Below are 57671 nucleotides of genomic sequence, written 5' to 3'. Positions count from 1 at the left end.
CCCGAAGCTATTGTTCCAGCCATTACTGCGATTAGCACTGAATAGGAAGCAATAATTTTTGTGCTGAGGTTCCAATTTCGCACTAGCGTGGCTCCTTTTACAGTCTCAAGCTACTGATATTGGCAGTGTATTACAAATCATATTCGAGATCATTTTTACTCAATTATTTTTAAGATGCCCACTTCATTTGTGAAATGAACAGTTGGGTTGAAAAAGAGGTAGGGTGGTTTCATACGAAATAAGAAAAATACATAGCCTTGATTTCTTGTTTTGTAGCATGGCTTTTTACCCCTCTCCAAACCTCTCCCCGAAAGGTCGAGAGGCTTTGAAACCCAGTTTTAGTTTTTCTCTGGTTGTATGAAACCACCCTGCCCGCTCTTCGGGCGGGGTGGGGTTCTTGGGGTTTAGTAAGTAATCAAGCGGGCATGATATCATAGCCCAAGGCTGGCGCGGTAAGCGGCGCGTTGAGACTCACGCCCAACTGTGTTAGTAATCTGCTCCCATCCCTGTTCAATTTGCTGCATTGTTTTCTCTGTGGTAAGTTTGTTCGCTAAAAAATCAGATACAGCCGCATCAAGGACTTCAAATTGATATTCCTGATTATGGGGAATGCTCAAATTCAAAACTATGTTGGGGCTGTTCAGGCTTACCCCAATTGCTCCAAGATAGTTGTTGGCAGCTTCGGACGACAGTCCTGCTTTAATCCAGGGATCTGAGTTTTCAAATTGCGAAATTCGGTAGGGATTGAAGCCAGTTGTACCAATGGTTACATCTACATTGGACTGAGTAGGTTGACTCATATAGGAGAGAAACGCATATGCGGCATCCTGCACCCTCGGTGCTACCTTGGCATGAATCACACCAGTCCAACCGACATTGGCTGCGTAGGGCGCGTGATTGACACCATCAATAGCATAAGGACAGGTAAACTTATCACAGGCGACCAATTTGTTGGTCTTGCGATCGAGGACTTGAGTAGTACCTGGAGTGATGACAGCACCGACTTTATCCATCACTTTAGACACAGACAAATCTATAGCTAGAGGCCCGACATCGCCCCAATCAATAGTCAGAGCGCACCTGCCAGTGATAAATAATTCTCTAGCTTTAGAACCACCCAGATTTTCATCCTGGGGAACTCCATAATCCATCGTTTTTTTGTAAATATCCAGTGCTTTGGCAAAAGCTGGATTGTTTACTAGGGGTTTCATCGTATCTGGATCAAAAAATGCCCCTTGTACTGTTCCCTGAGATTGCAAAAAAGGAGTAGCAATAGATATCAACATACTTGTGCTATTTTCATGAGCACGCTTTGAAACACAAGAGCCATAGTCTGCTTTACCATCGCCATTGAGGTCTTTACCGTGAAACCGTTTAGCGATCGCCAAATACTGATCCCACGTTTCTGGAGGCGTTAAACCAACTTCCTTTAACAGATCGCTGCGGTAATAAACCATGTGAAAATCGCCATCCAATGGAATACTGTAGGTGCGCCCTTTATAAGTCGCACTGACATTCCGAAAGATCGGAGCGATATCATCCCACCGCAAAGCAGCATCAGTCTTTACTCGTGCAGTTAAATCTTCCAGATAGCCAGCGTTGATAAAGTCAATCAACCATTGAGGCAAGATAACCGCTATATCGTACTTTGAATTGTTACCAGACCAGTTCTTTTCCAATATGGTGTAAAGATTTTTAAAGGGAATACCCGTTAGATTGACCTTCGCTCCAGTTAGCGATTCAAATTCAGCAATATGTCGCTTAGTCCCCGTATAAATTGCTTCATCATGGGTAATGACGTTAATCGTCACACCGTCAAAGCGTTGTGCAGTCGCGTTGGTCTGGGTAGGCCCAGGAGATGAAGCTGTTTGAGAATTGGGTGGGTAAAAACTGCAACCTGGAACTCCTAAGCTCAACCAGAGGGCAGCCAAGAAAATCAGACCATATCGAACTACCTGAAAGTGGGAGCAAAAGCTCCGCCAATGAGACATTCTATTTTTCATAGTTGTAATCGGTATATAATTGGCTTTAATTTTCCACTGTGGGTTGATTTGACAATCTGACGAGCGATCGTTAAGCTTTTTTATCTACCACTGCCCCCTTATGGGGTTAGCCCAAGGCTAGCGCGGTAAGCGGCGTGTTGAGACTCACGCCCCACTTTGTTGGTAATCTGCTCCCATCCCTGTTCAATCTCCTGCATTGCCTCCTGTGTCGTCAGTTTGCTTGCTAAGAAATCGGCGAGAACAGCATCGAGGACATCCAATTGATATTGCTGGTTATGAGGAATCCTCAGATCCAAAACCATGTTTGGACTATTCAGGCTGACACCGATCGCACCTAAATAGTTGTTGGCAGCATCGGACGACATCCCTGCTTTGAGCCAAGAATCAATGGTTTGAAATTGAGAAATCCGGTAAGGGTTGATACCTGTCTCGCCGATAGTGACATCCACATTTGCCTGAGCAGGCTGACTCATATAGGAAAGGAACGAATATGCAGCATCCTTGACTGTTGGTGCTGCCTTTGCATAGACAACACCAGACCAACCCACGAAGGCAGTAAAAGGCGCATGATTAACCCCAGCAATGCTATATGGACAGTTAAACTTATCGCAAGCAACTAATTTCCCTGTTTGACGATCGAGTACCTGAGTGCTGCCCGGAGTCACAACAGCGCCTACTTTGTCAATCACTTTCGATGTAGCCGGATTGATTGCTAATGTGCCAATATCTCCCGATTCCAGGGTCAAGGCGCATCTGCCACTCGTAAACAATCGTCTTTCTTCAAACAGACTCAAGTTTGCTTCATTGGGCGGGCCATACTCCATCGTTTTTTTATAGATATTTAACGCCTTAGCAAACGCTGGATTGCGAACCAAAGGTTTCATGGTTTCCAGATCAAAAAATATTCCTTGTGTTGTTCCCTGAGATTGCAGCCAGGAACTAGCAATTGAGGCAAACAACAAGTAACCGGCAAAGCGAGGGCCTTTTGCCATACAAGAGCCGTAATCGGATTCTCCATCATTATTTAAGTCTTTGCCATGAAACTGTTTAGCGATCGCCAGATAATCGTCCCAAGTTGTCGGAGGCTCTAATCCAGCGGTTTTGAGGAGATCGCTGCGATAGTACACCATCTGAAAATCACCATCCAACGGGATCGCGTAAATGCGCTGTTTATACCTTGCACTCACATCTCGAAAAATGGGAGCAATATCCTGCCATTGCAAAGCCGAGTCAGACTGAACCCGATTGGTTAAATCTTCTAGATCGTTGGTATTGATAAAGTCAATTAACCATTTAGAAAGAATTACTGCCATATCGTACTTAGGAGTGCGGCTCGACCAGTCCTGTTGTAGTTGTTGGTAGAGGTCTCCAAACGGAAAAGCTACCATATTCACCTTTGCACCAGTCAGAGATTCAAACTTACCGATATGCCGATTAAGTGCAACATCCAGCACCCCTTTTTGGGTAATGACGTTAATCGTCACACCGTCAAAACGTTGTACAGCCGGGTTTATCTGGGTAGGCCCTGGAGATGAAGCTGTTTGAGAATTGGATGGGGAGAAACTGCAACCTGGAACCCCTAAGCTCAACCAGATGGCAGTCAGAAAAATCAAATAATATCGAACTCGCTGCCACTGAGAGCGAAAGTTTTGCCAATAAGACACTTGTATGATTCCTCCTTACAGTTATGAATCCAAAACTCCTGTAACAGTTTTAACTGGTAAGGTAAGGACAAACCCTGTGATTTTTGCTAGTACAGAAGTGCAGTACAGCTTGCCATACTGAGTTTCCTGGATAATTTGGTTGGCGATCGCTCGCTTTGTTAATTTTTATAACTCAAGCTTGATTAAAAACCATGCCTAACACTAGCTAACAGGAGTAAATTATTAACAGTTGCACAGGTAGATACACTTAAGTTAATCTTTAAACTACCTATGGGCACTCCAATTAAAGGCATATTTAGAACCAATCGGCAACAATACAAAAGATGATTAACTATTAACTTAATGACTAACAGACGCCAATTTTTAAAAGGGGTGGCAGCACTTTCTAGCTTATCTTTAGGTGGTTGTGGCTGGAGGCTGGCAGAAGTACGTGCTAATTCTAATACGAATGGTCAGCGTGACCAACTTTATATCTTTACCTGGACACAATATACTGACAATCAATTACTGAAAACTTTTAGCGCCCAAACTGGCATGAAAGTCCTAGCGGATGTGTATGATTCCAATGATGTGATGTTGGCTAAATTCCAAGCTGGAGGCGGTGGCACTTACAGCATCATCAACCCATCTGATTATATGGTGCAGAAGATGGTAGACAAAGGCTTGTTAACAGAAATAAATCACGATCGCTTAATCGGTCTAGAGAATTTATTTCCCCGTTTTCAAAATCCTAGTTATGACCCCAAGAACCGCTATAGTATCCCTTTTAATTGGGGGACAACAGGTTTACTTTACAATTCCGAAAAAATTAAAGATGCACCACAAGACTGGGATTATCTTTGGCAAAATCAAGAGCAACTGAATCAGCGGATGACCTTGCTCAATGATGTTCGAGAAGTTATGGGTGCAACCTTACGAATGCTCGGTTATTCTTACAACTCAAAAAATGAACAAGAAATCAAACAAGCTTATGAAAAATTGAAGGTGCTAAAACCTGCGATCGCCCGTTTTGACACCGACGCTTGGCAAAATCAAATTCTGGCAGGAGATTTACTATTGGCAATGTGTTATTCAGCAGATGCGGTGAAAATCTCTCAAGAAAACCCTAAACTCAAATATGTGATTCCTCGCAGTGGTTCTTCATTATGGACAGACACTATTGTAATTCCCAAAACAGCCCCCAACCAAGCTGGAGCTTATGCTTGGATTAACATGATTTTGCAACCAGAAATAGCATCCCAAATCACTCAACGCCTAAATATTTCTACGCCGAATAGCGCCGCATTTGAGCAATTGCCAAAAATAATCCAAAACAACACTAATTTGTTTCCACCAGAGTCACTGTTAAAAAATTGTGAACGTGTTACACCTGTAAGAGAATTTGAAGAGGTTTACGATCGTTATTGGACTCAATTAACTAGCAGTTAATTGAGTTAGGAGTTAGGAGTTAGGAGTTAGGAGTGATTAATTTGGAAAAAAATGAGATTTCTAAAATAGAAAAATTGCAGAACCCCGTCAGAAATTGGCTGCAACCTATGGTATTGCTGGCACCATCTGCGATTTGGTTATTACTTTTGTTGGTGCTACCATCTTTGATCATTTTCGAGTTAAGTTTAGTTGCAGACATCCGACCGGGAGATTTGGTCAATCCCAACGGGTTCAAAAACTACATCCGAATATTTGACTCACTTTACGTGCAAGTAATTGGGCGATCGCTATTTTTTGCCTTTGGCACTACGGTAATTTGTTTAATTTTGGGCTTCCCCGTCGCCTATTGGATTGCTCAGATAGCGCCGCAGCGTTGGCGCAATTTACTGCTATTAGGCTTTGTCTTACCTTTGTGGACTTCTTCCTTACTCCGTTCTTATGCTTGGATTACAATTCTTCGTCCTACTGGTTTATTGAACAGTTTATTCAGCAATTTAGGCTTGCCTACTTGGGAATTACTCAACAATAGTCAAGCTGTATTAATTGGCATGAGTTACAGCTTATTACCCTATATGGTTTTGATTTTATATGCTTCTCTCGAAAAGCTAGATAAGCGGTTGCTAGAAGCTGCGGCCGATTTAGGTGCAAATCCGGTGGAAACTTTTTTCCAAGTAACCGTACCGCAAATTTTTTCGGGAATTGCGGCTGCTTCCATGCTTGTATTCATCACAGGCTTGGGGGATTTTGTCGATCCAGAATTACTCGGTGGTGCTTCTAGTATGACGGCGGCGCGGTTAGTTTATAACCAGTTTCTTGGAGCAACCCAAAATTGGGGATTCGGTTCAGCCTTGAGTATGACGTTAATTTTGTTTGTTAGTATTGCGATCGCACTTTTAATTAAGTTTGGCGAACCTGCACTCAAACGCTAAACTTTTGTTGGCTCATTTATAATAAAGGCATCAAACGCCAGCGAGACAACGGTTATGCTCTCACCCGATCTCAAAAATGCGTTACCAACTACCGACGAACTTCCCTGTTCAGACGATACCCCAGTGGATAACGAAGATCAAAACTTTTTGCCCAATATTTTACTCTTCTTACTTAACTCCATTTGGGCAAATCGCATGGATTGGTACTTCGGAGTAGATATGGGAGTGTATCACACCACAGGAGTAAATCCCAGAGTACCTGTAGTCCCAGATGCTTTTTTAAGTCTGGGAGTAGAACGGAAAAAGGGTGGTAAATCACGCAAAAGTTACGCGGTTTGGGAAGAAAATGGGATAGTTCCAATATTCACCTTAGAAATGGTATCCCATACTCCAGGAGGTGAATACGACGAAAAGCTAGATATATATAGAAAACTTGGTGTATTGTACTACGTAATTTATAACCCTGAGTTTTGGCGACGCGACCAACATCAACCTTTTGAAGTGTATAAGTTGCTCGATGGAAACTACCAGTTACAAATAGGTGAACCTTATTTGATGCCAGAGGTGGGTTTAGGTATTGGGCGACACCAAGCTGTAATTGGTGGGATACAACAGGAGTTTTTATGTTGGTATGACGAGCAAGGAAACCGCTATTTTACAGATGCAGAACAGGCACAACAAGAGCGATCGCGGGCTGAACAAGAACGGCAAAGGGCTGAACAATTAGCCGAGTATTTACGTTCTCTAGGTGTAGATCCAAATAATCTACCTGATAATTCGTAATTCGTAATATAGGAATCCGGTTTGATTTCTGAAAAAAATTAAGTATTTGTAGGGTGCGTTATGACTTTAGTCTAACGCACCAAACCCTTGAAAATGGTGCGTTACGCTTCGCGATAACACACCCTATGTGTTGTTCAAAAATCAAATAGTAATCCTATACTTCTCTACGAGAGGCTGCGCTCAGTACAAGTTCGTAATTCGTAATGACAAATTATCAATTATTTTTCACTATGAGTAAATGATCTAAATCATTTGTATTATTGTTAATTAACTCCTTAATTTTAGAGATAAACTCATGCTCTAAAAAAGGCTTGGTTAAGTAAGCTTTTGCACCCAATTCTTGGGCAAGCTGGCGATGTTTTTCAGCGCTGCGAGAAGTGAGAATCACAACAGGAATTTTTGCTAAATTTGTGTATTGGCGGAAATTGCTCAACAACTCAAAACCATTCATTCTTGGCATCTCTAAATCGGAGACGACAACTTTAATTTCAGGATGTAACTGCAATTTTTCTAGAGCTTCTACACCATTTTGAGCTTGTATTACTTGATAGCCAGATTTTTGGAGAGTCAGAGAGAGGGTTTGCCGGAGACTAATTGCATCATCTACTACTAAAACAACTTTTGGTGATTTATAATCTGGCTCTTGAGAATAACTGGGTTGGGTTTCGATAGTTGTTGTGGAAGTCGATGCCGCAAGTAATGGTGTAGATGAAAAAGTATGCCCTGATATCGGCAAGGCTTTTTTATTTGACGAAGAAGCTACTGGTAGCGCCCTGATATCAAGTGTTGTTTGTTGGATTTCGCTAGATTTTACCAGTAACAAAGCATCAATTACTAAGATGAGATTACCATTGGCTAAACTACTACAACCATAAATGTATTTTGGCGGTGCGATCGCATTTCCTAAAGGTCTGATTACCAGTTCTTGTTCGCCGATTATTTGGTCAACTTCTAAAGCAACCTTTCCCTGATTTCGCTGTAGCAAAAGCACCGGATTTTTCGCTACACTTGGGTCATGAGTATTTAAAGTGTTGTATGCAGTCTCATTATTAATGAATGAACCATTATAATTAATCAATTTTGAAAGTTGACGAAGGCTGACCATAGTCTCATCATTGTCTATATTCCAATACAAGACTTTTTTTCCTTCAATTTCTTTAATCTGTTGTTCGGAGGGAATCAATATTCTTTCGATACTGTCTAACATCAGACCATAAACAACACCTTTGGCTTGAACTAGCATTAACTTTTCTGTAGTCATAGAAAAAGGAATTTTGAGTATGAATATTGTTCCTTGGTTGGGTAAGGATTGAACTGAAATCGAGCCGTTGAGTGCGTGCATCTGAGTACGCACAATATCTAAACCCATGCCACGCCCAGAAATTTCACTTACTTTATTTGCAGTAGTAAATCCAGGCGAAAATATCAAATCTAAAAGTTCAGGTTCAGCCAGACTAGAAGCATAGTTTCTAGTTTTTTCTTCAGTTTGTATGGGATAAAGTTCAGCAGCTTTTCTGCGAATTCTATCTAAATTCAATCCTTGACCATCATCACGAACTTCGATAATAGTTTGGCTACCCTGATGATAAGCGCAGATTTCGATTAAACCTTCTTCTGGTTTACCAAGCTCTCGGCGAACTTGCGGAGCTTCAATACCGTGGTCAAAAGCATTACGCACTAAGTGTAACAAGGGATCGTAGAGCTTTTCTGCGATCGCTTTATCTACTAGTACTTCACTACCAGTAAGTTTCAATTCTACAAGTTTGGCATGAACATTCCCCAATTTATTTACCATGTGGGGGAAGCGATTCAGGATATTGCCTAAAGGCGACATTCGTGCTTCGACTAAGCTATCTATAATATTAAGAGTTAAATTCTCTTGTTTATCACTAATTTGAGTAGCTTGTGTCACAAGCAAATCGAGAGACTCTGTGGTTTCTTGTAGTTGCAGTGTCTCTTCTATTGCTTCATGCAATGTCATGTTAAATTCTGTATATACATCCATTTCTAGAGAGTCAAAATCCACTGCAAAACTTTGCGTTTGTTGTGAGGTAATATTTTGTATTTGTAAAGGTAGATCGCGTAAATCGTTTAAAGTTGTTTGATGTCTAGTGAGTTGCTGTACTAGTTGCTCAATTATTTCTTTGACCTGTTCATTTTGTAAACTATGCCGTTTTTGGTAAATCAGCAATTCTCCTGCCAGATAATTGAGGTGTTGCAGTCTCTCTGTATCTACCCGAATAAATGAAGGTTGACGAAAGTTTTTAGTTTGAACATACTCCGATTTATCGTCTATTTCTTTGTTGATTTGTGTAGCTATATCAGGGATGACTTCAATAGCTGTTTTCGGAACGTCTATAACTACTTGCTCGCTGACAGTTAATGAATCAAGCTTTTCTGAAGAATTATCAGCTTGGGTTGTCACGACTTCAACAACATGGTTCTGCCTAGCTTCTTCTCCCCATATTGCTTCTAGTAAGTTATCAGTTGATTGAGAAGATACAATCTCTTTAATAACTAACAGTTTTTGCAACTTGAGACTATCAAGCCAATTTTTCTCTTCACTAGTAACAGGAGGATAACTTTTATATTCTTTTGCTAATTTATGAATTTGGTTTTGTAATATTTTAATTCCTGAGAGGTAGCTATCAGATGCTTTCAGAGAATATTGAAATTTTGCAACTGCAAATAAAATGATTAAGATAATCCCACGTCGATAAATACAAAGACTTTGACTATCTTCTTCATCGCGAACAAAATCAAGAAAGTCTTTCAGCCAGTTTTCGATATAATTAAGCAGACTTCTTCTTTCTAATCTGGGAACTAGTAAAGTTAAATTTAGTTCCGTCTCTGGTATTTGCATCTGGTGATTAAACCAGCCAAAAATGTAGCGAATTACTTTTAAATAGAATTTGGCAGTTGTTGGCTTTACCGATTCATTTTTATTGTTATCAGATGTAGTGAGAAATTGATAAAATTGTTCTACATCGATGATAAATGTGTCAGCAAATGAATTATTTGGCAATTCTTCAGATAACTCATTATTTGCCACTATTGTGAGTTTTTGTAAACCTGAAGACGGTTCTCCACCAGATGTGCGATCGCCTTCTAATACTAATTTTTTTGCTTGTTGTAAATCTGCAAGGGCAATTTCTGCAATTTGCTGTACTTGGCTGGGATTTGCTTGCAGCGCTAAGAGAATCGTTTGGGAAATTTCTCCCAATCCAGGTAAATTTAGAGATTCTGCCAAGCCAAGAAATACTTCAGCTTGAGAGTGTAAAAACTCGATAAATTCGTCATTATTTGGTGGATTGTTAACAAAGTCAGCAATACTGTTTAGACGTTGTTCTACTCCTACTTCAAAAACAGATTGCACAATATCAAATCCCAATTCTTCAGAAGTGGGAATATGAGATTCAGCACCAAATGCATCACCCAGATTTTCTTGCAATTGTGCGAACACTGAAGTCGCTCGGTGAAGCAGTTCTTCATCATTAACAGTACTACCTATTAGTTCAGTATTTAATGCTATGCTCAAACACTCATAAGCTTGTAATAAAAGTGTTTGTAATTCTGCATCTACGACTACTTTTGGATTGTATAAAGCATTAAATACATCTTCTAAAAAATGGGCGATCGTCTTAATTAATTCTAGCCCAACGTTAGCTGCACCACCTTTAAGTGTATGAGTAGCCCGCATTAAATTGTGAATTTTAGCAATGCTATAATCTTCCGATAAGCTAAATAGTTCTTGTTCAATAATTTGGACTAATTCCGGGGCTTCAGCCAGAAAATAGATGTACCCTTGTTCGCGGATTTCGTTATCTGTGATCATATAGCCTCTTCAACATTCGCGCCAATACTTGTCCCACTTCGTAGTAATTGCTTAGAAAGCACATATTCACGTTGCTCTTGCAGTTTGATATATAGGTGAATAATTTATAAAGCAAATTTAAAACTCTTCTGTTGAATAACACTCTCTGCCAATTACTCTTCTCCTCTCTTTAACTAAAAAGTTATAAGTTATTAAGGTCAAAGCATTTTACATTTGCCAATAACATAGTGCCTTATATAATTAATGCTTTGACCTAAAAACTCTTAACTCCTAACTCCTAACTATTTTTCATTTCACTTTAAACTTACTAGCAGTTGTTAATAGCTCTTGTGCCATTCCTGATAAATCTTGGAACACAGTTGCAATTTCTTGAGATTCAGCAAAAGTTTTATCGGCAATTTCTGCGACATCTTGCATTGATTTAGTGACTGTTACAGATTGCGCCATTTGTTTTTGAGTCGCTGCGGTAATTCGCTCTATTAGCTGACTAATTTCGGCAGTTGCAGAAACGATCGCATTTAAGTTTTGGCGAGTGTCACTAACAAGATTTGTACCTTCTACTACCTGCTGAATACCAGTTTCCATTGCTACTGCAACTTCCCCAGTTTCTGCTTGAATTTCCTGAACTAATTTTTCAATTTCGATGGTTGCTGCTGCTGATTGGCGAGATAAAGAACGGACTTCATCAGCTACAACTGCAAAGCCTTTGCCATATTCACCAGCACGAGTAGCTTCAATGGCTGCATTCAAAGCGAGTACGTTTGTCTGTGTGGCAAAATTACCAATCAAATTCACCACTTTGGAGATTTTTTGCGAGGATTCGCTGAGGCGTTTAATCTTTTTGCTGGTTTGAGCAACGGTTTCACGAATTCCTTGGATTGCTTTTACAGTCAGGTTCATGGCAGTATCGCCAGACTCTACAGTTTGATTGGCTTTTTGCACTGCTAGTTGTACTAACTCAGCATTCGCTACTACAGCTTGAGTAGAGTCCACCATCTTTTGAATGTCATCTAAGGCTGCGGTAATCTCCTCAGATTGTTGTTGTGCCAAATTAGTCAGTCCCGCTAGTGAAGACTCGCTATTGCTAGAAGTTTGGGCAACTTGTTGAGCAGCTCCTTGTACTTGAACAACAATTTGCCGCAGTGCTTGCAGAGTATTATTGTAAGCATCAGCGATCGTGCCTAGCTCGTCTTCTGTAATCGGTGCGCGTACTGTTAAGTCGCCGTCAAGGGCGGGTCTAAGGGCTTTTAAGAGTTGAATTGATCGTTGTTGTAGTAACTCCTTAGCTGCCTTTTCTCGTGTTGCGGCTTCTGCTAATTTTGCTGACTGCGCTTGTACTTGTTGCAAATATTCGGTGTGTTGTAATGCTAGTCCTAACTGGCTACCAATACGTGCTAACAAAGTGACTTCCGATTCTTCCCAATCACGAGTTCCCGAATTTTGATAAGCTGCCAGCAATCCCCACAATTGTTCCCCAGCAAATACAGGAACAATTACATAAGCTTTGGCTTCAAATTGCTCTAAAACTTCAATGTGGCAAGGAGAATGACCTACTTGATAGATATCATTTACAACAAAGTTTTCTCCTTGGGCATATCGACCTCCTTGAGTTTCTTGTAAGTGGGTATCTTCCCAGACGGTTTTGATATCAGGGCCTACCAGTTTTACCCAAAGATGACCTGCTGACTCTGCGACAAATTCCCCACTCCAGTTAGGATTGAAGCGATATACGGCAACGCGATCGCATCGCAATAATTGCCTGACTTCTTGAGTCGTTGTTTTGAAGATTTCTTCTACATCTAAAGATTGGCGGATGCGGTTACTGATCTTGGTGACAGCTTTCTCTTGTTCTGCTATTTGAGCTAGTTTCTCAGATTTGACTCGCACTAATTCCAAATAATCTATCTGTGATTTAGCTAAACTAAATTGCAAGCTAGTCTGAACCAAAAAGTTCACTTCCCAGCTTTGCCATTCACGGGAGCTAGAATTTTGATAAGCTGCCAGTAATCCCCACAATTTATCCGCGAAAAATATCGGAACAATTATGTAAGCTTTGGCTTCAAACTGCTCTAAAATCTCAATATGACAGGGAGCTAATCCTACTTCATAGATATTATTAACGATAAAGTTTTCACCTCTGACATACCTACCTCCCTTCGTTTCTTGCAAGTAGGTATCATCCAAAACGGTTTTGATATCAGGGCCTACCAGTTTTGTCCAACCAGTAACCACTGACTCAGCCACAAATTCACCACCCCAGTCAGGGTTAAAACGATAAACAGCGACGCGATCGCATTGTAGTGATTGACGCACTTCTTGAGTAGTTGTTTTAAAGACGCTTTCTACATCTGAAGATTGTCTGATACGGTTGACTATCTTAGTGAAAACTTTCTCTTGTTCAACGATTTGAGCTAGTTGCTCAGATTTCATCTGCACTTGTTCGAGATATTCCCCTTGTGTGATAGCTACACCAAATTGCAATCCAATTTGAGTTACAAAGGTTTCTTCCCAAGGTTGCCAATCACGAGGCCCAGAATTTTGATAAGTTGCCAGCAAACCCCATAATTTTTCTCCAGCAAATATGGGCGCAATGATGTAAGCCTTCATTTCATACTGCTCTAAAATGTCAATATGACATTGAGAATGGCCCATTTGATAAATGTCATTGACCACAAAGCTTTCACCCTTGGCATAACGTCCTCCTTGAGTGTCTTGTAAGTGGGTATCTTCCCAGACCATGTAAAAATCAGGGCCGACCATTTTTATCCAACCGTTACCCACTGACTCAGATACAAACTCGCCACTCCAGTCAGGTTTGAAGCGATAAACACCGACGCGATCGCATTTTAGTAATTGACGTACTTCTTGAGTGGTTGTTTGAAAAAGCTTATCGACATTTGATATCCGCAAAATTTTGTCGATGACTTTAGCTACCGATTTTTTTGCTAGTAGCCGCTGTTGCTGTTCTTTTTGGAATTCAAAGCTCTGTAATTTGTAAATTAGTTCTGTTGTCAGTTGAGATAGTAGGCTAATTTCTACTTCTTGCCACCGCCGCGTTGAGTAGCAATTATTGACTACTAATAAACCCCACACTTTACCTTCTACTACAATCGGTAAACTCAAACTAGCTTTAATTTGAAATTTATCTAGCAGTTGCTTTTGATAAGGGGTAAGTTGAATCTGATTGATATCGTCAATAACTACAGCTTCTATATAGTCTTGATTGGTATATAAGCCAAAAATAATTCCAGGAATATTTTCGCCTAAAGTTGGTGTCCAACCTAGTGTTCTCGATTCGGCTAAAACATTACCTGATTCTCGCGAAGTAAACTGATAAATTAAGGCGCGATCGCAGCCAATCTTTTCTCTAACTTGTGCTACAGTAATTTTCAATAATGTATCAAGGTCTGGGGCTTGGCGCATGTGAGTTGCGATGTCTTTTAACTGTCGCCGCCAAGTTTTAAATTCTAGAGCGATCGCATTTAATAAAGATATTTCACTACTAGCAATATTTGCTATATGAGCGTTACCATTCTGATTTTCTAATTCAGAAATTAGATGCTCGTTCTCATGGCTATTGTTATACAAAAATGTCATTTGATTAACCTCAGAATTGTGATTGGTAATAAATGGATATGTGGCAAGCGATATTTATCTGGTATTTCCTCATTAAGGATTAGGAGTTTTCAAAACAATCTACCTAATCACACCTTACTAAATATTCAATTATGAATTCCCCATGCTGGAGATTGAATAATAGTTGTGGCATCCAAATTAAAAATTATCTCCTCCGAATCATTAATAAAATATCCCTGTAAAAAAGGTGAGATTTTCGGATAAAATAATTCAGCACTTGCGGGTTTCATTTCTTTACTATCCAGCCATTCAATATCTATAAGTTGTCGCACCAATAGTCCCAAATACTTACCTTTATTTTCTAGAACAATTGCCATCATTCTTGAAACTAAATTTGACCCTTGTGAAATTGGAGGATAACCTAACATTGCCTCTAAATCGACTAACCAAAGCATCTCACCGCGCCAATTATAAATACCCAAGACACTACTTGGCATCTGAGGAACGCCACATATTTCTGGTAATGATACTTGCAAAACTTCTGCGATGTGTTGTAAAGAAATTACGGCTGTATCAGTTACTCCCAAATTAAAACTTAAAAACTTTTCCTGGGTTTCCAAAGCTATCGATCCTTTGTCCTTGATTATTTATCTTTAGCCACTATTTGCAGTTATTGTTTATTCTTGGAGAGATTCATCTAAAAAATAGTGACTTCTAGGATTTGTTGATTTATGATATTTTACTAATTAAGTAACCGCTTTAAAATTAACACTAGTTCGTCTCGATCGATCGGTTTTGATAGATAACCATCAGCGCCTAACATATTACCCCAAATTTTATCTACATCACTATTTTTTGTAGAGCAAAAAACTACAGGTATATTGCTAGTGTCAGGATTATTTTTCAGTTCTCGGCAAATTTCAAAGCCACTTTTACCCGGTAAAATTACATCAAGAAATATTAAGTCTGGCTTATTTTCATCTATTTTGTCTTGAGCCTCTTCACTACTGGTGGCGCTAATCACAGAATAACCTGCCTGTTGCAAGTAACGGCTGATTATTTCCATATCTGTTAAGCCATCTTCAACAACTAAAACAGTATTCATGGCAATTACTCGTTAACTTTTTCTCAAAATGTAAACAAAATAGACAAATCCTAAATGATTCCTCAAAAAGACATGGAAGGGACTAGAGACTAACCCTAACCCCTTTGACCTAAACAATATTCACAAATCAAATAGGACTGCTATAAATACAAAAATTTGTATTTGTCTAATTTTGATTCAATCTTTATTTATCAACCTCAGAGAAAGTACTTAATAAACGTAATTTAATATAAGTTTTTTGAATATAAAATAGTTTGATAACCTAATTTTAGATTTTACATTTTTGATTGAAGATTCAAAATGTAAAAATGACTGATAGCAAAAGAGTTTAAAGGTGAGAATATATCTAAAATCGCAAATACATGATTTTAATAGCAGAGTTAATTTAAAATTGTTTAACCTCAATAATCTAATTTTTACTGAGGTGGAAAAGTCTACAAAAATTGAGGAATAATTCAGAGCCAAAAATTGCCTCTAACTTTCCCTAATTACAAACTTCTAAATTAGATTTACTCTTTTCATTGGATACGCTCTGTGTAGGTAAATGTTTACGTATTATACTCATTACCTTATCAGTCATTACAGGTTTAGTGAGAAAATCTGTAGAACCAACTACTTTGGCACGAACTCTATCTAAAAGACCATCACTGCCTGTTAATATAATTATTGGTGTGTTGGAAAATGTAGATATTCTTCGTAACTGAGTACAAATTTCGTAACCACTAGCAACTGGCATAATCAAATCCAAAAAAATCAGGTCTGGTTTATCCTGAATCAGAGTTGGTAGAGCTTGTACAGCATCTTGAATTTTGACAAACCTAAATCCATTGGAAGTGACAATATCCTCTACCATTTTACATACTTGAGGGCTATCATCGACGCAAGCCACTAGTGGAGCAATCCGCTTCTTGGCTTGTGTAGTGGTATTATTGTTGATTTCAGTAATTCCGAAAGGCAAGTCAGGTACTTCTACCAATTCAATGATTCCTTTAAGGATATAAGGAAGCAACGAACGGGTGAGTGGTAGTACACTCTGCTTCATTTTCATGGCTAAATCTCGCAGAGTGAATTTACCATTGATTAAATTTACAAAGTTTTTGTAGACAGATGGACTTACCATCTGCTCAAGTTGTTCTGGTCGCCGTAGAATTGGTGCTAAGTCAGGAGAAAAATTTGCTAAACCTGCTTCTGACCAAATTTTCCATGAGTCTTGCATGTGCTTTACAGACATTTCTGCACTCGTGAAGCTCATTGGGGTTTCTAAGATAACTTCTTGGTTGCGATTGCAAGTTAGAGAAGCAAAGTGTCCTTGCAAAGCTAGGTCAAACAATAGTTCTGCTATCGTATTTTCCGCAATAGATTGAATCTGTTCTCTCTGAATTTTCTGTTTTTTATAAAATACTTCTATCAGTTTATAGTCCCAGTAATCAATTGATAGGTCTTGCCCACGTAACTGCAACTTATCAACATCAATCTGGGGACAATTCTGGGCTATATGTCTACGCCAACGTCGGAAGGGATGAGTTCCTCCTGTTGCCCAAACTATCCGCCCCAGTCGATAGTAAAAAGTCCATTGGCTGCCCTTTGAACTCTTAATATTTAATTTGCCATTATATTGCAACTGAGTACAAGTTTTAAATTCATTTACTAGATTATTTGAAATAAGTTCTTGATGAGCCATAGTTTGTTCCTTTTATTAAAAAGCTAGCCATTAAAAACCGATACTAGTAGAGCAAGGTGTCAATTCACCTACCATCTCAATTAACCAGACAAATTTCTGAAGTCACTTGTTAAAGGTAGTCAACACTTCTGTCACAGTGTTCTAGCTATATAGCGATTGGCAGATATGTGAATCAGTGCAAATGGATTTGGTATATAGCAGTCTAAATCAAGATTATTAAAAGCAAGCCAGATGTTAAGATAGCAAAACTATTGCTAGGAAAGAATTTATCTAGCATAAAGTCTTTATTGGCAGAGTTTACTTTTGTGCTAATATTTATGACTAAAGTAGGTTGTCATAGTCGATATCATAGTGTAATTATATCTCATTTTAAGAATTTTGATACTGAATCCTATCCGTATAAATTCTGAACTTTTGTTTAAAAAAGATTAGCAGTCTCCAAATAGACTTGCTTTAGTTATTCACATTGACAATATCAGGTTAAAAATATTTATTTAAGTTTACTATTCTTAATTATGCTAATTAATAGCAGCTTTTCTAAGGAATATTTAAAAAAAAAGGCGTGCTACTAAAACAAGTAACAGCCAGATTATAAAGTATTTATTTAGAAAATTTATTCAAGGTTGCTTATGGTTTTGATAGCTGACAACAGCTGCCCTGAGATTACTTTGGTGTTCTGAAAGTAGACGATCGCCTTCGTCTTTTTCCAAACCAGTCCAGTGCATTAATAGCGCCAGCTTAACCCATTTACCACTACGTTCTAGTAAAAAACCAGCAGTTTCCCGACTTAAACCTGTGAGGTCTTGCAAAATTCGCAAAGCGCGATCGCGTAATTTTTGATTTGTTACTGCTACATCCACCATGCGATTGCCATAAACTTTGCCTAGCTTAACCATCACGCCGCTAGAAAGGATATTTAAAGCTAATTTAGTGGCTGTACCAGCTTTCAGGCGAGTTGAACCGGCGATTATTTCTGGCCCTGTCAATAGACGAATGTCAATATCGGCATCAAAGCTAACTTGTTCAGCAGGAACACAGGCGATAAAAATAGTTGTAGCTCCTCGCTGACGAGCAGCATGAAGCGCACCGTGGACATAAGGCGTTGTCCCACCAGCGGTAATGCCAACTACGACATCTAATTGGGTAATATGTCGGCTAGCGATCGCAGCCTCGCCATCTTCAATGCTGTCTTCTAAATCTTCAGAACTACGTACTAGTGCGCCAGCACCACCAGCAATAATCCCCTGTACCAACTCTGGGGGTGTACAAAAAGTAGGTGGACACTCAGCAGCATCTAACACCCCTAACCTGCCACTTGTACCCGCACCAATATAAAATAGGCGTCCTCCGTGGCGCAAACGCTCTGCGGTGCGCTCAATTGCCTCTGCCAACTGAATTCTCGCCGCTGCAACTGCTGCGACAGCTTTTTGGTCTTCGTCATTAAACAACTCCACCAATTCCAGAGAACTGAGCTGGTCTAAGTTCAGACTGTTAGGATTTACCAGCTCAGTTAAAAGATGCCCGCGTTCTTGCAAATTTGTCATTTGTCATTTGTCCTTTGTCATTTGTCCGTTGTCATTTGTCCGTTGTCATTTGTCATTTGTCAGTTAGCGACCAGTGACCAATGACTAATGACCAATGACTAATTACAACAATCCTTCCAATTTGCGACGCATCTTCTCTAGTTCAGAATCAGACAATTCTGGTTCTTCTAGCGGCTGTTGATTGAGAGGGAAGGTGTCTTCAACAGTATCCTCCTTCTGGGCATCTTCTTGCCAGTCAGTTTTTTCGACGTTAAGTTCTGGGGGAGTTACAACTAAATTGCTGTTTTCTGGGATGATTTCCCATTCATATCCAGCACTTTCGCAAAATTCCTTGATTTCTTCAGCATCCATCGGCTCCGGTGTGGGTGCGGGGAAATCCTGAGCTTCTAACATCAGGGCAAAGCGCGTCGCATCGTCTTCCGACTCGAACATCAGAATTTTATTGCGTAGCTTGCCGCTGTAGGCATCGCCTTCCCGAATCGTGTGAATCCCCTCATTTTCCGTTCGAGCGTTAAAAATTAACACAAAAACACGCATAGGTGTAATCATCTGTCCTTTTTAAGGTTTATTCATATTAAAGTTCGAGATTGTGCCTCAAGGAAAGTCACAGGAATAATTTTCACTCTATTCAGATTTTCCTGAAAACGCCAATATTATTAAGCATAAGTATTGGATCGAGAAAATACCGTAACTCAACCAATGGGGTCTTGGGTTTAGTTGGCGTATCCTGGAAATGGCATACTGAACCAATGTGCCAGTTAATGCTTGTGTGTGCCAGCGACATCCGGCAATTAATACAGTGAAAGCAAATGACTAAATCTACCAATCAAGATATTAATTCCCCCTCCCCTATCCGCAAACGTATGTGGTTGCTGGTGTTGAGCCGGGGTAGCATTGCCTTGAGTGGACTTTTGCTGTTAGGAGTTATCGTTGGTATTTGGCGGTTGTGGACTTTTGTTCAAACAGAGTTAACGCCGTTAGCACAACAAAGTCTCACTACTACACTCAACCGTCCGGTAAAACTGGGAAGAGTCACACAATTTTCGTTGACAGGAGTACAGTTTGGGGCTTCAGCTATCCCAGCCACACCCACAGATGCAGATCGGGCCACAGTCGAATCTGTAGAGGTGGGTTTTGATTTGTTACAACTAATTTTTAATCGCCATCTAAAGCTAGATGTAACCTTAGTCAATCCAGATATTTATATTGACCAGGATGACCAAGGGCGTTGGGTTTCCACTACCATCACGTCGTCAGGTGGAAGCAGTGCAATTAAAACCGATTTGGACTACCTGCGGTTTCGGAATGCCAAGCTGGCCTTGATGCCGGATGAGAGAGTCGAGGGAGATGAGGGGGAAGAGGGGCAGGGGGGCAGGGGAGCAGAGGGGCAGGGGGGCAAGGGAGAATATCCAGCTTCTAAATCAGTACTGGATAAACGCCCTGCTACTCCTAACAACACTCAGCAATTGCCGGTGCTATTTTCTCAACTTAATGGATCTGCTCAACTTTTAGCAAATAACCAGTTGATCCGGTTTGAAGTCGGAGGTCAAGCGGATAGTGGTGGCAATATTTCCATTCAGGGAGAGACACGTTCTAAGGTGCTAGCAGGGACTTTTCAGGTGCAAGCACAAGATTTTTTGGCTGAGAATATTACTCGGTTGATTAAGTTACCAGTGAACTTACAAGCGGGTCGAGCCAATGGCGATTTGTTAGTTCGGTTGACACCAGGACAGCAAACTTTATTGTTTGGCAACGCTACTGTGCAAGGGGTAACGCTGCAAATACCCAAAGTCCCGCAACTGTTGAGCAATAGCCAAGGAAACCTGCACTTCCAAGGAACGGAGTTGCAGTTAAATAATGTGACTAGCAACTATGGCAAAATTCCTTTAGTGGCTACGGGAATCGTCGACACTCAAGCAGGCTTGAAGTTGGCAGCGCGTGTAAATGCGGTGAGTTTGGCGAATGCCCAGGAGACTCTCAAGGTAAAATTACCTGTAGCGATCGCTGGACAAGTACAAGCTTCTTTGCAAATTACTGGATCGACAAAAGAACCAATTCTCTCCGGCTCAGTTGCCACGATTCAAACTGCTCGGATTGATAAAGTTGATTTTAATAGCATCAGTAGTAAGTTTGAGCTTGTTACTAGTTCTTCTTTAATTACCCTAAAAGATATTCAAGGTAAAGCTAAAGTTGGTGGTGAAATCACGGGCGGTGGCACAATTCAACTTGGTAAAAGTCCGCGACTGGATTTAAATTTTGCCGCCAAGAATGTTCCAGGAGATGCGATCGCCAAAGTCTACGAAACAACACCTAGCTTTCAAATCGGCAATGTCTCAGGTACAGCTCAACTAACTGGCGCTCCTACCAATGTCCAAACTGTAGTACAGTTCCAAGCTCCCAATGGAACTTATCCTGGAACTGGTGAAGTTGCGATCGCTCCAAATCGCAACGTATCTTTCCGCAATGTAGCTCTGAATGTAAGTGGTGGGACAGTTCGGGCAACTGGTAGTTATGCCAATGAGCGTTGGCAAGCTGTGGCTGTTTCCTCTGGGGTAAAATTAGAACCCTTTGTAGACAAGAGTCAACTGCAAAATGTCTCTTTGGCTGGGGCACAGTTCAATGGTCGTCTCATCCTCTCAGGCAGCACAGCACCATTTGAAATTGCCACAATTCGCAGTGATGGTGCAGGAGTTCAAATTGGTGGCGGCACAGTTGCAGTTTCTAATATCCAACTGCAAGACCAAAGTTTCTCGGCTCAACTTGTAGCTAATGGTGTGCGGTTGGGACAAATATTGAAACAGTCTCCTCCTGCTTTAGATAATCCTTTGGCGGGAACATTCCAAATCGCAGGTAGCAGAGATGATTTCAGCCTGAAAACCATGCGTGGGAGTGGTGAGGGTCGTCTTGCTATTGGCAGGGGTACGGTTACAGCCTCTAATATCCAAGTGGCGAATGGTGTCTATCAGGCACAAGTTCAGGCTAAGAATGTGCCTGTGCAGAAGTTGGGAAAAGTACCAAAGCAATTTCAAGGCGCATTAAATGGTCAGTTCAACGTAGCGGGTTCTGTTGAGTCTTTTAAACCGCAAACTATTCAAGCCAATGGTCAGGCGCGGGTAAATGTTGCCGCTGGAACTATTACGGCCTCTAATATCCAACTTGCTAACGGTGTCTATCAGGCGCAAGTTCAAGCGAATAATGTACCTGTGCGGCAGTTGGCAGCAGTACCACCGCAGTTTCGAGGGACGTTAACTGGTCAAGTAAATGTGGCAGGTTCTGTTGAATCCTTCCAACCGCAAACTATCCAAGCGATGGGTCAGGCGCGGGTCAATGTTGCAGGTGGAACTATTACAGCCTCTAATATCCAAGTGGGTAATGGTCTATACCAGGTGCAAGTTCAGGCAACTAATGTACCTTTGCAGCAGTTGGCAGCAGTACCACCGCAGTTTCGAGGGACGTTAACTGGTCAAGCAAACGTGGCGGGTTCTGTTGAATCGTTCCAACCGCAAACTATCCAAGCTAACGGTCAGGGACGGCTGGATGTTGCCGGTGGAAATATTACAGCCTCTAATATCCAAGTAGCTAATGGTCGCTATCAAGCTGTAGTTGATGCTGCTGGTGTGGAATTAAATCGGTTAAATCAGCAATTGCGGGGTCAGTTTGGCGGTCAGTTACAATTAGCCGGTACGCTTGGATCGTCCAAATTAGCTGATGTGCGTGCTGCTGGACAGGTGCAACTATCCCAAGGTATCCCTGGTTTAGAGCAACCTTTGAGTGCTGCGATCGCTTGGAGTGGTGAAAGGCTGACCATTGAACGAGCAACGGCTCCCGGTTTAAGTGTTACTGGTAACATATTAGCCAATGCGAAAAAAGCAGGTATACCGGAAATTACTGCCCTCAATCTCAACGTCCAGGCGCAGAATTACAACTTAAAACAGTTACCGATTAATCTTCCCAATCAAGTTGCTGTGGCGGGGAGAGTAGATTTTAATGGTCAAATCACTGGTAAGTTGCCCTTGCCAAATGTCGTCGGGCAAATCAACTTACGAGACTTGGTTGTTCAAGATATTGCTTTTGAGTCGTTGTTAACTGGAAATATCGATTCAGTACAGGGACGCGGTTTGAGTTTAAACTTGGCAGGTAATAGCGATCGCCTGAACTTCAATTTAGATGCCAATAATCGCCCGAAATCTTTCTTAGTCAAATGGCAGCAAGCATCAGCCACAGGTAATGTTCAAGGGAATGATTGGGCGCTGAAAGTTGCCAATTTCCCCTTACAAATATTGAATTTGACTCCGCCACCCATTACTCGATTGGGTGCTGGTAAGATAGCTGGGTTGTTAACTGGGGATTTGCTGTTTAATCAGCAGACATTGGCAACAACGGGAAATTTAGCGATCGCAAATCCGCAAATTGGCCGGGTTAAAGGCGATCGAATAGCTGCTCAATTCCGCTACGGTGAGGGTAAAGCTACACTCACTAGTAGCGAATTTGTCAAAGGAAAAAGTAGCTACGCCCTTGTTGGTACTGTGGCTCAAAGCCCTAAAGGGCCTAAATTACAAGGTAAACTGAACGTCAAGCAGGGTGAGATCCAAGATGTTCTAGCTGTAGCAAAGGTATTTGATTTACAAAATTTGCCAGGTGGTTCAGCAGAGATATACGGCACAGCAGCGGATCTGACTACCAACCCCCAAGGAACGCCAAATGAACCCTTATTAACCCAAATCCAACGGTTTTCTGAAATTGAAGCTTTGGTTGCAGAACAGGAAGAACAGCGACTTAATTCCACTCCAATACCAGATTTGGCAGACTTAAAGGGGACTTTCAATGGGGAAGTGGCTGTAAATACAGCTACAGCCAATGGATTATCAGTGGATTTTAATTTGAATGGACAAGACTTTGCCTGGGGTAAAAAGGAAGAACGAAATCGTTTTTATACTGCCGAAAAAGTGATTGCCGAAGGCAACTTTGAGAACGGTGTTTTAAGTTTGCGACCATTACGAATCGAATCTCAAAACAGGCTGATTGCGTTTACGGGTAACGTTGGTGGTGATGAACAATCTGGTCAATTGCGGGTGAATAATTTTCCAGTACAACTATTGAATAATGTTGTCAAACTACCAGTTGGAATCACAGGTAATCTTAACGGTACAGCAGCTTTAGCAGGCAGCATTGCTAATCCCCAAGCTAGAGGGGAATTGCAAATCACAGAAGGAATACTAAATCAGAGCAAAATAGAGTCAGCAACAGCAAGTTTCAGCTATGCCAACGGACGCTTAAACTTTGGTAGTACTGTAGCAGTTGCTGGGCCAAAACCTGTTGATATTACTGGCAGCATCCCTTATAAATTACCTTTTGCTTCCGTCGCACCAGACAGCGATCAAATCAGTTTGGATATGAAGTTGGAAAACGAGGGATTGGGGCTGTTAAATGCATTGACTAATCAAGTGGTATTTGAAAAAGGTGAAGGAGAAGTAGACCTCAAGGTGCGGGGAACACTGCAAAAACCCGAAGTAAATGGAATTGCTACTGTCAATAATGCGACTTTTTCAGCCCAGGCTTTGCCAGGTAAGCTGAGACGCGTCACAGGTAGAGTGCTGTTTAATTTTGACAGCATCTTAGTAGAAAATCTTCAAGGTAGATTTAGTCGTGGAAAGGTAGAAGCTGCTGGAGAAATTCCCATCTTCAACAATGAGAACGTAACTATCAAAAATCCCCTGACTGTTAATCTCGATCAGCTTGCGTTGAATCTCAAGGGACTTTATCAGGGAGGCGCTAGTGGCAATTTGCAGATTACTGGTTCTGCCCTTAATCCCATAATTGGCGGTAGAGTAAATTTATTTGATGGTAAAGTATTGCTGGCAGAATCTACCGACGCTACAAAATCTGAAAATGGTAGTATTGGCGTATCACCCACAAAAGACAATAAGCAGAGCAAATCTGAAATTGGAAATGGGACAGGAAATACTAACGCCAGATTTAATAATTTAGATTTGGAATTAGGTAAAAACGTCCAAATTACCCGTGACCCTATTCTCAACTTCCGCGCCAGCGGTAATCTCATAGTTAACGGCTTAATCAATCAGCCTATACCCGATGGCACCATCCAGTTAGAAAAAGGTGGGGTAAATTTATTTACTACCCAATTTAATCTTGCACGTGGCTATAAACACACTGCAACTTTTAGTCCTTCTCAACCCCGCGACCCCAACTTAGATATTCGGCTATTTGCCAAAGTACTAGATGTAACTCAAAGCAATGACTTCAGCCGAGTAAATTCTACAGGTTTATCAGCGTTAGAGAGTGTTCGAGTCGAAGCTACTATTAACGGTTTAGCTAGCAAACTGAATGAAAATATAGAATTAACAAGTAGTCCATCACGTAGTCAAACCGAAATTGTTGCTCTTTTAGGAGGTGGGTTTGTAGACACCCAAGGACGTGCAGACAGTACTTTAGGTCTGATTAACATTGCAGGTTCGGCTGTGTTTAACAATTTTCAGTCAGCTTTTAACCAAATTGGGAGTACCTTTGGCTTAAGTGAACTGCGGATATTTCCTACCGTGATATCTGAGAATCCTGAAGCTGGAAGAAGCAATTCAACTTTAGAATTAGCCGCGGAGGCTGGGGTTGACATTTCTTCCAAAATATCCGTTTCCAGTATCAAAATTTTGACAACAAATGACCCCTTCCAATGGGGTATTAATTACCGGATAAACAATGAATTTCGTGTGCGTGCCTCCACTAATTTAACCGATGACAGTCGTGCTGTAGTGGAATATCAAAAGCGGTTTTAAAGAAATCTCTTCAATTACGAATTACTTCCTGTTCCCTCTTTTCCTTGCTTCTCAATAGTTTGTTGTACTTGTTTAACATCCAATTCTAATGCTTCAGCAATTTGCTCTATACTTAAACCAAACTTAAGTAGACGGGGTATAGTCTCCAGCTTTGTTTCTTCGCGAACCTCTTTTTTTACTTCCTGCTTTGTTTCTTCCTTTACTTCCTGGTAAAATTTAGTTTGTCTCCAATCGGTTAATCCAAACATTGCTTCTAACTCCTGCTGACTTTTGTTTACAAATTTATAAATAAGCATTCTCTCTACTAATTCTAAAAGATTGCTACGGTTAGCTTCATCCGTTTGTTGTACTTGTTTTATCAAGTTTTTCGCTTGCTGTACGGCTTGATCTTCGGCTGCAACTACTAACTTAATTATGCCTAGCCCAATCGAAGACGATGGTACATTATCTAATTCATCTAAATAAATTATACGAATTTGCTGTGGAGCTAATGATGTTTGATAAATGAATGGTATACCTGGATCGAGACTACGTTGGGCAAAAAGTAATACTGCTTGCCAGCGACGTTGAGGTTTATATTGATTGATATAGAGGAAAGCTTCTGTAATTATTCGCCAGTAAATATCATCGTCGCGCTGAAACTGTACCTCAACAAAATAGATTGTATCTTCTGGGTAGTCAGGTTTGGGTAAGAATAAGCCATCGATACGACGTGCTAGTTCTTTGATTTCTACTGAGGTAAATTGGTAGTGTAATGCTAAAGATTGCGATTGTTCCAAAAGTTCAAATAAGACACCTGGAAGAGTTTGGAATAAGGTGTAAAAAATCGTGTCTGTTTTCATGCACTGTCGATATTTGAATATTTTCAGATTCTCGGAGATGAGAGAGGATGATTTTTATAAATTTATTAAATTGTGATATCATCACCTTGCTGATTAATAGCTAATCGCAAAATTGACAAGCCTAAAATTATTAAAAATAGCACTAGTCCAATCGTGCAAGCATAGCTAATTTCCAAGTTATTGAAGGCTTGCTCATATAAGTAATAAACAATCGTCTTCGAGCTACTGAGTGGGCCTCCTTGAGTCATAATGTAGACTTCTTCAAACACTTTGGTTGCAGAAATAGCCGAAATTACCGCCACTAGTGCTAGATATGGCTTCATTAAAGGTATGGTAATATCCCAATGTTTACTGATACCATCAGAGCCATCGATCGCAGCAGCTTCGTAAACATCAGCAGGAATTGATTGCAACCCCGCTAAATAAATCACCATGTAGTAGCCTAGCCCCTTCCACACGGTGACAGCCATGACGCTGGCAAGAGAAATTGGTACAATGCCAAAAATTTTTGCTGGGCTAGTTAGCCAAGGAATACCTTCTGGAAAAAGACCTAAAGCTTTAAATAACTGATTCAGTAATCCGTTTTCTGCATACAGCCATTTCCAAGCGATTCCTGCAACCACCATTGAAATTACCACTGGAGTATAGTAAGCTGCTCTAAACCAATTCATCCCCCGCAGTTTCTGATTTACTAAAATTGCCAGTATTAAAGGAGCAATTACTAAAATTGGTACTACACCCACAAGATATAAAAAAGTGTTTTCCAAGGTTTTCCAAAAAACTACATCCTTCCAAAGCTTGAGGAAGTTGGCGAAACCTATCCATTGTGGTGGCTGGGCAATATCTTCATAGCTGGTAAAACTGAGGTAAAACGCTTGTAGTGCAGGCCAAAAGACAGTTAAGCCTAAAAGAACTAAGGCGGGTAATAAAAATAAATAAGGGGTAAGCCGCTGTTTAATAAATATCCAATTTTTAGGTATCAATTGATTCATAGGAAGTTTAATAGTTATTTTCACTTTGTCAGAAAAAGAATTTGGAAATGTGAGTAGATTTAAGCTTCAATATTTTAAGGGCATTATTTGCTTGTGTAAGCATTGGCGTAGCCTCTGTCTACGACACGCTACGCGAACGTAGAGAAGCTCGTCGTAGAACATCACTAATTAATAACTTGGAGATCAACTGCAATGGAAACTCAGCACAATCCGCCAATTGAACATCAAAATGTCCCCATAAACCACCGTGGACTGCATGATTTTTTGTATAGTTCTGACAACGAACACGCCGCCATTGAGGTGAGTATAACTCCTGAACTGGCAAATAATGGTACTGAAATCATTGACCTTGAGACTTGGAGTGTGGCTGCTCAGAACGCTAAAATTGCCGGAGTTTACGCAGTATTAGATGCAGAACGCCGCACGGAGTACATTGGCTATTCTCGGAATGTGTTGCTTTCCCTAAACGGCCATCTTCGCCAAAATGGCGAACAAAAGTGTGCTTTTGTACGTGTGCAAGCATTCAAGTTTCCCAAGCGTCAAGAAATGGAAGATTTGCGAGATGCGTGGATAGCAGAACTCGAAAGTACGCCACCTGGTAATGCAAATGATTGCGGAATGTGGGCTAGTACGGTAGGTGAAGCGACTAAGGCGGTAATGTCAGAAGCCCAACTTCAAGCCTACGAGGAGAAAAAGCTAAAACTGCGGAAAGCAATGGCTGATACAACTCTTTCTAAAGAGTTAGAAACAATAGATGCGAGTGAAGCCGAACGTCAGCGTCAACTTGAAGCTGCTGTGAACAACGATGACTGGAGTGTAATTATCGACGCACAGACACAGGAAACTAAGTATTGATTTTTGTCTGCTTGATTGCGCTATCTGACTTTTTGAGTAATACCAATTCAAACTTTTCACCCTTAATAAAACATTTATGTCCCAAAAAACTTTCCAATTCTGGGCAATGTTTAATAAAAATATAACAAGCAAGACTTAAGTAATATTAATAAATATTTATAAGGCTGCTCAATAAAACTTCAAATTCAAAATTGGGGAATAGAGTTGATATTATAAACATCTCTATTCTGTACTTCTCACCCTTTCAAACAAAGCTCGATAGACAGGCTCACCCTTTTTTTGCGTGCCTATTTCCCGTTCTGTGGGTACTGGCAGCGGATTTTCGGCTAGCCATTCTCCTGTACCAACTTTCTGAAAAGCTGAATTAGCAGCAAAGCGATCGCGCATTTCCACAGCCACAAATTCCATATCTGATTGCATAAATACCAATCCTCCAACCGCGAGATAATTAGCTAAGTCTGCCACTAGTTCTGGTTGGACTACACGACGTTTAGCGTGGCGGGTTTTAAACCAAGGATCGGGAAATTGAATAGTAACGCGTTGTAAACTTCCTGGAGGCAGGGAAGATAAAAGTGAATGCACTGAGTTATTCACATTGCAAAATAAATAGTACAGGTTTGTTAAACCTAATTCAGAACGTAACTTATTCGCCTCCACCACCAGCGGTTCCCGAATTTCCAAGCCGAGAAAATTCCAGTTGGGTTCTATCTTGGCCATATTCAATAAAAACAGTCCCTTAGCGCAGCCAATATCTAAATGTAGTGGTTGATTTGGCTTTGCATAAATTTTTTCCAAGTCTTGGGGACTTGCTGGTGTTTGATACTTTTTACCAAGTGGATTGACGTGCTGGCGGACTCGGACTGCTGCCAAAATTTGTTCTCCTTTACGTGAAAATATCCTATGGTGATTCAGGTTATATCAATTCAAAAAATGTTTGCGACCAGACACCCTACCCTCACTGATGCACACCCTCCCCGAAGCCTTGTAGAGGGTTGGGTAAGGTCTTATCTATGTATTGCATTCTTTTTTCAAATTGGTATTACAAGGAAGTCTAGCAAAAGTATGCCAAAAATTATCGGTCTATCATTCAATTGCCTACCCAGCAGCAGGTTTGTACCATCTTTGCACTGTTTTTTTAGATTTTCGAGAAATTTATATTTTGGAAGTCCCTCATTTTGCATTAATCTCTAGAATTAAAATGCCTTAACACATTTGCTCTAGTCGTGGAGGGAGGAAATTTAAACAGTGGATATTTTAGATTTGTTTTATAAGGGTGGGCCAGCAATGTGGCCTTTGCTAATTCTGTCGATTTTGGCTTTGAGTGTGATTTTCGAGCGTTTGTGGTTCTGGTTGCGAATGTTGACTCAGGAAAAGCAAATAGTCGATCGCATCCTGGATGCTGCTCAGGATAATTGGGAAGTAGCTGCGGACATTGCAAGACAAGCAAGCCATCAGCCTGTCGGGCGTTTTCTCTACGCCCCTCTACGTTTAGCGAAAAGTGATGCAGAAACCTTTCGACTAGCACTGGAGGCTACAGCAGAAGACGAATTAGCTGGGATGCGGCGGGGCGAAAAACTTTTAGAAGCCGTGATTGCTCTAGCGCCGTTGCTAGGATTGTTGGGTACAGTTTTGGGTTTAATCCACTCTCTTCGCTCAATTCGGATTGGCGATTTGGGAACTGAATCTACTGCTGGGGTAACTACTGGTATTGGTGAATCCTTAATTAGTACGGCAAGTGGGCTAATAGTTGCCATTATTAGTTTGGTATTTTACCGCCTATTTCAAAGTTTTGTAGTCAACCAAGTCAAAGTTTTTCGGAAGGCAGGGAATGAGATGGAATTGCTCTATCGCCAGTCTCCTCCTGACTTTAGCAATAGGACATCAGCAATTGTGCGAGAAAATTTTACTCCACCCCGCAAGCCAGGAAAGACTAGAGTTTCTGAACCTCCTGAACCTCCGAATACACCTAATTAATAGTCAATAATTCAATCCCTAAACCAGGCTTGAGAGTGAGACATGAAAGTTAATCTACATACTCCAATTGAAGAAGTCCAAATTCAAATCATTCCTTTAATTGATGTCGTTTTTTGTATCCTGACATTTTTTTTATTAGCAGCTTTACAATTTACACGCCAACAGGCAATAAATGTTGATTTGCCTAAAGCCAGCCCCAGTACAGTTTCTGGAATAACATCACAGAGTGGAAGTGTGATTGTGACCATCGATGCTGTGGGGAATACTTACATAGAAAAACAGCCTGTAAAACAGGAAGATTTGAGACAGAGTTTAAAACAGTATCTGCAAGCAAACCCTAATGCTGTTGTTGTGCTGAATGCTTCGCGCACAGCGACTTACAATGATGTGATTGAGACATTGGATTTGCTACGACAAGTAGGGGGCGATCGCGTTTCTTTGGGAATTATTCCTGGCCCATCTCAACCATCCATAGACTCGCTTAACCAGCCTGCTGTCCCCTCTTTTCCAATCAATCCTGGTGCTGCGCCACTTCCAGGAATCAATCCCGAAGGGAATATTACCCCAAAATTCCCCTTAGCACCTAATTCTGTACCCTTTCCTAGCATCACTCAGCCTCCAACTGGGCAAGGCATCAGTCCTATCAATCCTGGTATTTCTCCCGTGGTTCCTAACTCAACAGCGCCTAAAGCGCCTGTAGCACCCAAACAAACGCAACCTCCTCTTAAAAGATGAGATAAGGGAATGGGGAATTGGGGATGGTGGGGCCCCCTCTGGGGATAAGGGGTAAGGGGCATTGGGCATGGGTTATTCTCTTTTGTCTCCCTATTTCCCTTGTCCCCCACTCCTCACTCCGCATTCACCCTTCAAGCCTTTTTTTTCCCAAACCTAAAGATATCTATAATAAATTTCGGCTAGATAAAAAAAAACTGCTAATTTACAAATAATTGGTTGAGCTTTAAAGATTTTTCCACCTATAGACTGAGCAATTTATCACCAATTACCATCCACATTTCATACCAAATTGGGGAAGGATGTCCAAATAGGTTAACAGATTGAAAAGCGCTTGTATCAAGCGTCTTTCAGCGTGTCCTAATTACGAATTACAAATTACTAATTAGTATCAGGGGTTGTGGCATGAATATCGTGACGCTTTTAATTGTTTGGGTAGTAACAGCTATCAGCTTGTTGATAATTAGTAAGTTGCCTTTGGGAGTTGAAATTGATACTCCTGGTAAAGCGTTTCTTTCTGCCGCAGTGCTTGGTATCGTGACGGCAATAGTCAGACCGATTTTAAGCCTCATTTTTGCAGTACCAAATCTACTCACTTTGGACTTATTATCCGGCATTTTCACATTTATGATTGCCGTGGTTTGTTTTAGTATTGCTGCTTGGTTAGTAGAGGGCTTTCGCTTGCGCTACGGGATTTGGAGTGCTGTTATTGGGGCATTTACGCTGACTATAATTAACAGCTTGATTTACAAAATATTGGGCGTCTAAAGCTAAGAGTTAGGAGTTAGGAGTGATGAGTTATTAGTAACTCTCAACTCTGGCAATTTTAGATTTTGAATTTTGGATTAAAGTAAAAATCTAAAATCTAAAATTGAATAACTCCCATCTCCTAACTCTTAACTATTCGTTGGAACTTGGGGGAGCAACTGGGGTAGTTGATTGTTGTTTACGTTGCTCGCGTTTTTTGCGATCGGCTGAGAGGATATCTGCCATCACTATTAGCGCTTGCGCCATTTTATCTAGGTTAGAACGGTATAACTCCAAATCCTTGTTGAGTTTGTCATCAGAAAGGTGCAAGCCAGTAGCGATCGCTTTTAGCGCCTCAGTGAGTTGCTTTTCGTCTTTGACTAATTCGGGATCTGACTGTTCTAATAACGAAAATACACCAATTGCGAACAAACGGCTGTATTTAAAGTTAGGATTATTGGCGATCGCTTGTAGGTTTGCTTGCAAGTCAGCATCTCTATCTAAGTAAGTAGTTTGGCCCAGCCACCCAATTAAATCTTTAACTGGCAAACCTTTAGCTACAGCTTGCAATCTTTGGGCATCCTGTCGATATTGTTGCGGATCTTTTTCTATAGCCTGACATAAGGCGTTAAAAATTGATTCTTGATCCCGTTCTGGTTGATAGCCTTCCATGAAGCGATCAAAAGTAGTGACGACACCCAAGGCATAAATTGGATTGTAGCTAAAATCGATATTTACTGACAGCAGATGCATTTCCACCATCAATTCTTCTACTACCCGACGATAAATAGTGTTGATCGGACGGGTGTGAAGATTGTAGAAAGTTCGCTTTGTATCAGAGACTGTACGGACGTTATTCACAAAGAAAAAAGAAATGTTAAGGGCGACGTATCTTTATTTTCTCGCTTAAAGGCTACTTTGCCAAGTTGAGCTTTTAGCGGGTGACGGTTTCATTTACAATATATACACATTAGAAGTATTTTATAAACTGATAGCTACAGGAAATCAGACCTTTTCTCCTAAAAAACTAGCTAAAAATTATTATCCTTAATGATTTATTTATTGTACTTATGAACTTCTCGCCACAGTTAATTGCTTTAGGTGAGTACCTAGCTGGTGAATTTGATAATCGGGAACAAGCCATAGCAGAACCAGTTTGGTATGTCCACCTGTGCCTGTGGCAAAGACCAGTTAATCTGTTCGCAGAAGATAGCATCACCTTATTTGCCGAACAGGCTAACGTTATTACCTTAGATCAACCTTATCGCCAGCGAATTATCCGGTTGCGTCAAAGCAGCGACTCTGACGCAACTGTGGAAGTTCAATATTATATGCCTCAAGATCCAGGTGCATTAAAAGGCGCAGGTGATAATCCTGCTCTACTAAACACACTGACATCTGAACAATTAGATTTACTACCAGGTTGTATCCTAACAGTTACTCAGGAAAAACTAGCTGGCGATCGCTATAAGTTTACCGCTACCCCACTACCAGAGACTAGTTGTAGCTTTACTTATCTTGGCAATAGCATCCATGTTTCTTTAGGTTTTGCAGCTACAGCGACAGAATTTCACAGCTACGACAAAGGAATTGATCCCGCAACTGGAAAAGCAACCTGGGGAGCGATTATGGGGCCTTATCGCTACACCAAGCGAAATCAGTATTCAATAAAATAAAGTTATGAGTTATTGAGTTATGAATTAACTCCTCACTCTTAACTTCTAACTATTTTTTAGCTGGCAATGCTACGAGGCACACCTTCTAAAGCTTCCTCTTCTGTTTCAAAGATTTCAAAAACAGTATCCATCATCGTCACTTCAAACACGAGTTTGGCTTCTGGGTGTACATTACAGATGCGGAAACTGCCTTTGACTTTATCAGCATCACGCATTCCAGCTACCAAAGATGTAAGACCAGAACTATCAATAAAATTTACCTGAGCCAGATTTACAACTACATGGCGACTGAGTTTGGAAATACACTCTTGTAACTTCAGGCGAAATTGCCAAGCCGTGGTGATATCCAGACGGCCTGATGGTGTCAAGACGATAACGGTGTTTCCGTCTTGGGTTGTATAAGTTTTTTGGTCTATATGAATCACTAAAGCCCTCCCCGTGGCATTCCTTTTAAGATTAACAAGTGACAGAATTTTCTAATGCTGTCACTTGAGATTAACAAGCTATAGCTAAATTTGTCACCCTTTTCGGCTAAGTGCTTAACTTTAGTAGTTATAAGTCACCAAAATAGTGGGGAGATGAGGGAAATGAGACAGCGGGGGAAGATCACTTTCTTATAACTCCAAACTCCAAACTCCAAACTCCAAACTCCAAACTCCAAACTCCTAACTCCAAACTCCTAACTCCTAACTCAGCACTCAGCACTCAGCACTCAGCACTATTTGGGTGTCCAGTTGATCCAATCTTGAGGTTTAAGGAAAGTTTCATACAACTCGGCTTCAGGGGAATTGGGTTCCGGTTGATAGCCGTATTCCCAGCGCACTAGGGGAGGTAGGGACATGAGAATAGATTCGGTGCGTCCGTTGGTTTGTAGACCAAAAATAGTGCCTCGGTCATAAACCAAGTTAAATTCTACATAACGTCCCCGGCGGTAGAGTTGAAAATTCCGTTGGCGATCGCCATACTCTATCCCATTGCGCCGTTCTACAATTGGTACGTAGGCTGGTAAAAATGCTCTACCACAGTCTTGTACAAAGCCAAACAAATCTTCCCAATTGCGGGTTGCTGGTGTTCCCACCTGGTTGCTATAAATAGCCGCTTCCCCATTGGGATTTGGCCCGCGATATAAAGCACCCTGGCCATCTTGGTAATCAAAAAACAGACCACCTACACCCCGTGTCTCGTCACGATGCTTGAGGTAGAAATATTCATCACACCACTTCTTAAACACTGGGTAATACTCTGGGTGGTGTTGGTCGCAAGCCTGTTTTAACGTTTTGTGTAGATGTGCCGCATCTTCAGCAAAGGGGTAATAAGGTGTCAAGTCAAGACCGCCACCAAACCACCACACTGGCCCCGCTTCAAAGTAGCGATAATTGAGATGAACCGTGGGCACATAAGGATTGCGAGGATGTAATACCATTGAAGTGCCTGTGGCATAAAAGCCATGCCCTGCGGCTTCAGGGCGTTGGGTTAAAATTGAGGGTGGCAAATGGGAACCCTGAACTTCAGAAAAATTTACACCTGCTTGTTCAAATATTGCACCATCTCGCAGCACGCGCGATCGCCCTCCTCCTCCTCCTTCTGGGCGTTCCCAACTATCTTCATTAAATTTAGCCACACCATCTAGTTTTGCCAATGATTCGGTAATTTCGTCTTGCAGTTGTTTCATAAACTGACTGACCCTAATCTGGGCGTCAGCTGCGGGCAAAGACTTGGATGATTCTGCTTCTACAGTTGGTATTTGCGAGTTGGTCAACATAGATTCCCGAACCTAAATTACAATTTCCAGAAAGCCACAAATTTTTCATTTTAAAATTTGGGGGAAACACGCGCCAACAATCTAGCTCTATTTGCCCAACCCGCTTTTTTCTTCCTGGGTTAAGCATTTATCCGATTGATGGGCATCACTAAAGTTATTTTCCCTCAAATGCGTATAGGCTTGTATATTGAATTAGTTTTTTTTGAAATTCTTAATTGGAATATTCTGGTATAAAGACTAAATTTTAGTCTTAAGCTTGAAGTATCAAGAATTTGACTGGTCTACTCAAAACTTTTTTGCCATATTGCTGATGTCGGCTGTTTGGGTCTGTATCGAATCGAGGCTTGCTATGTTTAGCGCATTTTTGAGAAAGTTTTAATTTAGCAGTAAAGCGTAGTTGCACACCATACCAGATTTCCCAGAAAGTATCTAGGGAGGAGGATTAGGAAAATGCAAGGTTGGTTATCCAAATTCATCCACCGCAAACGTCGTCGGTTTTGCGCTTCTCTGGTGTGGACGTATCGAGAGATTAGTTCTGCTTCTGTAGATGAACTGTGGCAAAAAGTGGTTGACTTAACAGATGTTTCCTGGCATCCACAACTTAAGAGTACTAATGTTCCTCACGGATTAGTACCCAAACCAGGATTAATTTTTCAAGCTGTAACACGCTTTTCGCCGATACCCATCAGAATTTTTGTGGAACGCGTCAATCCCAGAGAGATGCTGAGTATCCGAGTGATGGCGATTCCTGGAATAGAGGAACGGGTAACTTACCAAGTAGAGTCAACAGTTTGTGGTACTTGTTTGTCTTATTCTGTAACTCTACGAGGTTGGTTATCGCCCCTGATTTGGTCTTTATCCCGTCCTTATGCAGACCGCGTTGCACGATCTTTAGTTGAGGCAGTAGAAAAGACGGCATTACCAGCGGTATCTGGTAATAAAAAATCCCTTAATGATAGTTGTTTTGATTTTTAGGTACTGGGGATGGGGGAAGAAGCAAGGGAAAGGGAGCAGGGGAGCAGGGGAGCAGGGGAGCAAGGGAGCAGGGGAGAAGAGTTTTCCCCTCAGCAAGAGTAGCAGCGTGCCCTTCTGTCTCTTTTAAATGCCCAATGACCAAAGAAAGTTAAGATTCTATTAGGTAATAATGCTATTTGCTAAGTTTTATTACGGCAGTGACAGTGATAACACTAAGCTGACCTTACTTAAGAAAGCATCCAGTTAATAGCTAAGATGTTCCCCACAAGTGTATTTATTCATTTTGAATTTTGAATTTTTATGTACGATGTCCTAGATTCCCGCTCTGTATTAGAAATTTTGCGACCAGTGGAAGACCCAGAACTCCGCAAAAGTCTGGTAGAACTGAATATGATTCGCAACGTAAAAATTGACGGTGGTAAGGTTAGTTTCACTTTAGTATTAACCACTCCTGCCTGTCCTTTACGTGAATTTATTGTCGAAGACTGTCAGAAAGCTGTCAAAAAACTCCCAGGCGTTACAGATGTCAGCATAGAAGTGACGGCAGAAACACCGCAACAAAAAAGTTTACCCGATCGCACTGGTATTTCTGGAGTCAAAAATATCATTGCTGTTTCCAGCGGCAAAGGTGGCGTTGGTAAAAGTACAGTTGCAGTGAATGTAGCAGTGGCTCTAGCCCAAACTGGGGCGAAAGTCGGCTTGCTAGATGCTGATATTTACGGGCCCAATGATCCCACCATGCTGGGTCTATCTGATGCTCAAATTACTGTGCGTTCTACTGAAACAGGTGACATCCTGGAACCTGCTTTTAATCACGGCGTCAAATTAGTTTCAATGGGCTTTTTGATTGACCGAGATCAACCAGTAATTTGGCGGGGGCCTATGCTCAATGGTGTAATTCGCCAGTTTCTCTATCAAGTTGAATGGGGTGAACTGGACTATCTGATTGTAGATATGCCACCGGGAACAGGAGACGCTCAGTTAACTTTAACGCAAGCAGTACCGATGGCTGGGGCAGTAATTGTCACCACACCGCAAAACGTAGCTCTGTTAGATTCTCGCAAGGGATTGCGGATGTTCCAGCAAATGAATGTTCCGGTATTGGGGATCGTGGAAAATATGAGCTATTTTATCCCTCCGGATCAACCAGATAAGCAATATGACATCTTTGGTTCCGGTGGTGGCTCCAAAACAGCTGCGGAATTGGGAGTGCCACTGTTGGGGTGCGTGCCGCTAGAGATTTCCACGCGAGTTGGTGGTGACAGTGGTGTACCGATAGTTGTTGGCGATCCAGATTCAGCTTCAGCAAAAGCATTAACAGCGATCGCTCTTACTATTGCTGGTAAAGTATCAGTTGCTGCCCTGACATAATTATAAATTTTGATTTCTATCTACTTCCTGGGCTATAGCTTGGGAATACTAGGGACTGGGTATTAGGAAGTGGGGAAGCAAGGGAGAATAACCAATGCCCAATGCCCACTTGCCCTGAGCGTTCGCGCAGCGTCTCCGTTAGGAGAAGCCGAAGGGATTCCCAATTCCCAATTCCCAAAAATTAAAGCTAAAGTCTAAACTGGCACAATGTTGTTAAAACGATCGCTCCCCAAAATTCGCTGGAAGTCTTGGGTTAAGCCCTGGCAGAATGTAGATTGGCTACTTTTCTGTCTGCCGATTGCTGTCAGTATTTTTGGCGGCCTGATGATTCTCAGTACGGAACTGAAGCAGCCAGTAACTGACTGGTGGTGGCACTGGATGGTAGCAGGTATCGGCGTGCTTATAGCCCTATTTTTATCTCGCATCCGTTACGAACTCTTGATGCAGTGGCACTGGGTAACTTATTCATTAACGAATTTCAGCTTAATCGCCGTGATGATTGCTGGTACTAGTGCCAAAGGGGCGCAGCGGTGGATTAGTATCGCCGGCTTTAACGTGCAACCCTCAGAATTTGCCAAAGTCGGCATGATTATCACCTTAGCAGCCTTACTACACAGGCGGACTGCTTCTAGCCTCGAAGGTGTTTTCCGCGTTCTGGCAATCACCGCTATACCTTGGGGACTAGTATTTTTGCAGCCAGATTTAGCAACATCACTGGTATTTGGTGCGATCGTCTTAGGAATGCTTTATTGGGCAAATGCTAACCCAGGCTGGTTAATTCTGATGATTTCTCCGGTGGTTGCCGCCATTTTGTTTAGTATCTCTTGGCCTTTAACAGAGCCAATAGTTTTATTCAAAGAACTATCTTTTGGCCCATTAGGATTAATTTGGTCAGTTGCAATGGCTATTGTCGGCTGGCAAACTCTTCCCTGGCGTCGATTTGGTTTAGGTGCTATCGGTGCATGGACTCTCAATATACTGGGTGGCGAATTAGGAGTCTTCGCCTGGAACCATGTTTTGAAAGAGTATCAAAAAGACCGACTGACTGTATTCATGAATCCCGATCACGATCCACTTGGTGCTGGATATCACTTAATCCAATCTCGCATTGCTATTGGTGCTGGTGAAATTTGGGGATGGGGTCTTTTTAAGGGGCCCATGACACAACTGAATTTTGTACCAGAACAGCATACAGACTTTATTTTCTCCGCAGTGGGGGAAGAATTTGGTTTTGTCGGTTGTTTGTTAGTGCTGTTTGTCTTCTGCTTAATTTGCTTGCGTCTACTGCATGTTGCCCAAACCGCCAAAGATAACTTTGGTTCTTTGTTGGCTATTGGCGTTTTGTCCATGATTGTGTTTCAGCTGATTGTCAACATTGGCATGACTGTTGGTTTAGCACCTGTGGCAGGAATTCCCCTACCTTGGATGAGTTATGGGCGTTCTGCGATGCTGACTAACTTCATTTCCTTGGGAATAGTAGAATCAGTAGCAAATTTTCGACAAAGGCAGAAGTATTATTGATTCGTCATTCGTCATTTGTCATTTGTCCTTTGTCCTTTGCCCAATGACTAATGACCAATGACCAATGACCATTAACAAGTATTAAGCTATTAAAAGGAAACAAGCGAGGCTAAAAAAAATGATTCTGCCTGGAGCAACTGTTCGCGTCAATAATCCCGCAGATACCTATTATCGCTACGAAGGACTCGTACAAAGACTGACTGATGGCAAAGTAGCCGTATTATTTGAAGGTGGTAACTGGGATAAATTAGTTACCTTCCGCCTGAGCGAATTGTCACTCGTAGAAACCACCGCCGGACGTAAAAAAGCCAAATAAGACTTAGTTAGGAGTGAGAAGTTAGGAGTTAGGAGTTATGATTCCTCAACTCATAACTCTTAACTCCTAACTCCTAACTCTTAACTCAGCACTCCCATGCGCCTCCCCCTACCACAGTTTGCCACTGGCGATCGCCATCCGAACCACATTGCGGAGGTGATTGAAACTACTAGTACTGAATTTTTAGCTCAGTGTTTGGAACCGGAAGATTTAAGCTTTCCCTCGATGCCACCCTTTGGTAGTTGGGTCTGTTCTGTAGATGAAGAATCTGGCAATCAAATTTATGCTGTAGTGTATTATGCCACCACTATGCCCATAGATTCCGTACACCGGGCGAGAGCATTAGGGTTATCCTTGCAAGACTTACGGGAAGAACAACCCCAAATATTTGCCATGCTCCGCACAGAATTCCGGGCTGCGATCGTGGGATTTGAACTATCTTCGCAAAATCAAAGTTATAACCAAAGAGTATATCAGTATCTTCCACCCCGTCCCCCCCAAATTCATCAAGCTGTTTATCGATGTGAACCAGAAGCTATCATTAAATTTACTGAAGAACTAGATTTTTTACGGACACTGCTGTGTATAAATGGTGCGCCAATAGAGTCTTTAACCGCAGCTGCCATTCGAGATGTATACCAGTTACGCAAAGCTGACCGACAATGGCTAATTAAAGCTGGACGTAGCTTAAGTGTGCTACTGAAAGATGACTACGATCGCTTACGGTTCATCTTGAGTCAAATCCACCCGTAGGTAGTTAATTCTTAAATAATCGCCTAGTTAGTGTAAATTAAGAAGATTTTTGATTTTTCGTCAGGTGGCTTCTCTATTTATTCATATTGATCGGGCGATCGCCCCCAAGGTAATCGCTGTTTTACCATAGCCCCTTCAATTCCTAAATCATGGAACTCATATCACAAGTTCTTGTTCTGGAACCAACTTCCCAAGTTCTTAGCAAAGAACCAATTGTTCCCTTTGCTATTTTGCTGGTGGTCATCTTAGTTATACCCATCATGTTTGAGCGGCTAAGATTACCAGGATTGGTGGGTTTGGTTTTCTCAGGGCTAGTACTTGGGCCTTCAGGTTGGAATCTTTTTCAGTCTGACTCACCGATGATTAACCTACTATCAGACATTGGGTTAATTTATTTGCTGTTTGTCGCTGGGCTAGAAATTGATTTAGAACAGTTTCGCCGGAAAAAAAGTCGTGCCTTTGGGTTTGCTAGCTTTACTTTCTGTGTACCCATACTCATGGGAACCTTAGTAGGGCTGATTTTAGGCTATGGCTGGAATACTTCAATCTTAATTGGCTCTTTATTCGCTTCCTATACCCTTTTGGCATACCCCATAATCAGCCGCTTGGGAGTGGTAAACAACGAAGCTGTTACTGTCACCATCGGAGCTACAATTTTTACAAACATTGGCGCAGTACTGATATTAGCCATTTGTGTAGCTGTCTCTCATACTGAAGCATTCAGCTTTGCGAAACTACTCACTTTGTCGGGTTGGCTAATTATTTACTCTGTGGCCGTTGTGACAGGCTTTGATTGGGCAGGCAAAGAATTTTTCAAACGGTCTGGAGACGATGAAGGAAACAAGTTTTTGTTTGTATTGCTTTCTGTGTTTCTGGCAGCTGTGGGCGCTCAATTGATTGGGGTAGAAAAAATTGTTGGTGCTTTTTTAGCGGGTTTGGCGGTGAATGAAGCTGTGGGTGAAGGCCCAGTCAAAGAAAAGGTGGTCTTTATTGGCAGTGTGCTATTCATTCCCATTTTCTTTGTTGACCTTGGCTTACTGATCGATTTACCCGCCTTTGTGAATAATCTGAACACGCTCAAGTTAACGCTGTTGCTCGTAGTTGGTTTGATTATCAGTAAATTGATCGCAGCTTTGTTGACAAAACTGGTTTACCGCTATAAATGGCAAGAAATGCTAACGATGTGGTCGCTGTCACTTCCCCAGGTTGGTACAACGTTAGCAGCAACGTTAGTGGGATATCAGGCTGGGTTGCTACCACTAGAAGTATTACACAGTGTGATTGTCTTAATGCTTGTCACATCGACCTTGGGGCCGTTGATAACCAGTCGAATAGCTGTTGGTTTGAATTCCCCACCAGATGAAGACCCAGCACCACCCCTAGCTGAGGAAAACGCATCAGAAATAGACAGTGCTTTTACTATAGTCGTACCTATATATAATCCTCAGACCCAGCAGTATTTGATTGAAATGGCAGCGTTATTAGCACGTCAGTCTCATGGCAAAATTATACCCCTGGCGATCGCTACTGCTGCTGCTCAGATGGATGCGCCCCAGTTAGAAGCGTCTCTACAACGGAGTGAGTGGTTATTGAATAAAGCCACGACACAAAGTCGAACCTTGGGCGTAGCCGCAGAACCAATGCTGCGAATTGATGATGCCTTTGCTCAAGGAATTAGTAGAGCAGCCCGCGAACAAAAGGCTAATTTAATTGTTATGGGTTGGGGTAAACGGACTGGGTTACGAGCGCGTTTATTTGGGAATGTGATTGATGGTGTGCTTTGGGCATCTCATTGTCCAGTAGCAGTGACACGTCTAGTAGAATCACCGAAAAAAATTCAGCGGATCTTAGTACCAATCGAAAATTTAACAGCACCAACATTACAACCTGTACAATTTGCCCAGATGCTAGCAGAGGCAAATCAGAGCCACATTACTGTGCTGAATGTGTGCGATCGCCGCACTAGTTCTAGTAAAATTGCTTGGAGGCGATCGCATCTCTCCCTATTGGTATCTAAATTGGCTTTAGCCAATGCCCCAGAAATTCAAATCATCGCTCACGAAAATGTTGCCCAAGCAATTTTGCAGGCAGCAAGATTATATGATTTAGTAGTTTTACCTTTTATACGTAATCGTACCAGTCCTGGAGGGTTAGCCATTAGCGATGTCACAACCCAGTTAGCCAGACAACTCACCTGCTCAATTATCATGCTTGGAGAACCGCAACGCACTCAAAGCACAAATTTGATTATGTCTACCACGGTTAGCAGCATTACATCTGCTGTATGATGTAAGGCAGAATACAGTTCAAGTAAGTGGACTTGGGCTGCCTTAGCGTAGTCCGCACTTCTCTTACGAGACGCTGCACGTAGCTTGCTTCCACGAAGTGGTACGACAAGCTCAGTGACCACCGAAGACATCAAATTTCCGAAAATATTGGCAATAAATGAATCGGCTGTAGGGATTTACATCTGTATTATTTGCATATATTTGTAGCGCGAGTGTCAACCCGATCTCGACTAATTTTTGGTATCCAATTAAAAACGTAATAGCCGTAAAAATACTTTATGTTTTTGAAGATTTGATAAAGAACGGCTGAACAACAAACAACTTTTAAACAATTTTTGTTATTTTGCTAATTGAATTCTTAAGAAAACAGGTAAAAATATAACAAAACTACAACCGTGAAAAAATAGGTAAGTTCAACAATAATTTTTGATTGAGCCTTATTCTTTTTTTTGTTTTGTATTTTTGCACCCAAGCTGGGTAATCTAAAAGTAAGTGCAATAGCTACTGAAAATATTTGTAAGTAACTGGGAAACTATGAGAATTTTGGTGACGGGCGGTGCTGGGTTTATTGGTTCCCATCTCATCGACCGACTAATGGCTGCTGGGCATGAAATAATATGCTTGGATAATTTTTACACTGGTCATAAACGCAACATTCTGAAATGGTTAGGCCATCCGTACTTTGAATTGATCCGCCACGATATTACCGAACCAATTCGGTTAGAAGTGGATCAAATTTATCATTTAGCTTGTCCTGCTTCACCAGTACATTACCAGTACAACCCAGTTAAAACCGTTAAAACTAACGTGATGGGAACACTGAATATGTTGGGGCTAGCTAAACGTGTCAAAGCAAGGTTTTTCTTAGCTTCTACTAGTGAAGTATACGGAGATCCAGAAGTTCATCCCCAAACTGAAGAGTATAGAGGTAGCGTCAATCCCATTGGAATACGTTCATGCTATGACGAAGGTAAAAGAATTGCTGAGACTCTAGCATTTGATTACTACAGGCAAAATAAAGTTGATATTCGAGTTGTGCGGATATTCAACACCTACGGGCCGAGAATGTTAGAAAATGATGGTCGGGTGGTGAGCAACTTTATAGTTCAAGCCTTGCAGGGTAATCCTTTAACCGTGTACGGTGATGGTTCGCAAACTCGTAGTTTCTGCTACGTTTCGGATTTGGTAGAAGGATTCATCCGCCTAATGAATAGCGACTACATTGGCCCAATGAACCTGGGTAATCCTGGTGAATACACGATTTTACAATTGGCACAAGCAGTGCAAAATATGATCAATCCAGACGCGCAGATTAAATTCGAGGCACTACCTTCGGACGATCCCCGGCGTCGCCAGCCGGATATTACAAAGGCAAAAACTTGGTTAAATTGGGAACCTACCATTCCTCTGCAAGAGGGTTTAAAACTAACAATAGAAGATTTTCGCGATCGCATCCAAAGCGATGTCAATAATTCAACCACCTGAGTTACGTCTAGCGTCGCTCTAAATTTTCATCCAGGCTAACCCATCGGTAGCTAGTATATTTAGTTGCTGAGTTTTCACAAGTATGTAAGTGTAAAGTTGAGAACTTCTTTTTGAAGATTAAGCCCAAATAAGTGAGGAATTAAATAAATGCGTGTTTGCGTGATTGGTACTGGTTACGTTGGTTTAGTTACAGGCGCTTGCTTGGCTCATATTGGGCATGATGTAATTTGCGTAGACAACAACGAAGAAAAAGTTAAGTTAATGAAGTCTGGGCAGTCTCCAATTTTTGAGCCGGGACTCTCAGAAATTATGCAATCTGCCATTCAAACAGAGAAGATTCATTTTACTAGCGATCTTGCGGCTGGAGTTTCACACGGAGAAATTCTGTTTATTGCTGTGGGAACGCCACCTTTACCCACTGGTGAAAGTGATACTCGTTACGTCGAAGCTGTAGCCCGTGGGATTGGGGAAAATCTCAACGGTGGTTATAAAGTCATAGTGAATAAATCTACAGTACCCATTGGCTCAGGTGACTGGGTGCGGATGCTTGTTCTAGATGGTGTTGCAGAGCGGCAGAAAGCACTGATACCCGCGGGTGGAGTGCCAAGTGATGAGAAATTACCTGAATTTGTAGCCGAGTTTGATGTAGTCAGCAATCCAGAGTTTTTGCGCGAAGGTTCGGCGGTTCACGACACCTTTAACCCCGATCGCATTGTACTAGGAGGCAATAGCCAAAGAGCAGTAGCCTTAATGCAACAACTGTATGCCCCAATTGTGGAACGCAAGTACGCTGAGGATCAATCTTTACCCCCAGTACCAATTCTGGCAACAGACCTGAGCTCGGCGGAGATGATCAAATACGCCGCTAATGCCTTTTTAGCCACTAAGATTAGTTTTATTAACGAAGTTGCTAATATTTGCGATCGCGTCGGTGCTGATGTCACCCAAGTAGCCAAAGGTATCGGTCTAGATTCCCGCATTGGTAACAAGTTTTTACAAGCTGGTATTGGTTGGGGTGGTTCTTGTTTTCCCAAAGATGTCTCAGCTCTGATTCACACTGCTGATGACTATGGTTATGAAGCCCAGCTACTGAAATCCGCTGTTAGTGTCAACGAACGTCAGCGGTTGATTGCTTTGGAAAAACTCCAACAAGTTCTGAAAATTCTCAAAGGCAAAACAGTCGGACTACTCGGACTGACCTTCAAGCCAGATACCGACGACTTGCGAGACGCCCCAGCACTCATCCTAATTGAGCAGCTAAACCGACTGGGAGCCAAAGTCAAAGCCTACGACCCCATTATTTCTCAAACAGGTATGCGTCATGGTCTTTCTGGGGTGTTAGTAGAAACCGATGCTGAAAGACTAGCTGATGGCTGTGATGCTTTAGTACTCGTCACCGAATGGCAGCAGTTCAGCACTCTGGATTATGTGAAGATGGCGAAACTGATGGTCCACCCCGTTATCATCGATGGTCGTAACTTCCTCGACCCCGAAGCAATGATACGTGCAGGATTCCAATATGTAGGTGTGGGAAGATAGAAAGTTAGCAGTTAGGAGTTAGGAGTGACAAATAAAAATTAATTACAATCTATAATTAACAACTCCTAACTCCTTTCAAAACCTAAAGATTTAAACTACCGCCTAGATGATTCTAGGCGGTATTTAATTTGTTTAAAGCTTCATTTTACATTAACTTTTTGCGTGTAATCTTGCATCAAGCGCTATGTGGAATACGTTCAATTTCAGCATATCCACTGAAAATAATTTTTTGACCTTCAGTTTCTAATCGGTTGAGGCGCATTTTCACTCCATCAAGGTCAAAACGATCTAAATCGACCATATTATCTAAAATTTCTACCAGCGCTACGCTCAAGGTTTGCGAGATTTCCCGTTGTGCTTCTGGCACTTGGTCAAGTTGAATTTTCGGATCTTTGAAAGAAACTCGCCGCCGTCTTTCAATACCTACAGTTAAAATCATGCTCAGTGGTACGAGTTCACCATTATTTAAATCTGCTTTTGCTACAAGCTGTAAGCGATTTTCTGGCAATAGCTGTATCTGGACATCTGTAAAGGAGACTGGTTCACCGCCAGATAATTCTGTCAGTGATGGTACGGTGAGGTTAAGCAGGCGCTTTTTCACCAGTTCCGCATTAAAGGCTTGGTTTATGCCTGCTTCTGATAATATGACTTGAGCGATCGCTTGAGTGGGCTGCTTAAGGCTAAGTTTGCCACTTAAAACCGAGCCGAAGTCAATGGAAACTGCATCAGTTTCAAACGACATCTCCTCAACCGCGAAATCTCTCCGAATCACTAAGCCACGACCGCTCATTTTGAAGCTATCAATGCTGCCTTGCAAGAGCTTGCTGGAGGGGTAGCAGCGCACAAAGACTTCTACTGACTCGCTTTCAGTAAACAGGTGGCGAATCGTTTGGCTGGCGACTGTATTGAGCATTCGCTCTCCCCAATCTGTGCCTTTAGGATCTTGTAAACCAGTAAGTCCGCCGAACATGTGGTTTTGGGTCTCTAGAAGTTCTTTGTACTTTTGTAACAAATCATGAAGAATACAGCAAGCGATCCCGTGATTAATTGTACTGATGGATAGGCATAGAATGGCTGATGGTTAATGAGGTAATGTATTAAATATTACTAATTAAACTTAGATAGGAAGAAAGTCGCAGAATTCATGACAATAGTAATCATACGCTAAAGTTTTATCGAACAGAATTCAGGAGTCAGGAGTCAGAATTCAGTTGGGTATTCTGTATGACTGGCGGATAGAGCCGGCGGCAAGCGAGTGCGCGTACTCTGTAAGAGTTGCAAGCTACGCTTTTAGCGTCTGTCTGCGACACGCTGCGCGAACGTAGAGAGCGTCTTGATTCTGACTTCTGAATTCTGACTTCTGAATTCTGACTTCTGAATTCTGACTTCTGAATTCTGACTTCTGAATTCTTCAACTGAAAGTCCCTCAGTGACTTGCAGTGGCAACACTAATGGAACTGCTACTTGAATTTATCAATGATAGGTGGCTCCTAAGCTCTGTGGTAGCATAGTCGATGTGTGAAGTTCCTCCACAGACAACACTAAGAAAGCATTATGCTGACATCAATTGCTGGATACGCTGTGGTTCTTCTCCTAGCCAATCTGGATTTTGGGCAGTGCTGTCGAAGATTGATGAGGTTTTGAACGGCTCAAACTCGCCGCGTGATGCCGCTTCTGCCGTTTTTGCTAAGAGCGATCGCACCTGTTCCTCATTCATTGGCTGGAATGTCCGCACTGCTTCAAAAGCTTGCTCTAGAATTTCCATGCTGTCAATTCCGGTAATCACAACCGATGTCGGCAGATTCAAAGCATAATGTAAACACTCAATTGGTGTTACAGTTTTTGACTGTAAAAGAATACCGTTTGCCAAGCTTTTCATCCCCAAAACGCCAATGTTTTGTTTCACAAGTTCTGGCACAACCAGCTTTGCAAAGCTCCGGTAGTGGGCATCCATGACATTTAGCGGCATCTGCACTGCATCAATTTCAGCTATTACTCAAGTACATATAGCCATCTGCCAATTCAAACACAAGGCAAAGCTGACAATATCTTGCTGTAGATACACTTTTCAACGCGATCGGGAAAAGACTCAAGAAGCCAAAATACCGATGGCAATTTAGGATATGTGAGGTAGAGAATTGAGATTATTGTAGAGACGGCGATTCATCGCGTCTTTTGCCTGTGATTCATCGCGTCTCTTGCCTTAACCGAACAGTATTAAGGGCACAGCAATGCTGTGCCCCTACAACATATTTGGTTCAAATAAATGAAAACTGTTGTAAAATACCAACAATTATTTACCGCTATAGAAAAAGGCAATTTCTTTTTCTTTTAGGGGTGCAAAATCAGCATCTACAAGTAATTGGTCGAGTTCTGCTTGGGGAATATGCTTTGCACCAATTCGCACAATGCGCGATCGCATCGTATTAGATACACCACTGCGCTGTCTATTGCCTTCTAGCGCCATAACTTTACCATAAAGTTCTAGCTTGGCAGGGGGAATGGGAGAACCATCAAAATCAATTCCCTGTGTGATCGCTTCATCAATCGCATCAGCTCCTGTAGTAGTTTGATTCCCTGGGTTAGTTTCGGTAGGCATGGTGATTTACTCTTCTTCGCTATGGGTAGATTTTACCAGCCTTGCTGACACCAAAGCTGCCAACCTTCAAACTCACAGAAACAGTGCTGAGTGCTGTTAGCGATAGCGGGGCGTTTAACCCGTAACGAGTGCTGAGTAAAAAAGTAATAATTGTACTCAACGTTTTAACTATGGGGTAACTCAGTAATCAGCGCTCCTGAAGTTAGACTAATCACGAGCTTGTCGCGTCACCACACCACCAACAAACGCCCCTAAGATAGTGCCTGTCCAAAGTCCTGCTGTGCTACCTTGCCATATTGCTCCTGGTGTCATCCAAGCGTTGCACATCTCCTTTAAACCCCAAGGTTGGTTTTGGCACTTTTGGCTATGCAGCATCATAGTGATTTGCCCACTGGTGTAAGCGCCAAAAAAACCTGATGACAGTGCCAAGAAAGTGCAAATTAAAATTCTGTTTTTTGTCATTTGTCATTTGTCATTGGTCATTTGTCATTAGTCATTAGTCATGGGAAAGACTTGTTGCAAATTATCACTTCAGTTACCTTGTCTCTCCTGCTCCTCTGCTCCCCTGCTCCTCTGCTCCCCTGCCCCATGCCCAATTCCCAATTCCCAATCAACCTGTATTTCTCATCCCGGCTGCAATACCATTAATAGTTAACAATGCTCCTCGCAGTAACTCGCCTTTGCTGTAACGAGAATGAATGACTCCAGAAGTAGCAGCAGTATTTTGGGATTGTCGTAGACGCTTGAGTAGTGAAACTTGGATAAATCCCAAGGGGACAATTGTCCCATTACGTAACTGCACAGATCGTTGCAATACCGGATCGCCATCTAACAGTCGATTGTGATCGGTGATTTTTAACACCAAATCCCTTGTCAGATAGAACTCGCTAGCAATTTGGTCAAAAACCTTGGCAAAACGAACTTGATCTTCTGGTTTTGAGAGTTCTTGGACGTAGTGGTGTGCCATTTGCATATCTACTTTTGCCAAAGTCATCTCGGCTTTAGAAATCACCATCTTGAAGAAGGGCCACTTAACGTAAAAGTAGCGCAGTAATTTCAAGTGTTCTTCTGGCTCTGCGTTCAGGAATTCTTGTAAGGCTGTGCCAACGCCATACCACGAAGGAAGTAAAAAACGAGTTTGCGTCCAGCTAAATACCCAAGGAATAGCTCGCAGACTGCTTAAATCTTTCTTACCAGATGGACGGCGTGCGGGACGGGAACTAATTTGGAGTTGGCTAATTTCTTCAATGGGGGTTACTTCGTGGAAGAAATCAACAAAATCAGGCTGTTCGTAGATTAAAGCTCGATAATGTTGACGCGATCGCGCTGCTAATTCTTCCATAATTTCATTCCAAGGTTCAATATCATCAAACCCTGTTCGCAGCAGGCTGGCTTGAATCACCGCAGTGGTGATGGTTTCCATGTGGTATAATGCCAAGTCCACCAAGGAATATTTGGAAGCTAAAACTTCTCCTTGTTCGGTAATCTTGATTCGCCCATTAATACTATGACCCGGTTGAGCCAGAATCGCTTCGTAAGCGGGCCCGCCACCGCGTCCCACAGAACCGCCGCGTCCGTGGAAAATTCGCAAACTTAGATCGTAGTTTTCTGCTATTTGTTGCAGTGATTTTTGAGCTTTATGAATTTCCCAATTGCTGCTTAAAAAACCAGAGTCTTTGTTGCTGTCAGAATACCCCAGCATTACTTCTTGCAAGTTTGTGGGAAGTGGGGAGGAAGTAGGGGAGCAGGGGAGCAGGGGAGCAGGGGAGGCAGGGGGGGATGAGTTTTCATCCACAACACTCTCTGCTTTTGTCTGTTCGTAGCCGCCGGCTAATAAAGCACGATATAAGGGGAGTTCAAACAGTTTCCGCATAACGCTTCTGGAGCGTTGTAAATCTTCGACTGTCTCAAATAGGGGGACTACTTGAATAGTTCCGACGGCAATGGCGGGGTCAAAAAGTCTGGCTTCTTTGGCTAACAGTAGTACTTCTAGCACGTCGCTCACGTCGCGGCACATGCTGATAATGTAAGTTTGGCAGATATTTAGACCAAATTCTTGTTGGAGCGATCGCACGACGCGAAAGGTTTCAATGACATCGTTGGTTTTTTCCGAAAATGGCAATTCTGCCGGAATTAATGGCCGACGGGTTTGCAGTTCTCCTGTGAGCCAAGCAACTCTTTGCTCCTCGGATAGTTCGTTGTAAGGTTGAGGTAATATTTGCAGATATTCCAGGATCTCATTCAGCGCGTCGGCGTGGCGAGATGATTCTTGGCGGATATCTAACTGTGTCAAGTTAAAGCCAAAAATTTCTACCTGACAGATGAGATTTTCTAATTCTCGACAACTTAAACCTGTTTCTGTCAAGTTGCGCTGAATCATGCGCAGTTCTGCTAAAAAATCGGCTCCCGAACGATACAGGGGGCTATCTTGATTTGTCGGCGTTTCCCGATTGTACAAAGCGAGATTGCGATCGCGAGTATTTTCCAGCCGTTTCAGTACGTAAGCCAGTTTCAGCCGATAAGGTTCTTGTCGATAACGCAGTGCCAGTGCGTCGTAAACTTCACTCAAATGGGACTGATCCAATTCTAGAGATTCCAGTAAGTCTGGTAAAACATCACTCCAATGCATCGACACACTCAATAATTCAATCAGATTTTTCACTGACTGAATATATCTCCCTAGCACCATTTTGCGCTGATAGCAAGCTGTTTTCCAGGTGATTTCGGGTGTAACTGATGGGTTTCCATCTCTGTCTGAGCCTACCCACGAGCCAAAAGAGCAAAAGTTTTTACTCGGTGGTTCTAGCCAAGGAAAGGTATTGGATAGAGTGTGTTTGAAACGTTTATACAGTTGGGGAATGCCATCAAATAAAACTTCTTGGAAGTAGTGCAGGGCATAATCTACTTCATCTAGCACTGTGGGTTTGAACTGGTGAAGTTCGTCTGTACGCCACCACAGGCGAATCTCTTCGAGCAATTGTTCGCGGACATCTACTGCTTCCCAAGGATACGCTCCTGGCGTAGTCCCAGAGTGATTTTCCAAGGTATCCAGTTTTTGCAAAAGTTGTACCACCTGTCGCTGCTTATCGCGGATGGTATGACGAACAATTTCCGTCGGATGCGCTGTAAAAACTAAGCGTACATCCAGATGTGCAATTAAACGTTGAATTTGCTGGGGTGGTACATTCAGTTTGAATAAATAGGGAAACAAGGCAGCAAAAGTACCTTTTGGTTTGACTTGCGCCTTTTCGAGATAATTCTTTCTGAGGAAGGCTGCTGCTATTCCCTTGCTAACAGGCGCGTCATCTTCTCTTTGATTGGAGGAATAGTTAACATTAGACGGTGTTTCCGGCTCTATTTCCTCTGTTTCTGCTTCATAACGGCTCAATTGCTGCCGTTGTTCGTATTCCTGCTCTATGATGTTAATCAGCTGAAAATACAGAGCGAAAGCACGAGCCGCGCGTATTGCTTCGTTGATATTTAGTTGTTCAATTAATTTGACGGCTGAAGATGCTTGGTCATTTGTTGCTTGTCCTTCTGGCGAACATAAATCGCGCAACTGACGCAACAAGTCCACCATATTTTGACCACATTCTTGCCGGAGAACTGACTCCCACAATTCTTCCACTACCTGGAGACGATGGCGCAAAAATAATTCTGACACCGGGTATATATCAGCAGTTTGAGACGAAGAGTATAAAAGGGAACCCATATTCTCTATTCTTGTAAAGCTAATTACTGTTTACGGTTCTAGGTTTTGCACTTAATGCTCACCGGGTTGTTCCTGAGCAAATAATTATTTAGTGTATATCTTCTCATCTTGATTGATTTCGGGTTCATCTGGGAAGTCTAAATTGGGTAGGCGATCGCCTCGAAATAATTCTTCACTAGCTTCTCCTACGGCTTCTAGTGCTCTTACTGTGGTTTTTCCAGTAATCAGCAGCAGTAATATAGACGCTGTACCTATTTGTAAAAGGAACGATTGAGGAATGGGAAATAAATCCAGATTGGATGCGGGTTTAGCTGAAGACTGTTGGTTGGTAGGAGGCATTGCTAATTTTTGGTTATGGGAAGCATGAGTAAGAAAAAGTTAGGAGTTATGAGTCAGGAGTTAGGAGTTAAGATGACTCCAACGATAAAGGAAGGGAGTTTAATGAGATAAGCTTATTGTTTGTTTCGCCCATCAGGGGCATTAGAGCAGTGGGACGCAAATCCGACTTTCAAGGAAAAGTTATCAACCAGTCATATAGAATTATTCTGACTCCTGGCTCCTAACTTTTAACCCCTAACTCCTAACTTCTGATTTTTGACTCCCTATTAGTAAAATAAACGCAAAACTCAACATTAGTCAGACTTGCAACCTATACAAGACTATCTTGTCCGATTTTGTGAGCTACGAAGGTAACAAAATTGTTAAAAAAAAACGTCAGAGTGTGATAGACCTATGGTTCTAGTTTACAAGTGCAGGCACTATCCCCCAACCATCGCTTCCTGTAAAGTTAACTGAGCATGAAAACAGTATTACCAGATCGCCAGCAATCCCTAGTGCAATGGGTGAGCCAAGCAACAGGGATCAACACTTTCGGAGTGAAAGTCCGGTTGCGGGGAAATGACCTTCATATTCTTTGTGAAGGTACAGAATGTCCGCAGCGTTGGCGTACTTTGTCTGATTTGCTGCAAGCACTACAGCAAACAAACTTAGATATCCTCACAAGCAGCGAACAAACTTCAATATATCAAGTATTTGTCTATGGCCGCAGAAAAGGGGAACAGCGCCCCTCATGGTGCCATCGAGTTCACTTGAATCAAATAGATAAGCATCTCGATCAGGTGCAACAAGCGCTGCTAGCAGACTCGGAAAAATCAAAACAACCGGGTGGGGCGCTAATTGTCTCTAACGAAAGTTTGGCACGCCAAGGCAATCCAGAAGCGATCGCTCGATATCTGAGCGAAACTCTGAGTACGCTAGGTGTATCAGTACAAGTAAAGATTAAGCTATATAAGCCCAAGAATTCTCAGCCAGAAGAAAATCGCCTGTGGATATTTTGCCAGTCAAGCTATAGCCCTGATGCATCGTTGCTTGCCGAACCGATAGCACAAAAGTTGCGTTATCTCAAGCTTTCCGGCTACCAAGATGCCGTAATTGTTTCTCAGGTGAGCGGCGAAACTGCCCCTGATTGGCTGTTGCGGGTAGATTTGACGCCACCAGAGGTGATGCTGAAGGAGTGGGCGCGTTGGGGAGATATCCAAGCGATCGCGCGATTATTAACTGAGGTACTATCAGGGTTAAAAGTTGGTGTCCAAGTTTCTTTGAAAGAATCAACGCTACATATTTTTTGTATCCCAGCTTTCGATCCTTTAGGAACTGCCCCAATTCCAGATAAGGCAGTGTGCTTAGAGGCAATTTTACCGCAACTAGAAGCGATCGCTCCTCAAGGCATTCTCGCCGCCACTATATACGGACAAAAAGCAGGCGACAAGGAACCTACTTGGATTGATTGGCTGGCTTTACCCGCAGCCAACTATCCCACCTTTGCCTTATCACCACTAGATTTGGCAAATACTGGCGATGAACCAGCAATGGTATTTTTACTAGAGCGCTTACTCAATCCTGATTTGGATTGGCGACTATTGACAGGTGGAATTCGCGTACTTCTACTGAACAAAAATCGTTTATTGCACATTATGTGTGATGCACCTGTTTGTCCACAACGACAACAAGTAGCAAGTAAAATTACGCAGTTTATCCGCCAGTTAAAAATTTCCGGTATTATGGGAGTACGTATCTACGGTCGCCGGGCTGGGAATAAAGAACCTTTTTGGCATTATGGCGTCGATCTTGAACATCGCCAACGTTTAGTACCAGAAGCAACCCCAGAATTTGCTGCTACTTCTATATACATTAACGATTTAGTAACATCTGAGACTAGTGAGCCAATTTTGCGCCCAGACTTAACGACAGAAGAAGTTCAAAATTTTGTAACAGAAGTAGCGCGAGATTGGATAGCAACGGCGAGTTCAACTGCGAGAAAATTCCTGTTGAAAAGCCAGCTATTTACCGAAAGCAACGAGTCAGCAGAACCCAATCACGATGTTCAAGGAATTAAAATTGCTCTGGTTTGGGGAACACTCGGATTATTGCTCACCCTCCAAACTGATTGGGTATTGGGTCGAATTATTGCACTTAATACGCCCACGCCAAAAGTAGCTAGTGCTACCCTCCCATCTTCATCTTCCGAGCCAAAGGCATCTTTGACATCTGGGAAAAATCAGACTGAGAAAACAACATTTTTTAGCAGCACTTCCAAAACAAAATCTCCTCCAAATCAGAGTTCTGTATTTAATGCTTCGGAATTTACCCAGAGTGATGATACCCCAAAAAATAATTTAGCAGCCGCACCACTGAAGGAAAAAGCAACCGCAACAGCTATTCTTTTAGCAGCGCGATCGCAGATGCCAAGTTTTAATGTCAGGCAGTTAGACGAGCAACTAGCACTCTATAAACAGCGTTTAGCGAGAACTGGTAGTCCTCCAGATGTATTGATTATTGGCTCCTCCCGTGCCCTCAGAGGAGTAGATCCCGCAGCACTTTCTAAAGCTTTAGCAACTCAAGGCTATCCAAATCTTGACGTGTTTAACTTCGGGATCAACGGTGCTACAGCACAAGTTGTAGACTTTGTGATTCGTCACGTACTAGAACCATCAGAACTACCCAAAATAATTATCTGGGCAGATGGGGCGCGTGCTTTCAACGGTGGACGCGAGGATATTACCTTTAAATCGCTTGCTGCATCCGTTGGTTATAAGCAATCATTCCAAAAAACAGCAACCACTGCAAATAGCAATGATTTACCAGAAAATACAGTAAATTCGGAAGAACAAAAGACAAACGAAGAAAAACAGGAAATTAGTACTTATGAAGCCGTCAATCAGTCGTTAAATCAGGCTCTAGCATCTGTTTCTAGTAGCTATCAAAACCGCGACCAAATTAAAAGTTTACTGCAAAAACAACTGCTCTTATTTGGTAAGAATCAGACAGTTGCATCACAAAAACAGTTGACAGACGGGACTTCAGATGAAAGTATTTCCCAGCAAGCCGTTGACTTTGATGGCTTTCTACCCTTGTCTATTCGCTTTAATCCCGCGAGATACTATCAAAAACATTCTAGAGTTCCCGGAAATTATGACAACGACTATAAATCTTTCCAAGTAGAAGGACAGCAAGATACTGCTTTTCAAGAAGTGCTTCAGTTTACCCAGTCTCAGAAAATCTCCTTAGTGTTTGTCAATATGCCTCTGACGGCAGATTATTTAGATCCAGTGCGTAAACAATATGAGCAACAATTTCAGCAATATATGTTGCGTTTGGCTACTAATCCCAACTTTATTTATCGTGATTTGAGTCAACAGTGGCCAAAAGTAAACGATTTCTTTTCCGATCCTAGCCACCTCAATCGGTTTGGTGCATACGAAGTCTCGAAAAAGCTAGCTAACGATCCGATGATTCCTTGGCCAGTGAAGTAGGGAGATGGGGGAGCAGGGGAGGCAGGGGAGGCAGGGGAAGAAGAATTATCGATTAATACCCAAAGCCTAATGACAAATGACAAATGACAAATGACAAATGACAAATGACAAATGACAAATGACAAATGACAAATGACTAAAAAATGAACTTTATATCAATTTTTTATGGGCTGTTCCTATTAAGTGTGTTAGGAATTTACTGGTCTTTAGCACAACATAAATTGCGATTGTGGACGCTGCTAATTGCTAGTTTGGTTTTCTATTCATCTTTGCACATTCAATACATACCATTACTATTAGCATTAACGTTTATCAATTTCCGTATAGGGCTGGAAATTGGTAACAACACATCACCAGGAAAACATTCTCTTGACTGGCAAATTTCTAATGAAGAGTGGCAATTTGCTCAAGTTGATTGGAATCGTCGCCGTCTAAAAGTTTTGTGGGTGGGTATAATTCTCAATGTTTTGCTGCTATTAGCTTTTAAGTATTTTACCCCTTTATTCAAGTTTGTTTTTCATGTCCAAACAAACTCACCAGATAGCTCTTTTAAGTTAATTGCACCTTTGGGAATTTCATTTTTCACCTTTGAATGTATTGCTTATTTAATAGATGTCTATCGCGGTGCCCCTGCTACTGATAATTTTCTTAAATTTGCTACATACAAATTATTCTTCGCTAAACTGATTTCAGGGCCGATTACGCGCTATCACAACTTAGCAAATCAATTTAATACACTAGAATTACCTAGTACTAGTAAAGTTGCTGAAGCGCTGTGGTTGATTGCTAGGGGCGCAGTCAAAAAAGGTATTTTTGCAGACCACTTGGGAATTTTTGTAGATTTATGTTTCGGTAATTTGCAACGGGCCGGTAGTACGGATCTCTGGTTAGCTACATTCGCTTATGGTTTGCAGTTATATCTAGATTTCAACGGTTACGTAGACATTGCCCGTGGTAGTGCTATGCTTTTCGGCTTGGTTCTACCTGAAAATTTCGACTTTCCTTATTTCAGCACCAATATTTCCGAATTTTGGCGGCGCTGGCATATAACTCTGGGAGATTGGCTACGTAACTATGTCTACTTTCCGTTGGGTGGTTCCCGTCGGGGTTTAGTCCGTACCTGCTGGAATTTATTTCTTGTGATGCTAATTGCTGGTATCTGGCATGGTGCTGCTTTGGGTTATGTCGTTTGGGGTATACTCCACGGATTAGCTTTGGTGGTTCATCGACTTACAGATTCTATAAGCGATCGCTTTGAAAATCTAGAACAATTCTGGCAAAATCCTCTAGGTATCTTTGTCGCTTGGTTCTTAACTCAACTGATGGTTTTTACCTCTTGGATTTGGTTCCGTCTACCTAATCTCCAAGACTCTTCTTTGGTAATTCGACATCTTTGGGGTTATCCGGCTGACGCCCAGTTTGCTGAAAAGGTCTATGTGGAAGCCTTAAATATGAGCCAATCCCAACTCGCTTGGGTACTTATAGGTTTAGCAGCTCTTATGGCTGTAGTCTATGCCTTCAATCGAATGCTGAAGTTAGAGTTTAACTGGCCTATTAAGCTTGTATTCGTCCCTCTATGTTTTTACGCTGTTTGGTTATTAGCTCCTGAAGGCAGTTTGCCCTACATTTACTTTGATTTTTAACTGGACTATCAGACAATATAGAGCTTATTATTTAGTTACAAATCGACAAGACTTAAAATGTTTTTCATCGGCTAATTGTAAAGAAGTGTAAAGGTAGATAGCTAGGCGATCGCGTCATTCAAAGTAATAGCTATATTGTATTTACAATGGCTTAAAAAGCCTCAATCCATTACTTTCATGACTATTGTTTATAGTAGAAAAACTTTACAGTTTGATGAGCTTTGTTAAAGTATTTTATTACAGAGTATTAAGTCACAGTTCGCGTCAAAGTAAATTCATGTAGACTGTATTTCAACAAGCAAAAATAAATAATGCTTGTTCCATATTCAACAACCCATAGCACTTATAAAACCATGACCACAACCTTACAACGGCGCTCCGACGCTAATGTATGGGATCGCTTTTGCGAGTGGATCACCAGCACCGACAACCGTATTTACATCGGTTGGTTTGGTGTTCTCATGATCCCCACCCTACTAGCTGCTACAACTTGCTTCGTGATTGCTTTCATCGCTGCTCCTCCCGTGGACATCGACGGTATCCGCGAACCAGTTGCAGGTTCTTTGATCTACGGAAACAACATCATCTCTGGTGCAGTTGTTCCTTCTTCAAACGCTATCGGCTTGCACTTCTACCCAATCTGGGAAGCAGCTTCCTTAGATGAGTGGTTGTACAACGGTGGTCCTTACCAGTTGGTAGTTTTCCACTTCTTGATCGGTTGTGCTGCATACCTCGGTC

Annotated in this window: 42 protein-coding genes and 1 pseudogene (2 of these 43 running past the window's edge); 20 read left to right on the top strand and 23 right to left on the bottom strand. The window is 41.8% G+C overall.

The window, feature by feature from the left end; all coding sequences use genetic code 11:
• The 3 genes from V7K61_RS29600 to V7K61_RS29590 form a co-directional block, all read right to left on the bottom strand.
• A protein-coding gene (locus V7K61_RS29600) for an ATP-binding protein (protein WP_335059095.1) crosses the window boundary here: on the bottom strand, positions 1-23 show its start. 2227 nt of this gene lie to the left of the window's left edge; the window shows 23 of its 2250 coding nt (coding positions 1-23); the start codon lies at positions 21-23; the stop codon falls past the left edge of the window.
• Between the two features lie 408 nt (positions 24-431).
• Complete coding sequence (locus tag V7K61_RS29595; RefSeq protein ID WP_335059093.1) at positions 432-1991, bottom strand: ABC transporter substrate-binding protein; 1560 nt, start codon at positions 1989-1991, stop codon at positions 432-434.
• A 110-nt stretch (positions 1992-2101) separates the two neighbouring features.
• Positions 2102-3667, bottom strand: a complete 1566-nt coding sequence (locus V7K61_RS29590; protein WP_335059091.1) for an ABC transporter substrate-binding protein — start codon at positions 3665-3667, stop codon at positions 2102-2104.
• Between the two features lie 342 nt (positions 3668-4009).
• Between V7K61_RS29590 and V7K61_RS29585 the strand changes: the two genes are divergently transcribed.
• From V7K61_RS29585 to V7K61_RS29575, 3 genes are read left to right on the top strand one after another with little or no spacing between them, the layout of a single operon-like run.
• Positions 4010-5095: an ABC transporter substrate-binding protein gene (locus tag V7K61_RS29585; protein ID WP_335059089.1), complete on the top strand. Its 1086-nt coding sequence runs from the start codon at positions 4010-4012 to the stop codon at positions 5093-5095.
• A gap of 35 nt (positions 5096-5130) precedes the next feature.
• Entirely contained in the window at positions 5131-6024 is an 894-nt protein-coding gene (locus V7K61_RS29580; RefSeq protein WP_335059110.1) for an ABC transporter permease, read from the top strand.
• Between the two features lie 54 nt (positions 6025-6078).
• On the top strand, positions 6079-6807 hold the full coding sequence (locus V7K61_RS29575; RefSeq protein ID WP_322664535.1) for a Uma2 family endonuclease: 729 nt from the start codon (positions 6079-6081) through the stop codon (positions 6805-6807).
• 214 nt (positions 6808-7021) lie between these two features.
• Here V7K61_RS29575 and V7K61_RS29570 read toward each other — a convergent pair whose 3' ends face one another.
• From V7K61_RS29570 to V7K61_RS29540, 8 genes are all read right to left on the bottom strand, one after another.
• Complete coding sequence (locus tag V7K61_RS29570) at positions 7022-10642, bottom strand: hybrid sensor histidine kinase/response regulator (protein ID WP_335059085.1); 3621 nt, start codon at positions 10640-10642, stop codon at positions 7022-7024.
• Positions 10639-10743 carry a four helix bundle protein gene (locus V7K61_RS34255; protein WP_442936382.1) on the bottom strand — a complete coding sequence of 35 codons (105 nt, stop codon included), beginning with the start codon at positions 10741-10743 and terminating at the stop codon, positions 10639-10641. The genes V7K61_RS29570 and V7K61_RS34255 overlap by 4 nt, the downstream gene beginning before the upstream one ends.
• 187 nt (positions 10744-10930) lie before the next feature.
• Positions 10931-14239 carry a GAF domain-containing protein gene (locus V7K61_RS29565; protein WP_335059083.1) on the bottom strand — a complete coding sequence of 1103 codons (3309 nt, stop codon included), beginning with the start codon at positions 14237-14239 and terminating at the stop codon, positions 10931-10933.
• A gap of 125 nt (positions 14240-14364) precedes the next feature.
• The gene (locus V7K61_RS29560) at positions 14365-14838 is read right to left on the bottom strand and encodes a chemotaxis protein CheW (protein WP_335059081.1); all 474 of its coding nucleotides are present in this window, start codon (positions 14836-14838) and stop codon (positions 14365-14367) included.
• Positions 14839-14960: 122 nt separating this feature from the next.
• Complete coding sequence (locus V7K61_RS29555; RefSeq protein WP_335059079.1) at positions 14961-15323, bottom strand: response regulator transcription factor; 363 nt, start codon at positions 15321-15323, stop codon at positions 14961-14963.
• Between the two features lie 484 nt (positions 15324-15807).
• Positions 15808-17004 (bottom strand): response regulator, encoded by a 1197-nt coding sequence (locus V7K61_RS29550; protein ID WP_335059078.1) that lies wholly within the window; start codon positions 17002-17004, stop codon positions 15808-15810.
• 617 nt (positions 17005-17621) lie between these two features.
• Complete coding sequence (gene murQ, locus V7K61_RS29545; protein WP_335059076.1) at positions 17622-18548, bottom strand: N-acetylmuramic acid 6-phosphate etherase; 927 nt, start codon at positions 18546-18548, stop codon at positions 17622-17624.
• Positions 18549-18650: 102 nt separating this feature from the next.
• Positions 18651-19097 (bottom strand): DUF3110 domain-containing protein, encoded by a 447-nt coding sequence (locus tag V7K61_RS29540; RefSeq protein WP_335059074.1) that lies wholly within the window; start codon positions 19095-19097, stop codon positions 18651-18653.
• A 260-nt stretch (positions 19098-19357) separates the two neighbouring features.
• Here V7K61_RS29540 and V7K61_RS29535 point away from each other — a divergent pair, with 260 nt between their 5' ends.
• The gene (locus tag V7K61_RS29535; protein ID WP_335059072.1) at positions 19358-25339 is read left to right on the top strand and encodes a translocation/assembly module TamB domain-containing protein; all 5982 of its coding nucleotides are present in this window, start codon (positions 19358-19360) and stop codon (positions 25337-25339) included.
• A 14-nt stretch (positions 25340-25353) separates the two neighbouring features.
• Here V7K61_RS29535 and V7K61_RS29530 read toward each other — a convergent pair whose 3' ends face one another.
• Both V7K61_RS29530 and V7K61_RS29525 read right to left on the bottom strand, forming a co-directional pair.
• Entirely contained in the window at positions 25354-26181 is an 828-nt protein-coding gene (locus V7K61_RS29530; protein ID WP_335059070.1) for an Rpn family recombination-promoting nuclease/putative transposase, read from the bottom strand.
• 65 nt (positions 26182-26246) lie between these two features.
• On the bottom strand, positions 26247-27173 hold the full coding sequence (locus V7K61_RS29525; protein WP_335059068.1) for a carbohydrate ABC transporter permease: 927 nt from the start codon (positions 27171-27173) through the stop codon (positions 26247-26249).
• Positions 27174-27365: 192 nt separating this feature from the next.
• Between V7K61_RS29525 and V7K61_RS29520 the strand changes: the two genes are divergently transcribed.
• On the top strand, positions 27366-28028 hold the full coding sequence (locus V7K61_RS29520; protein WP_335059066.1) for a GIY-YIG nuclease family protein: 663 nt from the start codon (positions 27366-27368) through the stop codon (positions 28026-28028).
• A 222-nt stretch (positions 28029-28250) separates the two neighbouring features.
• Here V7K61_RS29520 and trmB read toward each other — a convergent pair whose 3' ends face one another.
• A complete protein-coding gene (gene trmB, locus V7K61_RS29515; RefSeq protein ID WP_335059064.1) occupies positions 28251-28898 on the bottom strand; it encodes a tRNA (guanosine(46)-N7)-methyltransferase TrmB in 648 nt (215 codons plus the stop codon).
• A 375-nt stretch (positions 28899-29273) separates the two neighbouring features.
• On the opposite strand from trmB, the gene V7K61_RS29510 reads away from it, so the two are divergent.
• The 3 genes from V7K61_RS29510 (at position 29274) to V7K61_RS29500 (ending at position 31502) form a co-directional block, all read left to right on the top strand.
• Positions 29274-30002, top strand: a complete 729-nt coding sequence (locus tag V7K61_RS29510) for a MotA/TolQ/ExbB proton channel family protein (RefSeq protein ID WP_335059062.1) — start codon at positions 29274-29276, stop codon at positions 30000-30002.
• Between the two features lie 42 nt (positions 30003-30044).
• On the top strand, positions 30045-30737 hold the full coding sequence (locus tag V7K61_RS29505; protein ID WP_335059060.1) for an ExbD/TolR family protein: 693 nt from the start codon (positions 30045-30047) through the stop codon (positions 30735-30737).
• Between the two features lie 402 nt (positions 30738-31139).
• Entirely contained in the window at positions 31140-31502 is a 363-nt protein-coding gene (locus tag V7K61_RS29500; protein WP_289798955.1) for a phage holin family protein, read from the top strand.
• A gap of 132 nt (positions 31503-31634) precedes the next feature.
• On the opposite strand, the gene psb29 is transcribed toward V7K61_RS29500, so the two are convergent.
• Positions 31635-32342, bottom strand: a complete 708-nt coding sequence (psb29, locus tag V7K61_RS29495) for a photosystem II biogenesis protein Psp29 (RefSeq protein WP_335059058.1) — start codon at positions 32340-32342, stop codon at positions 31635-31637.
• Between the two features lie 209 nt (positions 32343-32551).
• On the opposite strand from psb29, the gene V7K61_RS29490 reads away from it, so the two are divergent.
• Positions 32552-33157 (top strand): chromophore lyase CpcT/CpeT, encoded by a 606-nt coding sequence (locus V7K61_RS29490; RefSeq protein WP_335059056.1) that lies wholly within the window; start codon positions 32552-32554, stop codon positions 33155-33157.
• 56 nt (positions 33158-33213) lie between these two features.
• Here V7K61_RS29490 and V7K61_RS29485 read toward each other — a convergent pair whose 3' ends face one another.
• Both V7K61_RS29485 and hemF read right to left on the bottom strand, forming a co-directional pair.
• Positions 33214-33582, bottom strand: a complete 369-nt coding sequence (locus V7K61_RS29485; RefSeq protein WP_094351701.1) for an STAS domain-containing protein — start codon at positions 33580-33582, stop codon at positions 33214-33216.
• Positions 33583-33875: 293 nt separating this feature from the next.
• Complete coding sequence (gene hemF / locus V7K61_RS29480; RefSeq protein WP_335059054.1) at positions 33876-34919, bottom strand: oxygen-dependent coproporphyrinogen oxidase; 1044 nt, start codon at positions 34917-34919, stop codon at positions 33876-33878.
• A 450-nt stretch (positions 34920-35369) separates the two neighbouring features.
• Between hemF and V7K61_RS29475 the strand changes: the two genes are divergently transcribed.
• The 8 genes from V7K61_RS29475 to V7K61_RS29440 all read left to right on the top strand — a co-directional run bounded on the left by V7K61_RS29475 (position 35370) and on the right by V7K61_RS29440 (position 45167).
• Complete coding sequence (locus V7K61_RS29475; protein WP_322673260.1) at positions 35370-35894, top strand: SRPBCC family protein; 525 nt, start codon at positions 35370-35372, stop codon at positions 35892-35894.
• A gap of 300 nt (positions 35895-36194) precedes the next feature.
• The gene (locus V7K61_RS29470) at positions 36195-37265 is read left to right on the top strand and encodes an Mrp/NBP35 family ATP-binding protein (RefSeq protein WP_335059051.1); all 1071 of its coding nucleotides are present in this window, start codon (positions 36195-36197) and stop codon (positions 37263-37265) included.
• A 207-nt stretch (positions 37266-37472) separates the two neighbouring features.
• Complete coding sequence (gene rodA, locus V7K61_RS29465; RefSeq protein WP_335059049.1) at positions 37473-38786, top strand: rod shape-determining protein RodA; 1314 nt, start codon at positions 37473-37475, stop codon at positions 38784-38786.
• A gap of 118 nt (positions 38787-38904) precedes the next feature.
• On the top strand, positions 38905-39102 hold the full coding sequence (locus tag V7K61_RS29460; protein WP_335059047.1) for an NAD(P)H dehydrogenase subunit NdhS: 198 nt from the start codon (positions 38905-38907) through the stop codon (positions 39100-39102).
• 96 nt (positions 39103-39198) lie between these two features.
• A complete protein-coding gene (locus V7K61_RS29455; RefSeq protein WP_292735362.1) occupies positions 39199-39855 on the top strand; it encodes an HAS-barrel domain-containing protein in 657 nt (218 codons plus the stop codon).
• 149 nt (positions 39856-40004) lie between these two features.
• Positions 40005-42143, top strand: a complete 2139-nt coding sequence (locus tag V7K61_RS29450; RefSeq protein ID WP_335059045.1) for a cation:proton antiporter domain-containing protein — start codon at positions 40005-40007, stop codon at positions 42141-42143.
• A 534-nt stretch (positions 42144-42677) separates the two neighbouring features.
• A complete protein-coding gene (locus tag V7K61_RS29445) occupies positions 42678-43628 on the top strand; it encodes a UDP-glucuronic acid decarboxylase family protein (protein WP_335059043.1) in 951 nt (316 codons plus the stop codon).
• Between the two features lie 147 nt (positions 43629-43775).
• A complete protein-coding gene (locus V7K61_RS29440; RefSeq protein WP_335059041.1) occupies positions 43776-45167 on the top strand; it encodes a UDP-glucose dehydrogenase family protein in 1392 nt (463 codons plus the stop codon).
• Positions 45168-45342: 175 nt separating this feature from the next.
• Here the strand turns inward: V7K61_RS29440 and V7K61_RS29435 are convergent, their stop codons facing one another.
• The 6 genes and pseudogenes from V7K61_RS29435 to V7K61_RS29410 form a co-directional block, all read right to left on the bottom strand.
• On the bottom strand, positions 45343-46137 hold the full coding sequence (locus V7K61_RS29435; RefSeq protein WP_335059039.1) for an LmeA family phospholipid-binding protein: 795 nt from the start codon (positions 46135-46137) through the stop codon (positions 45343-45345).
• A gap of 582 nt (positions 46138-46719) precedes the next feature.
• Positions 46720-47154: pseudogene (locus V7K61_RS29430) on the bottom strand (aldo/keto reductase); the annotation flags it as partial.
• 306 nt (positions 47155-47460) lie between these two features.
• A complete protein-coding gene (locus V7K61_RS29425; protein ID WP_335059037.1) occupies positions 47461-47766 on the bottom strand; it encodes a small RNA NsiR4-regulated ssr1528 family protein in 306 nt (101 codons plus the stop codon).
• A 207-nt stretch (positions 47767-47973) separates the two neighbouring features.
• A complete protein-coding gene (locus V7K61_RS29420; RefSeq protein WP_334895848.1) occupies positions 47974-48228 on the bottom strand; it encodes a hypothetical protein in 255 nt (84 codons plus the stop codon).
• A 148-nt stretch (positions 48229-48376) separates the two neighbouring features.
• Positions 48377-51478, bottom strand: a complete 3102-nt coding sequence (locus V7K61_RS29415) for a phosphoenolpyruvate carboxylase (RefSeq protein WP_335059035.1) — start codon at positions 51476-51478, stop codon at positions 48377-48379.
• Positions 51479-51562: 84 nt separating this feature from the next.
• Positions 51563-51817, bottom strand: coding sequence for a hypothetical protein (locus V7K61_RS29410; RefSeq protein ID WP_335059033.1), 255 nt, complete (start codon positions 51815-51817; stop codon positions 51563-51565).
• 458 nt (positions 51818-52275) lie between these two features.
• Here V7K61_RS29410 and V7K61_RS29405 point away from each other — a divergent pair, with 458 nt between their 5' ends.
• From V7K61_RS29405 to psbA, 3 genes are all read left to right on the top strand, one after another.
• Complete coding sequence (locus tag V7K61_RS29405) at positions 52276-55290, top strand: DUF1574 family protein (protein ID WP_335059031.1); 3015 nt, start codon at positions 52276-52278, stop codon at positions 55288-55290.
• 143 nt (positions 55291-55433) lie between these two features.
• On the top strand, positions 55434-56933 hold the full coding sequence (locus V7K61_RS29400; protein ID WP_335059029.1) for an MBOAT family O-acyltransferase: 1500 nt from the start codon (positions 55434-55436) through the stop codon (positions 56931-56933).
• Between the two features lie 353 nt (positions 56934-57286).
• On the top strand, positions 57287-57671 hold the beginning of the coding sequence (psbA, locus tag V7K61_RS29395) for a photosystem II q(b) protein (RefSeq protein WP_335059108.1). Its footprint extends 698 nt past the window's final position; only the first 385 of its 1083 coding nucleotides appear in the window; it begins with the start codon at positions 57287-57289; the stop codon falls past the right edge of the window.

This window comes from Nostoc sp., from assembly GCF_036918015.1.
Lineage (GTDB): Bacteria > Cyanobacteriota > Cyanobacteriia > Cyanobacteriales > Nostocaceae > Nostoc.
The sequence above is the reverse complement of the archived record's forward strand: the minus strand, read 5'-3'. Positions and strand labels throughout refer to the sequence as shown.

What these genes read in the sequence shown, in the direction of transcription:
- V7K61_RS29555 (WP_335059079.1), bottom strand. Translation starts at nt 15,323, where the DNA reads ATGAATACTGTTTTAGTTGTTGAAGATGGCTTAACAGATATGGAAATA.
- V7K61_RS29455 (WP_292735362.1), top strand. Translation starts at nt 39,199, where the DNA reads ATGCGCCTCCCCCTACCACAGTTTGCCACTGGCGATCGCCATCCGAAC.
- V7K61_RS29475 (WP_322673260.1), top strand. Translation starts at nt 35,370, where the DNA reads ATGCAAGGTTGGTTATCCAAATTCATCCACCGCAAACGTCGTCGGTTT.
- V7K61_RS29520 (WP_335059066.1), top strand. Translation starts at nt 27,366, where the DNA reads ATGGAAACTCAGCACAATCCGCCAATTGAACATCAAAATGTCCCCATA.
- V7K61_RS29405 (WP_335059031.1), top strand. Translation starts at nt 52,276, where the DNA reads ATGAAAACAGTATTACCAGATCGCCAGCAATCCCTAGTGCAATGGGTG.
- V7K61_RS29535 (WP_335059072.1), top strand. Translation starts at nt 19,358, where the DNA reads ATGACTAAATCTACCAATCAAGATATTAATTCCCCCTCCCCTATCCGC.
- V7K61_RS29425 (WP_335059037.1), bottom strand. Translation starts at nt 47,766, where the DNA reads ATGCCTACCGAAACTAACCCAGGGAATCAAACTACTACAGGAGCTGAT.
- V7K61_RS29530 (WP_335059070.1), bottom strand. Translation starts at nt 26,181, where the DNA reads ATGAAAACAGACACGATTTTTTACACCTTATTCCAAACTCTTCCAGGT.
- V7K61_RS29585 (WP_335059089.1), top strand. Translation starts at nt 4,010, where the DNA reads ATGACTAACAGACGCCAATTTTTAAAAGGGGTGGCAGCACTTTCTAGC.
- V7K61_RS29575 (WP_322664535.1), top strand. Translation starts at nt 6,079, where the DNA reads ATGCTCTCACCCGATCTCAAAAATGCGTTACCAACTACCGACGAACTT.
- V7K61_RS29500 (WP_289798955.1), top strand. Translation starts at nt 31,140, where the DNA reads ATGAATATCGTGACGCTTTTAATTGTTTGGGTAGTAACAGCTATCAGC.
- V7K61_RS29565 (WP_335059083.1), bottom strand. Translation starts at nt 14,239, where the DNA reads ATGACATTTTTGTATAACAATAGCCATGAGAACGAGCATCTAATTTCT.
- V7K61_RS29570 (WP_335059085.1), bottom strand. Translation starts at nt 10,642, where the DNA reads ATGATCACAGATAACGAAATCCGCGAACAAGGGTACATCTATTTTCTG.
- V7K61_RS29540 (WP_335059074.1), bottom strand. Translation starts at nt 19,097, where the DNA reads ATGATTACACCTATGCGTGTTTTTGTGTTAATTTTTAACGCTCGAACG.
- V7K61_RS29435 (WP_335059039.1), bottom strand. Translation starts at nt 46,137, where the DNA reads ATGTTCGGCGGACTTACTGGTTTACAAGATCCTAAAGGCACAGATTGG.
- V7K61_RS29420 (WP_334895848.1), bottom strand. Translation starts at nt 48,228, where the DNA reads ATGACAAAAAACAGAATTTTAATTTGCACTTTCTTGGCACTGTCATCA.
- murQ (WP_335059076.1), bottom strand. Translation starts at nt 18,548, where the DNA reads ATGACAAATTTGCAAGAACGCGGGCATCTTTTAACTGAGCTGGTAAAT.
- rodA (WP_335059049.1), top strand. Translation starts at nt 37,473, where the DNA reads ATGTTGTTAAAACGATCGCTCCCCAAAATTCGCTGGAAGTCTTGGGTT.
- V7K61_RS29550 (WP_335059078.1), bottom strand. Translation starts at nt 17,004, where the DNA reads ATGGCTCATCAAGAACTTATTTCAAATAATCTAGTAAATGAATTTAAA.
- V7K61_RS29470 (WP_335059051.1), top strand. Translation starts at nt 36,195, where the DNA reads ATGTACGATGTCCTAGATTCCCGCTCTGTATTAGAAATTTTGCGACCA.
- V7K61_RS29525 (WP_335059068.1), bottom strand. Translation starts at nt 27,173, where the DNA reads ATGAATCAATTGATACCTAAAAATTGGATATTTATTAAACAGCGGCTT.
- V7K61_RS29490 (WP_335059056.1), top strand. Translation starts at nt 32,552, where the DNA reads ATGAACTTCTCGCCACAGTTAATTGCTTTAGGTGAGTACCTAGCTGGT.
- V7K61_RS29450 (WP_335059045.1), top strand. Translation starts at nt 40,005, where the DNA reads ATGGAACTCATATCACAAGTTCTTGTTCTGGAACCAACTTCCCAAGTT.
- V7K61_RS29595 (WP_335059093.1), bottom strand. Translation starts at nt 1,991, where the DNA reads ATGTCTCATTGGCGGAGCTTTTGCTCCCACTTTCAGGTAGTTCGATAT.
- V7K61_RS29400 (WP_335059029.1), top strand. Translation starts at nt 55,434, where the DNA reads ATGAACTTTATATCAATTTTTTATGGGCTGTTCCTATTAAGTGTGTTA.
- V7K61_RS29410 (WP_335059033.1), bottom strand. Translation starts at nt 51,817, where the DNA reads ATGCCTCCTACCAACCAACAGTCTTCAGCTAAACCCGCATCCAATCTG.
- V7K61_RS29440 (WP_335059041.1), top strand. Translation starts at nt 43,776, where the DNA reads ATGCGTGTTTGCGTGATTGGTACTGGTTACGTTGGTTTAGTTACAGGC.
- hemF (WP_335059054.1), bottom strand. Translation starts at nt 34,919, where the DNA reads ATGTTGACCAACTCGCAAATACCAACTGTAGAAGCAGAATCATCCAAG.
- V7K61_RS29445 (WP_335059043.1), top strand. Translation starts at nt 42,678, where the DNA reads ATGAGAATTTTGGTGACGGGCGGTGCTGGGTTTATTGGTTCCCATCTC.
- V7K61_RS29505 (WP_335059060.1), top strand. Translation starts at nt 30,045, where the DNA reads ATGAAAGTTAATCTACATACTCCAATTGAAGAAGTCCAAATTCAAATC.
- V7K61_RS29460 (WP_335059047.1), top strand. Translation starts at nt 38,905, where the DNA reads ATGATTCTGCCTGGAGCAACTGTTCGCGTCAATAATCCCGCAGATACC.
- V7K61_RS29415 (WP_335059035.1), bottom strand. Translation starts at nt 51,478, where the DNA reads ATGGGTTCCCTTTTATACTCTTCGTCTCAAACTGCTGATATATACCCG.